Origin of the sequence: Liquorilactobacillus oeni DSM 19972, assembly GCF_001436275.1 — a bacterium.
Lineage (GTDB): Bacteria > Bacillota > Bacilli > Lactobacillales > Lactobacillaceae > Liquorilactobacillus > Liquorilactobacillus oeni.
Window position 1 is genome coordinate 57,672 of record NZ_AZEH01000025.1, and the last position, 57,671, is coordinate 115,342.

Annotated in this window: 48 protein-coding genes, 1 riboswitch and 1 other annotated feature (2 of these 50 cut by a window edge); of the genes, 26 read left to right on the forward strand and 22 right to left on the reverse strand. The window is 38.1% G+C overall.

Annotated elements, in window-relative coordinates:
- Together FD46_RS03105 and FD46_RS03110 are read right to left on the reverse strand one after the other, a co-directional pair.
- Positions 1-904, reverse strand: the 5' portion of a protein-coding gene (locus FD46_RS03105; RefSeq protein ID WP_057895872.1) for an AI-2E family transporter. 149 nt of this gene lie to the left of the window's left edge; 904 of the gene's 1,053 nt are visible here — the first part of the coding sequence; its start codon is at positions 902-904; its stop codon lies off the left edge, out of view.
- A 155-nt stretch (positions 905-1,059) separates the two neighbouring features.
- Positions 1,060-2,043: a LacI family DNA-binding transcriptional regulator gene (locus FD46_RS03110; protein ID WP_057895730.1), complete on the reverse strand. Its 984-nt coding sequence runs from the start codon at positions 2,041-2,043 to the stop codon at positions 1,060-1,062.
- Positions 2,044-2,206: 163 nt separating this feature from the next.
- Here FD46_RS03110 and FD46_RS03115 point away from each other — a divergent pair, with 163 nt between their 5' ends.
- Positions 2,207-3,616, forward strand: a complete 1,410-nt coding sequence (locus FD46_RS03115) for an SLC45 family MFS transporter (RefSeq protein WP_057895731.1) — start codon at positions 2,207-2,209, stop codon at positions 3,614-3,616.
- Between the two features lie 35 nt (positions 3,617-3,651).
- A complete protein-coding gene (locus FD46_RS03120) occupies positions 3,652-5,322 on the forward strand; it encodes a glycoside hydrolase family 13 protein (RefSeq protein WP_057895732.1) in 1,671 nt (556 codons plus the stop codon).
- Between the two features lie 1,195 nt (positions 5,323-6,517).
- Here the strand turns inward: FD46_RS03120 and FD46_RS03125 are convergent.
- On the reverse strand, positions 6,518-8,440 hold the full coding sequence (locus tag FD46_RS03125) for a fructose-bisphosphatase class III (protein ID WP_057895733.1): 1,923 nt from the start codon (positions 8,438-8,440) through the stop codon (positions 6,518-6,520).
- A 269-nt stretch (positions 8,441-8,709) separates the two neighbouring features.
- Here FD46_RS03125 and FD46_RS03130 point away from each other — a divergent pair, with 269 nt between their 5' ends.
- The 7 genes from FD46_RS03130 (at position 8,710) to FD46_RS03160 (ending at position 15,672) form a co-directional block, all read left to right on the forward strand.
- Complete coding sequence (locus tag FD46_RS03130; protein ID WP_057895734.1) at positions 8,710-9,018, forward strand: hypothetical protein; 309 nt, start codon at positions 8,710-8,712, stop codon at positions 9,016-9,018.
- Positions 9,019-9,304: 286 nt separating this feature from the next.
- Positions 9,305-10,390 carry a glycosyltransferase gene (locus tag FD46_RS03135; protein ID WP_057895735.1) on the forward strand — a complete coding sequence of 362 codons (1,086 nt, stop codon included), beginning with the start codon at positions 9,305-9,307 and terminating at the stop codon, positions 10,388-10,390.
- A gap of 555 nt (positions 10,391-10,945) precedes the next feature.
- A complete protein-coding gene (gene nrdJ / locus FD46_RS03140) occupies positions 10,946-13,198 on the forward strand; it encodes a ribonucleoside-triphosphate reductase, adenosylcobalamin-dependent (RefSeq protein WP_057895736.1) in 2,253 nt (750 codons plus the stop codon).
- A 27-nt stretch (positions 13,199-13,225) separates the two neighbouring features.
- Complete coding sequence (locus FD46_RS03145) at positions 13,226-13,609, forward strand: DUF4430 domain-containing protein (RefSeq protein ID WP_057895737.1); 384 nt, start codon at positions 13,226-13,228, stop codon at positions 13,607-13,609.
- Positions 13,606-14,145 (forward strand): ECF transporter S component, encoded by a 540-nt coding sequence (locus tag FD46_RS03150; RefSeq protein ID WP_057895738.1) that lies wholly within the window; start codon positions 13,606-13,608, stop codon positions 14,143-14,145. The genes FD46_RS03145 and FD46_RS03150 overlap by 4 nt, the downstream gene beginning before the upstream one ends.
- Before the next feature lie 14 nt (positions 14,146-14,159).
- On the forward strand, positions 14,160-14,690 hold the full coding sequence (locus tag FD46_RS03155) for a cob(I)yrinic acid a,c-diamide adenosyltransferase (protein ID WP_083479354.1): 531 nt from the start codon (positions 14,160-14,162) through the stop codon (positions 14,688-14,690).
- 448 nt (positions 14,691-15,138) lie between these two features.
- Positions 15,139-15,672: a GNAT family N-acetyltransferase gene (locus FD46_RS03160; RefSeq protein ID WP_057895739.1), complete on the forward strand. Its 534-nt coding sequence runs from the start codon at positions 15,139-15,141 to the stop codon at positions 15,670-15,672.
- A 42-nt stretch (positions 15,673-15,714) separates the two neighbouring features.
- Here the strand turns inward: FD46_RS03160 and FD46_RS03165 are convergent, their stop codons facing one another.
- The 5 genes from FD46_RS03165 to galE all read right to left on the reverse strand — a co-directional run bounded on the left by FD46_RS03165 (position 15,715) and on the right by galE (position 21,982).
- On the reverse strand, positions 15,715-17,118 hold the full coding sequence (locus FD46_RS03165; protein ID WP_057895740.1) for a flavocytochrome c: 1,404 nt from the start codon (positions 17,116-17,118) through the stop codon (positions 15,715-15,717).
- A 19-nt stretch (positions 17,119-17,137) separates the two neighbouring features.
- Positions 17,138-18,526 carry a class II fumarate hydratase gene (locus FD46_RS03170; protein WP_057895741.1) on the reverse strand — a complete coding sequence of 463 codons (1,389 nt, stop codon included), beginning with the start codon at positions 18,524-18,526 and terminating at the stop codon, positions 17,138-17,140.
- Positions 18,527-18,907: 381 nt separating this feature from the next.
- Complete coding sequence (locus FD46_RS03175; RefSeq protein WP_057895742.1) at positions 18,908-19,213, reverse strand: VOC family protein; 306 nt, start codon at positions 19,211-19,213, stop codon at positions 18,908-18,910.
- 192 nt (positions 19,214-19,405) lie between these two features.
- The gene (locus tag FD46_RS03180; RefSeq protein ID WP_057895743.1) at positions 19,406-20,476 is read right to left on the reverse strand and encodes a 2,3-butanediol dehydrogenase; all 1,071 of its coding nucleotides are present in this window, start codon (positions 20,474-20,476) and stop codon (positions 19,406-19,408) included.
- Positions 20,477-20,983: 507 nt separating this feature from the next.
- Positions 20,984-21,982 carry a UDP-glucose 4-epimerase GalE gene (gene galE, locus FD46_RS03185; RefSeq protein ID WP_057895744.1) on the reverse strand — a complete coding sequence of 333 codons (999 nt, stop codon included), beginning with the start codon at positions 21,980-21,982 and terminating at the stop codon, positions 20,984-20,986.
- Between the two features lie 273 nt (positions 21,983-22,255).
- Here galE and FD46_RS03190 point away from each other — a divergent pair, with 273 nt between their 5' ends.
- Positions 22,256-22,981 carry a GntR family transcriptional regulator gene (locus FD46_RS03190; protein WP_057895745.1) on the forward strand — a complete coding sequence of 242 codons (726 nt, stop codon included), beginning with the start codon at positions 22,256-22,258 and terminating at the stop codon, positions 22,979-22,981.
- 52 nt (positions 22,982-23,033) lie between these two features.
- Here the strand turns inward: FD46_RS03190 and FD46_RS03195 are convergent, their stop codons facing one another.
- Positions 23,034-23,984 (reverse strand): cation efflux transmembrane domain-containing protein, encoded by a 951-nt coding sequence (locus FD46_RS03195; protein WP_235805544.1) that lies wholly within the window; start codon positions 23,982-23,984, stop codon positions 23,034-23,036.
- A gap of 226 nt (positions 23,985-24,210) precedes the next feature.
- Here FD46_RS03195 and FD46_RS03200 point away from each other — a divergent pair, with 226 nt between their 5' ends.
- Entirely contained in the window at positions 24,211-24,747 is a 537-nt protein-coding gene (locus FD46_RS03200; protein WP_235805545.1) for a TetR/AcrR family transcriptional regulator, read from the forward strand.
- A 267-nt stretch (positions 24,748-25,014) separates the two neighbouring features.
- Here the strand turns inward: FD46_RS03200 and FD46_RS03205 are convergent, their stop codons facing one another.
- Positions 25,015-26,343, reverse strand: coding sequence for a threonine/serine exporter family protein (locus FD46_RS03205; protein ID WP_057895746.1), 1,329 nt, complete (start codon positions 26,341-26,343; stop codon positions 25,015-25,017).
- 126 nt (positions 26,344-26,469) lie between these two features.
- A complete protein-coding gene (locus FD46_RS03210; RefSeq protein WP_057895747.1) occupies positions 26,470-27,654 on the reverse strand; it encodes an NADH-dependent flavin oxidoreductase in 1,185 nt (394 codons plus the stop codon).
- Positions 27,655-28,618: 964 nt separating this feature from the next.
- Between FD46_RS03210 and FD46_RS03215 the strand changes: the two genes are divergently transcribed.
- On the forward strand, positions 28,619-29,107 hold the full coding sequence (locus FD46_RS03215; RefSeq protein ID WP_057895748.1) for a GNAT family N-acetyltransferase: 489 nt from the start codon (positions 28,619-28,621) through the stop codon (positions 29,105-29,107).
- A 92-nt stretch (positions 29,108-29,199) separates the two neighbouring features.
- Positions 29,200-29,607 carry a DUF2000 domain-containing protein gene (locus FD46_RS03220; protein WP_057895749.1) on the forward strand — a complete coding sequence of 136 codons (408 nt, stop codon included), beginning with the start codon at positions 29,200-29,202 and terminating at the stop codon, positions 29,605-29,607.
- On the opposite strand, the gene FD46_RS03225 is transcribed toward FD46_RS03220, so the two are convergent.
- Positions 29,570-30,130, reverse strand: a complete 561-nt coding sequence (locus FD46_RS03225) for a helix-turn-helix domain-containing protein (RefSeq protein ID WP_057895750.1) — start codon at positions 30,128-30,130, stop codon at positions 29,570-29,572. The genes FD46_RS03220 and FD46_RS03225 overlap by 38 nt on opposite strands.
- A 9-nt stretch (positions 30,131-30,139) precedes the next feature.
- Positions 30,140-30,373: a hypothetical protein gene (locus FD46_RS03230; protein ID WP_057895751.1), complete on the reverse strand. Its 234-nt coding sequence runs from the start codon at positions 30,371-30,373 to the stop codon at positions 30,140-30,142.
- A 338-nt stretch (positions 30,374-30,711) separates the two neighbouring features.
- Between FD46_RS03230 and FD46_RS03235 the strand changes: the two genes are divergently transcribed.
- The 4 genes from FD46_RS03235 (at position 30,712) to FD46_RS03250 (ending at position 38,043) form a co-directional block, all read left to right on the forward strand.
- The gene (locus FD46_RS03235) at positions 30,712-33,090 is read left to right on the forward strand and encodes a phosphoketolase family protein (protein ID WP_057895752.1); all 2,379 of its coding nucleotides are present in this window, start codon (positions 30,712-30,714) and stop codon (positions 33,088-33,090) included.
- 80 nt (positions 33,091-33,170) lie between these two features.
- Positions 33,171-33,390 (forward strand) — a binding site (T-box leader).
- Between the two features lie 63 nt (positions 33,391-33,453).
- Positions 33,454-34,821 (forward strand): amino acid permease, encoded by a 1,368-nt coding sequence (locus tag FD46_RS03240; RefSeq protein WP_057895753.1) that lies wholly within the window; start codon positions 33,454-33,456, stop codon positions 34,819-34,821.
- A gap of 328 nt (positions 34,822-35,149) precedes the next feature.
- Complete coding sequence (locus FD46_RS03245; RefSeq protein WP_057895754.1) at positions 35,150-35,749, forward strand: histidine phosphatase family protein; 600 nt, start codon at positions 35,150-35,152, stop codon at positions 35,747-35,749.
- 323 nt (positions 35,750-36,072) lie between these two features.
- Complete coding sequence (locus tag FD46_RS03250) at positions 36,073-38,043, forward strand: hypothetical protein (RefSeq protein ID WP_057895755.1); 1,971 nt, start codon at positions 36,073-36,075, stop codon at positions 38,041-38,043.
- A 215-nt stretch (positions 38,044-38,258) separates the two neighbouring features.
- Here the strand turns inward: FD46_RS03250 and FD46_RS03255 are convergent, their stop codons facing one another.
- Entirely contained in the window at positions 38,259-39,083 is an 825-nt protein-coding gene (locus FD46_RS03255; protein WP_057895756.1) for a hypothetical protein, read from the reverse strand.
- Between the two features lie 166 nt (positions 39,084-39,249).
- Between FD46_RS03255 and FD46_RS03260 the strand changes: the two genes are divergently transcribed.
- On the forward strand, positions 39,250-39,870 hold the full coding sequence (locus FD46_RS03260) for a DedA family protein (RefSeq protein WP_057895757.1): 621 nt from the start codon (positions 39,250-39,252) through the stop codon (positions 39,868-39,870).
- Positions 39,871-40,087: 217 nt separating this feature from the next.
- Here FD46_RS03260 and FD46_RS03265 read toward each other — a convergent pair whose 3' ends face one another.
- The 4 genes from FD46_RS03265 to FD46_RS03280 all read right to left on the reverse strand — a co-directional run bounded on the left by FD46_RS03265 (position 40,088) and on the right by FD46_RS03280 (position 44,277).
- Positions 40,088-41,260: an SAM-dependent methyltransferase gene (locus FD46_RS03265; protein WP_057895875.1), complete on the reverse strand. Its 1,173-nt coding sequence runs from the start codon at positions 41,258-41,260 to the stop codon at positions 40,088-40,090.
- A 101-nt stretch (positions 41,261-41,361) separates the two neighbouring features.
- Positions 41,362-42,744, reverse strand: a complete 1,383-nt coding sequence (locus FD46_RS03270) for a TrkH family potassium uptake protein (protein ID WP_057895758.1) — start codon at positions 42,742-42,744, stop codon at positions 41,362-41,364.
- Positions 42,745-42,773: 29 nt separating this feature from the next.
- The gene (locus FD46_RS03275; RefSeq protein ID WP_057895759.1) at positions 42,774-43,028 is read right to left on the reverse strand and encodes a hypothetical protein; all 255 of its coding nucleotides are present in this window, start codon (positions 43,026-43,028) and stop codon (positions 42,774-42,776) included.
- Between the two features lie 157 nt (positions 43,029-43,185).
- Positions 43,186-44,277 (reverse strand): DUF871 domain-containing protein, encoded by a 1,092-nt coding sequence (locus tag FD46_RS03280; RefSeq protein ID WP_057895760.1) that lies wholly within the window; start codon positions 44,275-44,277, stop codon positions 43,186-43,188.
- A 175-nt stretch (positions 44,278-44,452) separates the two neighbouring features.
- Positions 44,453-44,540, forward strand: a riboswitch (TPP riboswitch).
- Positions 44,541-44,643: 103 nt separating this feature from the next.
- Here FD46_RS03280 and FD46_RS03285 point away from each other — a divergent pair.
- Genes FD46_RS03285 through FD46_RS03295 form a run of 3 tightly spaced genes read left to right on the forward strand, consistent with a single transcriptional unit; the run spans position 44,644 to position 47,293 of the window.
- Positions 44,644-45,204, forward strand: coding sequence for an ECF transporter S component (locus tag FD46_RS03285; protein ID WP_057895761.1), 561 nt, complete (start codon positions 44,644-44,646; stop codon positions 45,202-45,204).
- A complete protein-coding gene (locus FD46_RS03290) occupies positions 45,205-46,626 on the forward strand; it encodes an ABC transporter ATP-binding protein (RefSeq protein WP_057895762.1) in 1,422 nt (473 codons plus the stop codon). It abuts the gene before it with no gap.
- A complete protein-coding gene (locus FD46_RS03295) occupies positions 46,616-47,293 on the forward strand; it encodes an energy-coupling factor transporter transmembrane component T family protein (RefSeq protein ID WP_057895763.1) in 678 nt (225 codons plus the stop codon). The genes FD46_RS03290 and FD46_RS03295 overlap by 11 nt, the downstream gene beginning before the upstream one ends.
- Positions 47,294-47,729: 436 nt before the next feature.
- Here the strand turns inward: FD46_RS03295 and FD46_RS03300 are convergent, their stop codons facing one another.
- The 4 genes from FD46_RS03300 to croR all read right to left on the reverse strand — a co-directional run bounded on the left by FD46_RS03300 (position 47,730) and on the right by croR (position 52,572).
- Positions 47,730-48,860, reverse strand: coding sequence for a 5-methyltetrahydropteroyltriglutamate--homocysteine S-methyltransferase (locus tag FD46_RS03300; RefSeq protein ID WP_057895764.1), 1,131 nt, complete (start codon positions 48,858-48,860; stop codon positions 47,730-47,732).
- Between the two features lie 429 nt (positions 48,861-49,289).
- A complete protein-coding gene (locus FD46_RS03305; protein ID WP_057895765.1) occupies positions 49,290-50,621 on the reverse strand; it encodes a serine hydrolase in 1,332 nt (443 codons plus the stop codon).
- 67 nt (positions 50,622-50,688) lie between these two features.
- Entirely contained in the window at positions 50,689-51,855 is a 1,167-nt protein-coding gene (locus tag FD46_RS03310; RefSeq protein ID WP_057895766.1) for a sensor histidine kinase, read from the reverse strand.
- Positions 51,856-51,882: 27 nt separating this feature from the next.
- Complete coding sequence (croR, locus tag FD46_RS03315; protein ID WP_057895767.1) at positions 51,883-52,572, reverse strand: response regulator transcription factor CroR; 690 nt, start codon at positions 52,570-52,572, stop codon at positions 51,883-51,885.
- Positions 52,573-52,893: 321 nt separating this feature from the next.
- On the opposite strand from croR, the gene budA reads away from it, so the two are divergent.
- The 5 genes from budA to FD46_RS03340 all read left to right on the forward strand — a co-directional run.
- A complete protein-coding gene (budA, locus tag FD46_RS03320) occupies positions 52,894-53,604 on the forward strand; it encodes an acetolactate decarboxylase (RefSeq protein ID WP_057895768.1) in 711 nt (236 codons plus the stop codon).
- A gap of 345 nt (positions 53,605-53,949) precedes the next feature.
- Positions 53,950-54,984, forward strand: coding sequence for an N-acetyl-gamma-glutamyl-phosphate reductase (gene argC, locus FD46_RS03325; protein WP_057895769.1), 1,035 nt, complete (start codon positions 53,950-53,952; stop codon positions 54,982-54,984).
- Positions 54,985-55,004: 20 nt separating this feature from the next.
- Positions 55,005-56,207: a bifunctional glutamate N-acetyltransferase/amino-acid acetyltransferase ArgJ gene (argJ, locus tag FD46_RS03330; protein ID WP_057895770.1), complete on the forward strand. Its 1,203-nt coding sequence runs from the start codon at positions 55,005-55,007 to the stop codon at positions 56,205-56,207.
- A gap of 32 nt (positions 56,208-56,239) precedes the next feature.
- Positions 56,240-57,013, forward strand: coding sequence for an acetylglutamate kinase (gene argB, locus FD46_RS03335; RefSeq protein ID WP_057895771.1), 774 nt, complete (start codon positions 56,240-56,242; stop codon positions 57,011-57,013).
- Positions 56,988-57,671, forward strand: partial view of an acetylornithine transaminase gene (locus FD46_RS03340; RefSeq protein WP_057895772.1) — the 5' portion only. The gene runs 468 nt beyond the window's last position; only the first 684 of its 1,152 coding nucleotides appear in the window; it begins with the start codon at positions 56,988-56,990; the stop codon falls past the right edge of the window. The genes argB and FD46_RS03340 overlap by 26 nt, the downstream gene beginning before the upstream one ends.

The window sequence follows — 57,671 nt, forward strand, 5'->3', positions numbered from 1 at the left end:
CCACAAAAGTATAAAAGATCGGCAGCTCAGTTTTATTAGACATTAATTTAGGATTCAAAACATAAGCTTCAATTGAATGAATTACAAAAAGCATAATAACAATGTAAACCACATAACGCACTCCGCCTACTGAATAACCAATAATGCTCATTGGGATTGCCGAGATAATTACACCCGCCACCGGAATCAGACTCATAACAAAAATCAATAGCGAGAGGCTGAATAGCTGCGGCATCTGTAAAATTGCCAGACAGATCGTTGTCAGTACTGTGTTGACAATCGCAATAATAAACTGCGTTTCAATCACAATTCCAAAAGTATTTACAAACTTTTCTGCAAAGAAATAAATATCTTGGAAAAACCATGCATTGGGGCCGCTCAAGAAGCTCTTTGAGAAACTGGACATCCTATTTCTTTCGATCGTAAAGAAAAAGCTTAAAATTAAAGATAAAACAAACGTAATTCCCATCGTACCTACGCTTGTCACATACTTCAACAACAGTGTCACTCCGTTTTTCATTTGTGCCACAATTGTTGAATCACTGATCATGTTGCTGACATATTTCAAAATCGCATTTCCATCAACAGAAGGTTGCTGATAAAAGCGAACAAGATACCGAACCATCGCTTCTGTCTGAACAAAAAGCTTTGGCAGATAAAAAGTGATTGCAAAATATAGGATTCCAATTATCAGCAAGTATACTATAGTCACAATCATAGGAGCAGGAATTTTAATATGCTTCCTGATAAAAGTGGTTAAGCTGATAACTAAAAACGTAAAAATAAACGTCAGTAAAATTAAGCTCATCATACTGCGCATCAGATACAACACAAAGATCACGACTAACAGCACAACCGTGCGCCTAAGCTTAATATTTGCCAAAAATTTTCCCCAAACTCCCAAAACCAACACACCCCGTCTTTTTTCTATTGTCCTAACTAAAAATAACATAAAAAACCTGAACGTTTCAGCTAAACGGTAAAATTTACAAAAAATAAATTTTTGTGTCGCAAGGTTCGTGCACTTATTCATCTACTTTGTGCGTTTAAAATACCTTTTTATGAGCTTTCCCGCACTTTAAGAACTGATTCTGTCAGTTTTTTATAAGCATTTTGCTTTTTATAATTTATCAAATACAAAACCCCCATGACCCCGATTTTATAAAAAGACTGGGTGATACTGGTAAGACGCGGATGTACAATCTCGCATAAATCTGTCCCATCAATCGTAACTATTGCTAAATCTTCAGGCACTTTCAAGCCAAATTCACCAGCTTGATTCATGAGCCCAATACCGACTAAGTCGCTTCCCGCAATAACTGCTGTAACTTCAGGCTGTGTGCCATATTGCTTCATGGCATTTACGCCATCATCATAAGTAAATAATCCATTAACTATCCATTCTGGATCGCAGGTCAAGTTATGTTTTGCTAAAGCTTTTTTATACCCGCTGATTCTATTTTTTGCTGTAAGCGAAACAGTGTCCAGCCCCGCAAAACCTATTTTTTTATGCCCTTTTTCAATCAAATAATCAGCAGCCAGGTAACCAATCATTGAGTTATCAGAATCTATGTACGGCATTCCTTGATTATTAGAAATTGACAGAAAAATATATGGAATTTGAGATTGAATCAGCAAAGTTTGAGATTCCTGTGAAAGATCCAAAGCCAATAGCAATATTCCCTTCACTGACCTTTCAGTGATTGTTTTAATTGCTTCGTATTGGCGCTTAGGGTCGTTCTCACCAGCATAAATGATGATAACATTCAACCCATGCTTGTAAGCTTCCTCATGAATACCATCAATTATTTGCATCGAAAAGTTAGTTTTAGTCGCCGTGATGACAACAGCCAAGACCTTGCTTGACCTGGTAACAAGTTCAACTGCTGCAGTGTTTTTACTATAACCCAATTCTTTCGCTATTCTTTTCACTTTCCTGATCGTACTTTTAGAATTGAATTCAGTTTTATTTGACAAAATTCGTGAGACAGTAGCAATTGAAACGTTTGCTTGCTTAGCAATATCTTTGATAGTTACCCCCATAACCTTTTCCCCCCAAAAAATCCATCGTAGTATCATTGTAACACATAGTTACCGTTTTTTAAGTAAACGATTACTAAGCCGTCAATAAGCCATTGCAAACGTTTTCTTTTTGTGATAGTCTTTAGTTGTTGAAGTGAGTAAATCTTTTAGAGGAGGGGTAAGTATGGTGTCAGAATCAGGTGAAGCCCGTGTTATTCCTGGCAATAACGAAAGCGTTCACAAAAAAGAAAAAAGTAAAATAGGAAAAAGCAGCGAACTTCCAAAGTTGAGGTTATCAACATTGTTTGCTATGACATTCGGTTTTTTCGGTGTTAACATGGCCTTTTCTTTGCAGTCTTCACAATTAGGACGAATTTTTCAAACAATTGGAGCTGATCCTAATAAATTAGGGTTTTTCTTCATTTTGCCGCCACTGGCTGGCATGATAATTCAACCTATCATCGGTAAATATTCTGATCGTACATGGAATCGTTTTGGTCGCCGGATGCCCTACTTATTGCTTGGTGCGCCTGCTGCAGCTATTGTTTTAGTATTGCTGCCAAACGCTGGATCGTTCGGATTCGGATATGCATCTTTTGCGGCTCTATGTTTCGGTGCCATCGCGACGCTCTTTATGGATTTGACATCTAACGTTTGTATGCAGCCTTTCAGGATGATTATTGGTGATATGGTTAATGAGAATCAGAAAGACTTGGCTTGGTCATGGCAACAATCCTTTTCTAACTTAGGCGGTGTCTTGGCTACAATGATTCCGTTTGTTTTAACAGTTTTGGGCATTTCAAATACCGCCCCAAAGGGTGAAGTTCCCCTGACAGTAAAGATTGCTTTTTATGTCGCCGCTGTAGTTTTGCTAGCCTCATCGGCATTAACTATTCTCAAGGTTCGCGAATACGATCCGGAAACATACGCAAAATACCATAATATTGATTTAGCCAGTCAACAAAAAAAAGCTCCCAGTTTAGTGCAGTTATTAAAAAACGCTCCAAGCACTTTTTGGGAAACCTCAATTGTTCAATTCTTTTCTTGGTTTGCAATCTTATATTTATGGACATATTCAACTGGAGCTATTTCACTAAATGTTTGGCATACCAGTGACCCCTCTTCTGCTGGATATCAAGCTGCCGGCAACTGGTATGGCGTTTTAACCTGTATTATGTCCGTTGCTGCCGTCCTTTGGGGAATTCTGGTTCAAGCTAGGACTAAACCAAATACTAGGAAATTCTGGTATTCATTAGGCCTTTCAACTGGCGCAATTGGCTACTTCATGATCTATTTTATCCATAATAAATGGGTAATGATTATTCCTTTTTGTTTAATCGGTATTGCCTACTTAGCCATAAATACACAGCCTTTTTCTCTTTTAACTGAGGCTTTAAACGGTCAGCATGAAGGATCTTATCTAGGATTATTTAATTGCAGTATCTGTCTGCCGCAGATTTGCGCTTCAGTTGCTAGTTTTTGGATTTTTCCATTAGTGGGCCACTCAATGCCGGCAATGTTTTTAGTAGGCGGAATTTCGCTATTATTGGCAGCAATCAGTGTCAAATTTGTACACTCAAAATTTAAAAAATAGTATAAACTATACTTAATATGGAGGTTATTTTCAAAATGAAGAATAATAACTGGTTTCAAGACTCGGTAGTCTATCAAATTTACCCTATGAGTTTTCAAGACAGCAACAACGATGGAATTGGTGATTTAAACGGGATTACTCAGCGCCTGCCATACTTAAAGAAACTTGGAGTTGACGTTCTTTGGCTGAACCCGATTTACAAGTCTCCTAATAGAGATAACGGCTATGATATTGCAGATTATAAGCAAATCAATTCTACCTATGGCACAATTAACGATTTTGATAATCTTTTAAAGGAAACACACAAACACGGAATGAAATTATTAATGGACTTGGTTGTTAACCATACCTCTGACCAGCACGTATGGTTCCAAGAAAGTAAAAAAGCTAAAGATAACAAGTATACTGATTACTATATCTGGCGTGACCCGGTTGATGGCCATGAACCCAATAATTGGAATGCTGCTTTCGGAGGCTCAGCATGGACATATGTGCCTGCTAGAAAACAGTATTACCTTCATCTCTTTGCTCCCGGCCAGCCTGATCTGAACTGGGATAATCCAGAAGTTCGCGAGGCTGTTTGGGACATTATGAGGTTTTGGCTGGATAAAGGTGTCGACGGTTTTAGAATGGACGTTATCAATTTGATTTCTAAGCCGCAAGGACTTCCTGATATCCCAGGAACCGCCACTGCCGGAACAACTTTAGGTTTTGTTGCTGACGGGCCTCGGCTAAATGAGTTCTTAAGACAGATGAACGATGAGGTTCTTTCACACTATGACGTCATGACAGTTGGTGAAATGCCGGGTTCAACTCCAAAAGATGCTATTAAATACACAGGATTTGAGAGTCATGAACTTAACATGGTTTTTCAGTTCGAGCATGTCTCACTAAGTCCTAATCCTGATGTTCGCCTCGATAAGTGGAACGATGAGCCTGTCAAACTACCAGAATTAAAGAAAGCCTTAAATCGTTGGCAAAAAGCACTTGATGGTAAAGGCTGGAATAGTCTATATTGGAATAACCATGATCAACCACGAGCCGTATCACGCTTTGGCAATGATAGTGCTGAATTCAAGGTTCGTTCAGCCGAAATGTTGGGAACCACGCTGCATATGATGCAAGGAACACCTTTTGTTTTTGAGGGTGAAGAACTGGGGATGACCAATGCTCATTACACTAGCTTAGACCAGTATGAAGATTTGGAATCAATCAATGCCTATCATGAATTAGTCGAGCAAAAGAAAATCGTTGATGGCAAAAAAATGTTAAACTATCTGGCAAATATGTCTCGCGATAACGGTCGGACTCCAATGCAATGGAACGCGGATAAAAATGGCGGCTTTTCAGCTGTTAATCCTTGGTTTGCGTTAAACCCTAATTATAAGGAATTAAACGTTGAGGAAGAATTAGACGATAAAGAGTCCGTCTTTTACTACTATCAAAAGTTGATCAAGCTGCGTCATGAAAGTGACATCATCAAATATGGACATTTTGAAGAAATTGACCCTCAAGATGCTGAAGTGTACGCTTACAAACGGAATTACAAAGGTAAGACTTTGCTGGTTATCAGCAACTTCACCGATAAAACAGTATCTCGAGATTATGATCAAGCGAATGCTGACAAGCTATTAATTTCTAATTATGGAAACGATACAGGTACAAAATTCAGAGCGTATGAAACAAGAGCATATTTGTTTGAATAATTTAAATGGGTGATAACAGGCCCTTTAAGCAACTATGATTTAATTCGACAGTAGCTGCTTTGCAAAAATAAGAAGACTGTAGGTCAGTAATAAAAACATAGCAACAAAGAAGTTGGGAAAAAATAAAGTATTATAAAAAAGTTAACTATTTTAACCAGCTTTAACATTTGGGGAAATTTCTGTATTGGACAGAAATTTCTCCATTTTTGTTCATTCGTATCGTTTAACAAATAGTCCTTCTATCACAGCTATTCTTTGGGGTGTTAGGGTTTCATTTCAGGCTTCAACATTAGGTCTTTTTGTTGGTTTAATCACTAGTATGTTACATTGCTTTAAAAATATGTAAAGTGACCTTAAACGTTTCAGCTAATTAAAAAACTTAAAAATTTATTCAAAAATAACAGTATGAAAACTGCTAAAAAATTAGCAAAGTTTATCTGCCTAAGCATTTTTCGAACATTTATAAAAGTTCCAAAATCCATAAGAAGATACTATAAGCAAAGTAGCGTTCCTGCATATGCCCACAGTCCACAAGCCTTTGTATTGATGCTGCTGAATATTTTATAATAAAAAAGCATTCACAAATTAATGTAAACACTTTCTTTTTGCATATTTTAGCATCAAATTTTGGCTTCAATTATTTAACACATTTCTTTATAGCGCCCTATTAGTATATCAATGTCGCTGAAAACTTCAGATATCAGTAAATATTATTGAATCAGCCTTCCATTCATTTCCTGTTTCATATACATTGCTTTTTAAATCTACTGCCAAGCCAACAGCAGACACTACTATTTATACCAGTATAACACTGGAAATTTTACAGCTTTAATCTACCTAGAAAAAATTCTGGATTTTCGCAACAACTACTACATTAACTTGCTCAGTAATTTTCTTGTAACTTCTTTCAAAAAGTTGTCTTCATTAAAATAACCAACACAGTTACACTCTTCAGACTTAAACCTACCAGTAGTGTTCATCAGGGTTGAACTAATAACATATGGGTTATAAGAACGCTCAACTATAACTTTTTTATCATCAAGCACTATAAAAAATTCTACTCCAAAGTCCCTTAATTCTTTCCTAAACGCTTTGAAAGCTTAAAAAATTATTTTTCATTTTAAAATATTTTGAACTAGCGTTAAAGTTCATATGTGTTCTATAAAGTACTTGTTGTTAATACTATACTCTAAATTCAGCTATCATATTCCTTCAATAACTCACGCAGCATCTGCAAGTTTTCTTTAATCTGCTTGCCAATGTCGGTATCTGCAACCGTCTGTCTTTTAATTTCCTGATTAACAACACGTTTGGTAGAAATAATATCCCGTCCATTTTTGATCGCATCTTCTCTTGAGGTAAAGGGATGATGTGTAACCAGCTGTACCCCATAAGAATTATAAAGCAAAGTATAGCCACCAATTCCAGTTGTAGGTTGATACGCCTTTGAATACCCGCCATCAATTACAATCATTTTTTTATTGGCCAAAATCGGCTGTTGTCCCTTTTTAACAGGTGTATGTCCATTAATCACGTAACCCGTTTCTGGGTCTAAAGAAAATTCAGACATCAGCTTACGGCAGAACCATTCTTCTTTACGCAATGCAAAGTAAGCATTTTTACGCTCAGTGTGTGTGTGCGGTTCTGCCACAAAATAACGCGCAAATGTTGTCATTGCATGTTTTCCAAAAAGCGGCGAAAGCGGTCCTTGCCAGAGATACCATGTCATATCGGTTGCAAAATCATCAGTTATTTCAGGATGTGCATAGGCCTTACGCAATTCTTTTTCACAAAAATCAAGTAAAGAACGTCCCTTAAATTCCTTTCCTTGGTAATTAAAGCTTTGGAATTTCCCATCTTTTTCTACAGGAATACAACCATGAAAAAGCAAGTTGCCGTTATAGCATTTATACATACTACCCTTGCGCATCAAAAAATCTAGATGACGGCGTAATTTTGCTGCATGCATGAAAGAATATAATAATGAACGGGTAATCTCTAACTCTTCAGCATTTAATTCATAAGGGTTTTGTGGATCTACTGTTGCAAAACAAGTATTTATAAGGGGATACTTGTTGCCCTCTAATAAAACTTCTTTTTTCTTCCAATCAATTTTTTCAAGCAGCGGCAGATCCTGAAGTTTAAACTCAGGCCTGCGCTGGCATAATTGTCCTTCAAGTTTAAATTGTATAATTGTTACTGCTTGGTGAATCTGGGTAATCTGTTTCTTCTCATCTGGAAGAATAAAGGAAGCATCTTCAACTGTTTTAGGCCGAAATGCAGCAATGTCTTTATAGTTTTTTTCTGCAAACATCGAAAGATGCCGCAGATTAATCCCATAAGCATCTTCGATGATAGATAGATTATTATAACGAGCACAGATCCGCAGTAGGTTCATCAAACACAAAGCAGATCCTGAGGCCGCACCCAGCCACAAAACATCGTGGTTCCCCCACTGAATATCAAGAGAATGATAGGCCATTAAAGTTTCCATTATCTTGTCCGGCGCAGGACCTCTGTCATAAATATCGCCAATTACATGCAGATGATCTACAACTAGGCGTTGAATCGTATAGCACGTTGCCGTAATGAACTTATCAGCTTGCTCGAGATCGACCAGATTCCGCAAGATCTTATTATAGTAGTTGCGTTTGTCAGGTTCCTGCTGATCATTATACAGTAATTCTTCAGTAATATAGACAAAGTTGGGATTCATCGCTTTTCTGACTTTGGATCTCGTATACTTTGTAGCAGTAATCTTCAACAACTCTATTAAACGTGCAATTGTATCCAAATACCATTGGGCAAGGCCGTCTTTTTCTTTTATATTTTCTTTTTGAAACGTAATTTTATCTTCTGGATAGTAAATCAAGGTGGCAAATCCTTGGATGTTTTTAGGAGTCAGTCTGCCCCCTAAATTTTCAATAATTTTTTGCTTAATGTTGCCGGAACCGTTTCTCAGGATATGATCAAAAGCATTATATTCACCATGCAGATCGCTGACAAAATGCTCGGTTGCTTTTGGTAAATTTAAAATTGCCTCTAAGTTGGTAATTTCAGTGATCACATCTTGCTTTGAGGGAAATTTTTCCCGCAATAATTCCTGTGTATACGACATACTTGAAATCTCCCTTGGCATATATTAACATTAAATTGTTAGCGGTACCGTAAACATTGGTACACGTTAAATATACACCATTGACAAAAAAATACCAATACATTCAAAATGAGGATTTTTGCTTATCAAAACTTACTACAGCTTAACTATAAGCAATAATAATTAATTATACCAATATATAATTATTTGTTCTTATATAATTGTAAAGCGCTTTATTAAGTGATAATGTATACCTATAATTCAACTAGATTTAAAAGGAGGATTTTCTCATGGACAATACAGTGATCGAAAAAACGGAGGCACGCGCAGGCAAAAATACCGAATGGCGGCTTTCAAATTCTGCAAATGGTCATTTTTTAGATGTTATTTTCAATAAAGATATTGAAGAAGCTATGAAACGCCAACGCAACTTTTCTTTTAACCGTTTTGAATCCGAACAGCTTAATAATTTACGGTCACTAGTAGAAGGATTGGATCATAATTACAAACTAGTTTTAGACAAAAAGACAATCGGTTCAGATTATATGCCGCTTGCAGGTAGTGATGCAAAGCCTTTATTAACAGCACTTCCAGAATAGTTTTTTAGGCTGACAATAGTTCAAGAACCAAGTATAAATAAGCAGTGAAACCCAAAACAAGTTTTCTTTTTTGGGTTTCACTGCTTATTTTCAGTTTACCTGTTTTAACCATTTTTATGTCCATTTATACTAGCAACATCCGCTGGTACATTTTCCAAAAGCAACCGATATTCTTCTTTAAAAGCCGTTTTGTAAGCGCTGTCTATAGAAAAATGTTATTATCATGGTAATTATAGGCGCTGTCTGTATCTCGGCTATGTTTCACATTAAGGAGTGAAAATTAATCATGAATATCTTAATATGTACTGAAAACCTGATAATGGATGGTGTTAAACGAGTTGCAACTGTAGTCGGCAATGAACTAGCAAAAAAACATCAGGTCTTTTATTATTCGTTATCAACGCTCGATTCATTTTTCCACTTGGAAGCGCCACTATTGTATGCTCTTCATCCCATAAACACCGGAAAAAGCTTCCGTGCTGATCATCCTCTGGAAAAATTTGCGCAACAGATTAGTGACTTGATTGCCACTATAAAAGAAAAACAAATTGATGTTGCTGTCCTTAACGCTGGACTTTTTACCAGTTTTGCTCCTTTGCTAAAACAGCATCTGCCTAAAGTAAAACTGATTTCTTGGATGCACAACAACTATGAGACTTACCATGACAGTTATTATAAGGACATGCTTCCAGAATTTATCGCAGGCTTAAATACCGTAGATGCACTTGTCGTTTTAACTGAGCATGATCTGAAAAAGTTCTCCCAGCATAATAATCAGACTTTAAAGATTTATAACCCTGTAACTCTGAGCGCAAAAAAACATTCAAATTTAACAAAACCAATCATTGCAGTAGTCTGCCGCCTAGACATTCAGCATAAAGGGATAGATCTTCTTTTGAAAGTGGGGAAGCGTTTGCCGCAGCCTTGGCAGATAAGAATTGCAGGAAACGGGCCAGAAAAAGAAAAAGTACAAACCATTATCAAGCAAGAACAGCTTTCGCATAAAGTAATTCTTACTGGTGCGCTGACTGATCAGGAATTGCAAGAACATTATCAAAATGCCTCAATTTTTGCAATGGCCTCTAGATGGGAAGGTCTTCCATTGGTAATTGGGGAAGCCATGGATTGCGGCTTGCCAATTATTAGTATGTGGAACACTGGTGCACAAGAGTACCTCCAAGGTGGAAAATTTGGAATACTGACTTCTGATCATGATGTGACAGAATTCTTTGTCAAATTATCTCCTTTATTGAAAAATATTGTCTTGCGGCAGCACTGGAGTAAAATTGCTACTCAGCGAGCTGAATCATTTCAGCTGCCTTTGATAATCAAACAATGGGAGGCACTTTTACAAAAACTGGTCTTTCAATAAAATAACCATTTAAAACTATTAACTGTCTGAGTCATTGAAACAGGTATTTTATGAACTTCAACAATCAAAACGGCTCAAGTTAATAACTGCACTTCCATCAGTACCTCTGTTTTAATCTGCAATGTACGCGTTAACATGTTTCAATAGTCAGCTTAACCGCGAATTACTCATAGTCAAAATTCAGACTGTGTTCATAATTTGCAGTTAATGCTCAAAACCTAACGACTACTGGCCCACTTTCATGTTTCCTGATTTTTTGCGTATTCTATATTAATATGTTTAATCTGCTTTTCTACTTGGAAACGACCTATTCAAAAATTCCGAATATCTGCAAACTGTTTCAATTGGATGTTCTTAAATTAAGTCGCACACAATCATTTTCTAAGCAATTACTGTAAATTGCTTTAAATCAATGTTCTTAAAAATCCTCTTTAACCTGAAACTTTGCTATCTCAAGCATTTACAGCTTTTTCAGCCTTATTTTTCCTTTTACACAATATATTGCGCCTAAATTCCATCGGTGCTACTATATATTGTGCAAAAGGAGGAAACCTTATGAATAATACAATTAATCTAAAAAAAATTACGCTCAGTAACAGCTTTATCAATACTGTAAGCAGCACCATTACACCCCACTGGGGAAAACTGGGCTGGGTAACTTATAAAAGAACTTATGCGCGCTGGCTTCCTGAAGCACAACGAACTGAGGATTGGTCGGAAACCGTCAAAAGAGTTGTTGAGGGGAACATTAATCTTGATCCGCGCTTGAAATCACCTACTTCAGCTGATTCCGTTTATCATGAGCTTACTGCAGAAGCACAAGACCTTTATAAGCTGATCTACGGCTTAGCAGCAACGCCTTCCGGCCGAAACCTCTGGATCTCAGGAACCGATTATCAGTATAGAAATGGTGATGCACTTAATAACTGCTGGTTTATTGCCATTCGTCCTCAAGCATACGGGGATAGCCACATTGTTCCTGCATACCTTAATAAGAAGCAAAAGACAGTTTCAATGCCATTTGCTTTTATGTTTGACCAACTGATGAAAGGCGGCGGTGTCGGCTTTTCTGTTGTTAAAAAAAATATTGCACAGATTCCTAAGGTTGATCGTAAAGTTGATCTCACAATTTTGATTAGTAAAAAAAGTAAATCATACAATGATTCATTAAACCTAGGAGCACTGGATCGTGATGCTTGGAATGCAAAGAATAATACTGAACAAGCTTATTGCTATAAGGTTCCCGATACAAGAGAGGGCTGGGTCTTAGCACTTGCCTGCTTGATTGATTTTCACTTTGTATCAGATACACTTCCCAAAACCAACCGTGTTGTTTTAGATATGACAGCTGTCCGGCCCCAAGGCAGCAGAATTAACGGGTTCGGGGGAACTGCTTCAGGTCCCATGCCGCTGATTGAAATGCTTCAGGATGTCAACCAGGTTTTAAATGCTGCTCAAGGAGCCAAGCTTACAGCAGTTGATTGTACAGACATCGGTAATTTAATCGGTAAAGCTGTTGTTGCCGGAAATGTACGCAGGTCGGCTGAATTAGCTTTAGGTAGCGCTGATGATCATGCCTTTATCACAATGAAACAGGATAAAGAAAAACTTTATCATCACCGTTGGGCTTCAAATAACAGCGTTGCAGTCGACTCTAAGTTTAAAGATTATGCACCGATTGCAGATTCATTAATTCATAATGGAGAACCCGGCATCGTCAACCTTGAACTGTCACAGAACTATGGCAGAAGCATTGATGGTCTTCAACCTGGTATTGATAATGATGTTGAGGGTACTAATCCTTGCGGAGAGATCTCACTCAGCAACGGAGAGCCTTGCAATCTGTTCGAAGTCTTTCCTTATATCGCACAAAAACAAGGTTGGAAACTTGAAAAAGTCTTTGGCTTGGCAGCGCGTTACGCAAAGCGAGTAACCTTTAGTAAATATGATTGGGAAATCTCACGGAATGTAATTCAGCATAACAGACGAATTGGCATTTCCATGTCTGGGATTCAAGATTGGCTTTTAACCGAATTCGGCAAAAGAGTCGTTACAGGTTTCAAAGAATTTACAGATAAACAGACAGGAGCTGTACTAAAAAAGCCGCTTTATAACTCGGCTGCCATTACCCGTGTAAACCAGTTTTACCAAGCAGTTAAACAAGAAGATCTGCAATATTCAGCAAAACTCGGCTGCCAGCCTTCATGTAAATTAACCACTGTTAAGCCTTCCGGAACAGTTGCAAAATTAGCAGGAATGTCAGAAGGAATGCATTTCCATTATGCAGGTTACCTGATTCAACGTATTAGATTTCAAAATAATGATCCGCTTCTGCCTGCTTTAAAAGCCTGCGGATATCACATAGAACCTGATGTTTATACTAAAAATACAATGTGTGTTGAATTTCCGCTTAAAGCAGTCAATGCAGACGATCCGCATTTTGCCTCTGCAGGAAATGTTTCAATTGCAGAACAATTTGCAACCCAAGCATTTCTGCAAACTTACTGGTCTGATAATGCAGTCAGCTGCACCATCACCTTTCAGCCGCAGGAAACAAAACAGATCGCCAAGCTTCTTTACCAATACCGCTTTATTACTAAGTCGACTTCCATGCTGCCTTATAGCGGTGGAGAATTTAAACAGGCGCCTAAAGAACCGATCAATAAGGAAGTTTATGAAAAAATGCAAAACCGGATAACCGGAGATGTTGCACGCGTTTTTGCGCAGCAAAATAATAACCATGATCAAAAGGATGCAACGCTAGTGGCACAAAGCGATTGTGCCAGTGGAGCTTGTCCTGTTAGGTAAAATCAGCAAAAAAGGGAGTAAGGATAAATGTTTAAAAAAATCAGCAAATTTTTATTAGTATTATTCAGTTTAGGTGCGCTGTTCAGCTATGAAAATTCCAACCCAGTTCATGCTGCAGCTTCGGCAAAGAAGATCGCAGTTACATACCAGCTTAAAAACAGTAATCGCACCTTTGCGCATAAAAAAATAACGCTCAAAGCGCATTCGTCTGTATTGAGCGGCTTGAAAAAATCATGGCATGTCCAAGAAAAAAAGGGTTTTGTTACTAAGATTGATAAGCACAGTCAAAACGCTAAAAAAAGTAAGTACTGGACATATTCTGTAAACGGCAAGGCAGCCACAAAGGGAGCCTCAAGTGAGAAATTGGCTAACCATGATAAAGTTGTTTTTAATCTCAGTACAGAAAAATGAAACGGCCAAGGTGCCTTCATTCGAGTCAAAAAGCTGATCTGCACAAGATCACTCTGATTGCTCTGCTCAGTGCGCTTTGCGTAGCCACCAGAATCATTAAAGTACCTGTGCCGAATGTTCAGCCTGTCACCGATATTTTAATAATGACTACAATATTTTTGGGGCTCAGTTACAGCTTACCGCTTGCTGTTACTACGATACTTCTTTCAAACCTGATTCTGGGATTCGGCTTTTGGACATTCCCTCAAATAACTGCTTATATACTGGTTGTTATGACAATTGCACTGCTGGAAAAATTACTCCCAGTAAAAAACAATGTTATGCTGCAAACATTCTTAAGTGTCCTGATGGGTTTTGAATACGGCTTGATCGTCAGTTTGGGAATGTCAGTTTTTGGCGGTCTGTCATTTTTTTGGGCATATTATCTCAATGGAATACTCTTTGATACCTACCATGCGCTGGGCAACTTTTTCTTTTATCCTTTACTGTACCAGCCTTTGAAAAAGTTGACGGCACATTATCTGGCTACAAAATAAAGGAGACTGATTTTTTGAAAATTTATACTAAAGTCGGTGATAAGGGTCAGACTAAACAAGTTTCAGGTAAAATGGTTCCAAAATACGACCCGCAAATTACTGCTCTTGGAGATCTGGATGAACTGCAGGCATGGTTAGGCTTTACGGTTACTCTGCTTTCGCCTAACTGTCAAAAGTTACTTTCTGAGTTGCAAAACGTACAAAAAAAACTATACTTTCTGCAAGCAGACATCTGCATTAAGCACCATGCTGCAATTACTGCTGCGGACACGGCAGACTTGGAAAAAAAGATTGATCACTTTATGAATACAGTACCGCAAATCCATGAGTTTATCCTTCCTGGAGGAAAGCAAACGGGTGCAGCCCTTCAATACGGTCGGACACTGGCACGTCGTGCTGAAAGAAGTGCCGTATCACTTAATAAAAAACAAGAATTGTCTCCTGCTCTTATGAGTTACTTGAATAGGTTATCAGATTATTTGTTTGCAATGGCACGCTATGCAAATTATTTGGATAAAGCGGCAGAAGTTGTCAGCAAATTATAACTAATTTGTTCACAAGATGAATTAAAGAGTATGTGTTAATAGCCATTAGGCTTTGAGCAGCTGGTTAAGTGAAGAAAGCCGATCATTGAAACACGTTAATGCATATATTACAGACTAAAAGAGAGCTTGAATCAAAATTGTAACTTTTGACTCAAGCTCTCTTTTTTATTCAGTACCTGTGCTGGCACCCCGCGACAGCTGTTTTTTCATCTGACGATGATGGGTCATTAAATCAGTGTATCGCGTATATTATGTTTTGCTTGATAATGAAAAACTTTTGCTTAATTGCCACATTTTTTAGCTGTTAATCGGTTTTATCTATTTTTGTATCAAAAAACGTGGTAGCATTTAAAAAATAGTAAATATTGAAAAAAGCAGCTGCATGATGGTATTCCGCTTTTTACATTTCACTATAATCAGATAATTATAAAAGAAAGAAGGCTTTTCAATGCCAACAATTTTTATTAAACAAGCTCACTTGCGGGATGTTCCTGCAATCGTTAAACTAATCGGCTTAGGCAAAAAGCTACTGGCCGCTGATGGAATTCCCCAATGGCAAGGCAATTACCCTGATCCTGCTATAGTAAAAACCGATGTACAAAAAGGTTATACCTACCTGTTGCTTGTTGACAACCAGATTGCCGGAGCAGCAACCCTTTTTCAAGAAGAGGATCCCAATTACTACAAGATCTATCAGGGCACATGGCAGAAAAATCCAAGTTCAAATAAAAATTATGCTACAATTCACAGAATCACAATTAATCCGCAGTATCACGGCCAGCACTTAGCGGACTTTTTCTTCAGCGGTTTATTCAGTGCAGCATACAGACTTGGTTTCAATGAAATTAGGATTGACACCCATGAAACAAACAAAAGAATGCAGCATCTTATAAAAAAATCTGGTTTTTCTTATTCGGGCATCGTGTATATGAATGATGATTCCAAAGATCAGCGTAATGTCTACCAGCTCTTTTTGAAATAATACTTGCGGCGCTATTCCAGCAGGTTCCGTTTTTTTACTGTATTAGCTTTTCAGCTTTCGGATATACTTATAAGCCTGTTCGCCTGCTTGGCGGCCAAAAACCACGGTTTCAGCAATCGAATTGCCGCCAATTCGATTATTACCGTGAAGTCCTCCGGCAACTTCTCCTCCGGCAAATAATCCTGCTATAGGTTCCCCAGCTTCAGTCAACACATGGGTCTTCGAATCGACCCTTACACCGCCCATTGTATAATGGACTGCTGGAGCGATATGAATTGCAAAAAACGGTTTTTGAGAAATTTTCCTGTCCATTCCTGTCTTTCTTCCAAAGTCAGGGTCTTTTTTTGCAGGCACATAAGTATTCCAACTAACCACCGTTTTTTCTAAACTATCAGAATCAGCTTTAATGTTTGCAGCCAACTGAGCCAGCGAATCCCCGTGAATAACCAAACCAATATGGTCATAAAAGTCGATCGCTTTAACATGCTGCCGAATTTCGCTGTCTAAAATCAAATAGGCTTTTTTCTCAGGCAGCTTATTAATCGCCTTCGTTACATTCTTGCGTGTATCCAGTTCGTTGACAAACCTTTTTCCCGTTGCATCAACTAAAATTGCACCTTCACCTCGAACAGCTTCCCCGATTAAAAACGGGTGCTCTGTATCTTGCTGCACAGTCGGATGAACTTGAATCTGATTCATATCCACCAAATCAGCACCGGCTTGGACTGCTAAGTTAATACCATCGCCAGTTGCTCCCGGCTGATTAGTGGTTTTATAAGCTGTTAAGTCAGGACGGTACTGCTTTATGATCTCTTTGCTGGCACCAAAACCACCCGTTGCAAGAATAACTGCACCAGCACTGATAGTCCTTTTATTTCCATTGGGCAGAATTGCTTTAACACCAGTCACCGCAACACCAGTTTTCTTCAGTTCGTCGGCATATATATTATTGAAAACTGGTATCTTTTTCTTTTCAATCTGTTTAAGCAGACCGGTAATCAAAAAACCGCCAATCGGTGCCATACTGCTGGGACGATGAGTTCGTTTGATTTTCATCCCGCCGGTAATAGTAATGTCATCTAAGCAGATTTTGTGAGCAGCCAGCCAATCTACCGCCAAAGCACCATGCGACGTGAAGTAACGCAACAGTTCTCTATTATTCAGCTTGCCCCCTCCGCAAAAGGTGTCTTCATAAAAATCTTCGTAACTATCTACGATATGATGCTGCAATTGAACAGCAGTTTCTGCTGCGTTCATTCCAGAAGAAGCACGCGTTGTATTTCCGCCCAATTTCTCCATTTTTTCTAGAACAACAGGATTCAAGCCGAGTTCTTTTGCTTGAATTGCGGCTGTTAAACCCGTTGCCCCAGAACCGATTACAATCAAGTCATAGTTTTCCTTTAAGTTCTCAATATCTGCCGGATGAAAAGTATATTTTTGTGCCATTTTCTTCCTTCTTTGCTTTTTATTGATTTTGATCACTATTTGTCATTTTCAGCGGATCAACCCATTCATCAAACTGGCTTGCTGTTACTTTGCCGGATTTTAACGCGGCTTTGCGCAAGGTACTGCCGTTTTTTTGCGCTTCTTGTGCTATTTTTGCACTGTCATGATACCCGATATGCGGTGATAGTGCTGTTACTGTCATGAGCGAGTTATCAACCAGCTCTTTCATCCTGGAAGCGTTAATTGTCAGTCCATGAATCATCTTCTCAGTAAAACCGTTAAGAGTTCCGGTTAACAGGTTCGCTGATTCTAAGAAAGCAGCAATCAATACAGGTTTGTAGACGTTCATTTCGAAATTGCCTTGCGATGAAGCCAAGTCAACTACAACGTCATTGCCCATTACCCTTACAGCTGCCATAGTAATTGCCTCAGCTTGAGTCGGATTAACTTTTCCAGGCATAATAGACGAACCTGGTTCATTGGCTGGAATATTTAATTCACCATATCCTGCACGCGGTCCGCTTGCTAAAAAGCGCACGTCATTTGCAATCTTCATTAAATCTGCTGCCAACGTCTTCATAGCACCATGAACAACATTTAATCCCGAATGAGCCGCCAAACCTGCAAATTTATTTGTATCCGCGGTAAAGTTCAACCCGTATACTCGGCTCATACTTTCAGCTACCTTCTCGGCAAAATGAGGAGCAGCATTCAGTCCTGTTCCAACAGCAGTTCCTCCTATTGCCAGTTCGAGCAATGTGCTCTCAAGGCTCTTCAGATAAGAAAAATCATGTTCCAGCATGCTGACCCAGCCGCTGACTTCCTGTCCAAAAGTTAACGGAGTTGCATCCTGCAGATGAGTACGCCCGATTTTAACCACCCGCCAATATTCATTTTGCTTTAACTTTAACTCAGCAATTAAACTCAGCAGAGACTTTTTCAACTTTTGAACAGCCGCGCTGGCAGTGATATTCATTGCTGTGGGAAAGATATCGTTTGAACTTTGACCATGATTGACATCATCATTAGGCAAGATTTTGATACCAGCATCAATTTGAGCAGCCTTATGTGCAATTACTTCGTTAACATTCATATTTGTTTGAGTTCCAGAACCAGTCTGATAGACTTTTAACGGAAAGTCCTTACAGAGTTCATCATCGGAAAGCTCCAGCAAGGAAACAATTGCTTTTATGATCAGGCCACCCTTTTCTTTACTAAGAACGCCTTCTTCCACATTGGCTCGGGCAGCAGCCCTTTTGATTTGTAGCAGAGCCTTTATAATAGGCAGCGGCATAAATTGACCAGTTGGAAAATTATGCCGGCTCCGTTCAGTTTGGGGACCCCAAAGAGCGGTTTTTAGGATCTTAACCGACCCTAAAGTATCTTCTTCAACGCGATAATCTGACATATTGAAAAACCTCCTAAAAAGGTCTGAAATTAAGAAATTTCAGACTTAATAGACTTCTTCTATGAAGTGTATAATCAAACAATACTTCTAGTCAAACTCATCTTTCGTTATATTTCGCTATAGAAATAATTTTGCTGTGCTTTACATTAAACATTATGCCGGCTTAATACAAAAAACTGAATCAAATGTGTTCTTTGACCCAGCTTCTGCCCGATTTTTACATTCTTGCTTGCAGTGAAAATAAAAAATTCGTGTATCTCTGTCTTTTTTAACTTAAAGGTTATTATAATCATTCATATGAAAGCATCCAGCTTATACCAAATTTATCAGTCACCATTGCAAATAACTTTGCCCAAGATGTTTTCGCAAGCGGCATGTCAATCACACCATCCGTGCTGAGACTTTCAAAGAGATGTTCGGCTTCTTGGGCTTAATTACCAAAGTAATGTTATTCCCTTTAACAAGAGTCTTAGTTTGTTGAGGCACATCTGAGACAAGGACGCGGGTCCCGTCAATCATTAATTCCGAGTACATTATCAAATTTAAAAGATCCTCAGGTGGTTTTTGTTCACGAACAGACGGATCATCTCCAAAACGCAGTACGTTTTTTACGGAAGTATTAAAAACTTTTTCGTAAAACGAAATTACAGTCTCAGCTTGATTCGTGAAATTCAAATAAATTTCCATTTTAACTCCTCCTATGATTGAACCTGCCCTTTCAATTACTAGACATCCTCTTCAAGTTAAGCTTATAAAAGATCCAAGATTAGAGCAAATTTTATGTTTATATATTCCATCTTTATAAAAGAGTCCTAAATTTCAGCGGAAACTTACGTTATATACCGCTAAAATTCAGGACTCTTTAAATAATTTCAAAAGCTAATTTTCAGGCGAAACCAATATTTTAACTTGATTCTTTTCAGACGACAAGGTCTTAATTCCTTGTTCGACAACCTTGCTTAACGGAATCTTTTTGGTTACCAGTTTTGCGAATAATTCACGATGATTGTTCAACATTCCTAAGACTTCCGGATAGGAATTGTTATAGCAAAGAGTAGTTATAATATCTATACCCTGCATAATAACATCATTTGTCATATCTACCTTAAGTGGTTTCCCAAAAAGAGCCACAATCTGCAAAGTTCCAGTTCTTTTTGTCAGCTGCAATGCATTTTCAAATGTAGCTTGAACACCTGCTGCTTCAAAGGAAACATCAACCCCGTTAGGACATTCTTTTCCAACTTCTTCTAATACATCTACCTTGCTGGGATTCAAAATCCGCTTGAGCCCTAATTCTTTTGCTTTGTTCAAGCGCTCTTGCGAAACATCAATTACAAAGACACGGTTTGCCCCCGCAAGTTTTGCTAAAATTGCTGTTAACAATCCGATCGGTCCCGCACCTTCGACAGCAACATCTTCGCCAGCACGCAAGCCGCTCTTCTTGATAGCCTCAAATACTACAGCAGTCGGTTCAGCAAGTGCCCCTAGTTCATAAGGCATTCCTGCCGGCATTTTATGTGCAAAAAATGCATCCACATTAGCATATTCAGCGAAACCGCCATCATCTGAAAAACCCAGAAAATTTCCTGCACCGTCTTTTGCAACTGCATTATTACAAAAATTGTAAAATCCTTTGCGGCAGTTTTCACACTTGCCACATGCGATCAGCGGTTCTACCGCAACTGCATCGCCTACCTTCAGGTTATTAACATCGCTTCCAACTTTAACTACTTCCCCCGCAAACTCATGACCTAGTGTAATTGGAACTGTCTTTCCAGTTAACGGATGTGCAACAGTAGGAAGCCCCCAGCCTTCAAGATATGCATGCAGATCACTTCCGCAGATTCCGCAATACTTTACCTTGATTTGGACTTGGCCTTTCTTAGGTTCAGTAACGTCAACTTCTTCTACCCGAACATCTTTTTCCCCATAAATTCTTGCAGCTTTCATAACCAATACCTCCTGATAATCTGTCCTATTTTTTTACCAAAAACAAGTAATTTCACTTTTTATGTAAGCGTTTACCCGATTAGAGTATAGTCGCTAAATTTATATTTTTCAATAATTAATTTAAAAATATAAATTATCAAAAATGCCTTTTACTATTTTTGCTGTTGCAAGACAACCAAGATAAGCTAAGAAAAACATCCTGTGGTAACGAATATTTCGGTTAAAAAGGTATGCCAATAGCCTTTATACTTTGAGCATTAACTGTAAATTACTAATCTAGTCTGAATTTTACTATGAGTAATTTCGTGGTTAAGCAGAAAAAGTTGACCATTAAAGTACGTTAATTGGCAAATTTCAGGTTAAAAATAGGAACCGAGTCAATGACCCAGTTCCTATTTTTACAACTGTGTTTCAGTAAAAACAAGTTTCCTTAAATTGAAAATATTGTTGATTTGCTGCTTCAAACCTATAAGATCCTAAGACTTATAAAAAATCTACAAGTTTAAATTACTTTTTATCGTCATAACCATTCGGATGGGTTTCATGCCATTTCCAAGCGGTTTCAATAATCTTATGAATATCGTCAAATTGCGGTTTCCAACCTAAAATTTTGCGTGCCTTATCCGAAGCTGCAATCAGAGTATCAGGGTCTCCTCCCCTTCTTGGAGCAATCTGTGCTGGAATTTTCTTACCGGTAACTTCACGAGCAGCCTTTAGGATCTCCATGTTGGAAAATCCTGTTGAAGACCCCAAGTTAAAGGCTGCACTGTCATTTCCCTCCCGTAGATAATTTACTGCTAAAATGTGAGCATCTGCCAAATCAAATGGATGAACATAATCACGTACATTGGTCCCATCAGGTGTGTTGTAGTCGTCGCCAAAAATCTGAAGCTTTTCACGCTGCCCCGCCGCTACCTGCAATACAATCGGCAGCAGATGAGTCTCAGGATTATGGTCTTCTCCGATGCTGCCATCTGGTTTTGCCCCAGCAACATTGAAGTAGCGCAACGCAACGAATTTAATTCCGTTGGCAAGATCAGTCCAATGCATGATCTTTTCCATTGCCAGCTTACTTTCTCCATAAGGATTGATCGGTTTTTGCAGATCTGTTTCTTTAATCGGCATTGTCTCTGGAATACCATAAGTAGCTGCAGTGGACGAGAAGACAATCTTTTTAACACCGACTTCGTTCATAACCTCAAGCAGTTTTACCATCCCTGTTGTATTGTTATCAAAGTATTTGAGCGGTTTCTTCATTGATTCAGCAACTAAAGAGAAAGCTGCAAAGTGGATTACAGCATCGATCGTCGGGTTCTCAGCAAAAACTTTACGCATAAAATCTTGATCTGCGATATCTCCTTGGTAAAATTTTGCATCCTTACTAACCGCTGCACGGTGGCCTGTTACCAGACTATCGACAACAATAACTTCTGTTTTATTTTCAACTAATCGGTCAACTGTATGAGAGCCAATGTAGCCGGCGCCTCCAAGAACTAAAATTGACATGCTTATTCCTCCCATGATGTATGAATCTTTTAAATCCATACAGCAAACTTTAATTTCTCAATTAAATAACAGCAATACAGAAATTCAACTGTACCAACCTCCAATATTCTACCAGTAATTGAATCAATTTTGTCAAATAAAGGGCAATTGTAATATAAATCTCAATACACGCTGCCATTTTTAAACTTTTTAAGAGTACCAAATTCGTAGCTTATTGTTTATTCATACAAATTGTGCTTAACTAGAATTTAGAAATCATTAAGGGGTACGTCTATGTCAGAGCTAGTATATAAACAGATTATTTCCGATTTAAAACAAAAAATTTTTGCTGGTACTTATCCAGATCTTCGCCTTCCGGATGAGCGTTCGTTAAGCAACAGCTATAAGGTCAGCCGCAGCTCCGTTAAACGTGCTTTAAATCGGATGGCAAATGACGGCATGATCTTCAGGAAAAGGGGGGCAGGGACATTCATCAACCCACTTTATTTAAAAAACGAATCAGTTTTCAATTATGAAGAAAGTTCAAATCTGGGAGTCACAGATAATTTCAAAATGAATGGTAAGCGTCCCAAAACAAAGGTTCTCAAGTTTGAAGTGATTAAACCAACACAAGAGCTACAGCGAGATCTCTTCTTGTCTTCAGATGATTTTGTCTACGAAATCGTGCGGCTGAGACTCTTTGAAAAAAAACCGTTTATGATTGAAACAGGCTTTATTCCTATTAAAATAGTACCTGAACTCAGTCGTTCAATCATCAAAAAATCAATTTTCAACTATCTGCAAGAGATCCATCACCAAGCAGTCACCAAGTCATTTTTATCAGTTTTTGCGGAACCCTCTACTAAAAATGATCAGGAACTGCTACGGCTTAAACCTAATGAACCTGCTGGAATCATGGAAGGAATTTTCTTTTTAGATGATGGAACTCCCTTTGAATTTTCACACATGCGATTTCATTACAAATACTTGAAATTCAATTCTTTTGTGACCGTTAATTAAGAAATACAACGCTTCTTTTGCTGCGTTTGCAGTTATGGACAGTAACTCAACTTTAAATATTGTGTTTACCATCATAACAAGTATAATCCGGGAACTCGATCACAAAGCTGATATCAACTAATTTAAAAGCTGAAACTAAACCTTCTTTAATAACCTGAGCTGCTTCATTCAGGTCCGATATAGAAAAAGCTTCTTGCGGCACACAATGTACTTCAACTTGAAGATGCATCCCTGCTTTGAATACCAAAACTTTTTCAAACTTCCATTTTGAAGGAGTATTTTTCTTAACAGTTGAGTAAACCTTCTGCTTTACAGCATCGACGGTGATTGTTCCGCCTAAGATCTCTCTTACAGCTTGTTTCATATATCCGATCGGCTGGTTAACAAAAGTTATTACTAACGTGACAGTAATAAAGAAGTCTCCTGTATATAAAAGAAATGACAACGGCGACCCTTCTGGGATAAACATCAAGAAAATCGCTACCACACCTATGCCAGCAGAGAGCATCACATCAATCAGACTGTTTTTAGATTCCACGAATAATAATTCACTGGTATCATTTACTTTGGCGTTTCCGTGTCGGTACACTTCTAAAAGACAAAAACCCAAAATAACCATCACAATTGAGTAAATTAAAACAGGAATTGTTTTAATTTGAGTTCCTATTCCATTGAAAAAGTATTCATACGCCTTACAGCTCACGTTCCAGGCAGTAACTGTCATTAAACTAATTACTAATATTGATTTGAAAAAGATGTAAAGCGGTTCTAAAATAAATAGCCCCTTTGGAAAAGACTTAGTTCGTTTTTGACTTACCTGAGAGACATTTGCGGCAATTATTCCAGAAATTACCTCAACCAAAACAAAAGATGCATCCAAAAAAAGAGCTTGCAGATGTGTAAATGAAAAAACAATCAGACCGGTAACACTCATCAACAGGTTTATAAATATCCCAATTTTTAAGCTTTGCTGTTCTATCTTTTTTACGTTTGTGCTCAGCACTTCGTTTAAACCTCCCAATCATTATCAAGCAGCATTTCTTTCTTTTTGTTAAAACTCCTAGTTTGTTTTTTTATTTATGAAAAACTATCATATGTTTACAATGTACACGTGTCCATTAGTAGATATACGTTTATTATAAATAGATCTTTTCCTACGCAAAGCTCAATTCAGAGCAGATTGTATTATAATGGACAGATTAGGATAAATTGACCACCAGGAGGAAGATATGGGACTTGACAGACGACCAAGAAAAACGCGTCAGATTATTGAAAATAGCTTAGTTCAAATACTTCAGCAGAAACCTTTAACTAAGATAACTGTCGCAGAGATTGTGAAAAAAGCAGACATTTCAAGGAGCACTTTCTATCTGCACTATAATGACATCTATGACCTTTATGACAAAATTAATAATACTTTTTTAACAGGTTTGCTTGACAGTTTCGAAACTTATTATCCTTCTGTGACTGAAAGTTTTTTTGAACTTGCCCAGCGCTTGATTGATTATATTGAGCAAAATGAAAAGCTTTCAAAAATTTTTATTAATGAAAAAAACGTTGCAGTAATCGACAGACTCTGCAAGCTGCTGATTGATAAAATCTTGAATTTTGAAAAATTAGATAAAAATGATTCAGAAGGATATTATCTGGTCGTATGGTCAGTTAGAGGAACAGTCGGTGCCATTATTGACTGGCTCAATCACGGCATGGTCCTTCCAAAAAAAGAATTCGCGGATATCTTACGCAGAATATTAGATAAACTTTAATATCAGAAATTTCTTGCAGTCGGGCAAAAGACAGGTTATTGAAAGGTAGAGAAACGTGGAAGTGTACCAATAGTCACTAAACTTTGAGTATTAACTACGAAAACGGCTGACTATTGAAACATTAATATGGAATATGGCAATTGTGAGAGAGTACAAAAAAACTGGGTCAAAAGTTAACTTTTGACCCAGTTTTTTTGCTTCAATCTGTAATTCGCGCACTAACGTGTTTCATGTACCAATAAATCCTTAAATATTTTATTAAAGTAATTAGCCAAAATGACGCCAATCTCTATCTAATAATACCCGCGCCACAAAAAGCCCCAGGGGCAGAAAGATTATAATCATAACTGCTTTGGTCAACCACAATCCGCCTACACCAATAGCATCAAGCCCAATATTATAAACCGCCCGGTAAATGTAAAGTCCCGGGACCATAATAACTATTGAGGGAACTGTCAGTGATATTCGCGGATAACCATTGTAACGATTAATAAGCGAGGCAAGTATTCCAGCTACAAGAGCCCCGAAGAAAGCGGCAGCAGCAGGTGGCATTGAAGTCAGATCAACTAATTCCAGCCTTAGTGTATTAGCAACGGCTCCAATAGCTCCCGCTGTAGCAGCCATTCTCCACGAACTATTAAACATTATCGAAAAGCCGAAGACCCCTCCAAAACTTGCTGGCAGTCTAAGCAGCATTAACATTAAAGGCGAAAGGCCAAGGTCTAAGAAATTTTCTGGCCTAAAATGGACCAGCAACGCAACCAGCCAGCCGACCAATGCAGCAACAAGAGTTATCATAATTGCATATGCCAAGCGCTCTAATCCTGAACGCATATCTAATTTGGAAATATCAAGCATACTGGTAATAAAGGGAAATCCTGGGATTACAAAGAGCATAGCCCCAATGTATCCTGCTTCATGAGATGCCAATATTTGAAAATAGCTTTCAAATACTTTAAATATACAAAGATAGGCCAAACTAGCGACCGCCACACCGACTGCTACACTGATAAGTGTAGTTATGTGTTTACTATTTAATTTGCTACGTGCCCAATTGCCGCTTCCGGCTCCAATAAATGAGCAAAGCATCTCTGGAATGCCTCCACCTAGCAAAAAGATAAATGAACAACATGCAATTGCAGCAGCAAGGCCCTGAATGAGCGGTACATAGTTGCTCGGTTTTCTTTGAATATGATCAAGCTGCAAGTGGATCTGCTTTACAGTTAAATTAATTGAATCTTTTTCAAAGTTATTTACAAAACGTTCCATGTTGTCTAATTTATCAGTATTAACTCCTGTATTAGGCAATGATAAAACCTGTGTGCAACTGGTTACTTTATTAAAGCAGGTAAATTGCAGCGACATCAACCCGATATCTGCCGAACATGTTATTTTCAATGCACGAGCCACTTTATTCATTGCTTCTCTAACCCGCCATGCCCCTGTTCCGCAAGAAAGTATCAAGATCCCGACCCGTCCCACAATAGAAGCACGTTCTTTCAAACTGGCATCCTTTGCGAGCAGCTTTTCATCTGTAATAAAGTCTTTCCAATGAATTGTCATATGATGGTGCTTTGATATTCTATATCTTTGCATGACTTATATAATTCTCAGTCCTCTCATAAATAATTTTTTCAGCCTATTATAGAATAACATGCTTCTATGATTGTGTGACGAACAGAATAGATAATAATCTTATACAAAAACCGTCATTTCAAACTTCTAATGCTCCTTTTTTCCACCTTCCATGGGAGCCAGAGTATTCTGATAATCCACTGGTGCATTCGGATCGGTAGTGAAGTTCATAACTGATTTGAAAGCAGTCTGCAAATAGACTTGCATTACCGAAGGAATTGCCAATTCATTCATATCAACCGGACTTATCGTATTACGGATACTTTCCTCATCCCCTGCAATAACCTTTTGAACCCACTGCGGCTCCCGCAAGAGTTCACGGCCAAGCGCAACTAAGTCTGCTCCATCTGCTAAAACAGCATTTGCATCACTAGCCTTTTCTACCGATCCAACTCCGATCAGCGGCAAATGTTCCTTCGTAAGTTCAGCAAATTGTGACAAAATTGTTTGGGTGTTCGTTTTATCGTTTAGAGATGTTCGTTTATAACTCCCCATTGAAAGATGAACATAGTTGACCAGATCTTTAATCTGGTCTACAAAATACAATGAATCAGCCAGTCGAATCCCAGGTGTTTCAATCTCTTCTGGAGAAATGCGGTAACCGACGACAAATGGACGGGGAGACTTCTTTGCAATTTTCAAGGTCTCATTAATAACTGCCATCGAAAATCTCATCCGTTTTTGACGATTACCGCCCCAATCGTCATTTCGTTGATTTGAATTTGGAGAGAAAAATTGCTGCAGAAGATAAGTGTTTGCACCATGAAGTTCTACACCATCAAAGCCTGCGGTAATCGCTCTTTGAGTTGCTTGCCCAAAACTATCAATAATGTGTAAGATCTCCTTATTACTTAGTGCACGTGGAATTTCAGAATCAGCAGGATGGGAAGCTGCGATCGCACTGGCACTGACAGGCTCTTCACCTCTTAAAATCTTATGATTCGATTTACGGCCGGCATGAAAAATCTGCAGAATCGCTTTAGTACCATTTTGATGAATTGCGTTTGCTAATCTTTGAAGTCCCGGAATCATCTCATCACTAGCTACGGAAAGCTCTCCTTCAAATCCCTTGCCAGATTCAGTAACGTTGGCAACCCCTGTAATAACCATCCCAAGACCAGCCGCACGCGCAGCATAGTAGTTAACCTCATCGGTAGAAACCATTCCATTATAAAAACTAGTCATAGTGGTCATAGGTGACATCACAACTCTATTTTTCAAGGTTAATCCGGTTTTAAATTTAAAAGCGTTTAAAAATTGATAATCCACCATGATATTGCCTCCCAATATTACCCTTATTTAAAATACAATTTATAATAATTATTCACTTCAAAGTGGCGTTTTCACTAAAATATGAAGCGATAATCACAGAAAATATAACAAGAAGATGATTAATAATGTATTCATTGTTAACAGCTTTCCCTTATTAAACGAGGCATAGTTTTTAGCGCTCTTTTCGCTTCTGGTATTGGAAACAAGGGGAAAACCTGGTCCATATCAGAATAAGTAAATGTCTGTACAGCCCACTTGTGATGATCTGCATCAGAATTTAAAATATCATACGTTCTTGTAAATACATAAATATATGACAATTTGCTTGAACCGCCATATATTGGACTAACTAGTAGATCTTCGACTGATAAAGCACCTGCATATTTACTCCCGTGCATTTTCAAATCATGAGAGTGTGACATAAGTCGGTAAAACTTGAGTACTAACAAGAAATTACGAACATAGCGAGTAATTTGCTATGAGTAATTCGAGGGTAGACGGAAAATTTTGACTTATGGAACACGTTTATCCGGAATAAGTAGAGGAACTAGACTAAAATTTCATTTTTGACCCAGCCCCTTTTTTGTAATTTTTTTATTTCCGATGAATTAGTGCTTAAATCTGACCATTGAGAAATTAAAATTGTCATTTTGGGTGATAGCAGTTTTTTATCACACAGTTGCTGCATAAAAGCTAGCTGAACCCCGCCATGAACATAACAAACGTTTATTAATTTTAATATACTGCCTTATTAATTTTTTGTCTTGTTCAATTGACTGGCAGGTTATCGATGTAGTACCTGAATTCAATTAAAACACTAGATGTTTTTAATAAATTTTCACAACTATTAACTTCACTAAATTCAGCATCATGAATAAACACTTTGAAAATACTAAAAAATTGTTAAAATGAGTAATAACACAGCCTAAACCAAACAGCTGTTTGAATGGGGAGTCTATCTAACATGATTAAACACCGTTTATTTAAAGAAAATGATGCAGCTAAGGTTGCTGAACTAGTTGCTACTACAATGCTTACTACAAACATTAAGGACTATTCTAAAGAATATCTAGAAAACGATCTTAAAAATTTAACGGGCAAAGATTTTATTGAAAAGGCTAAATATTTTCACTGTTATGTTCTTGTTGATGATACTAAAGATAAAATTGTTGCTGTTGGTTCAATTGGCCCATATTGGGGCAAAAAAGACGAAAGCAGTTTATTCAATATTTTTGTTTTGCCAGAATATCAAAGACACGGTATTGGTAAAAAATTAATTGAGGTTCTGGAACAAGATGCTTATTTCAAACGCGCAAAACGGGTAGAAATACCAGCCTCAATCACTGGTCTGAAGTTTTACCAAAAAATGGGATATTCATTTAAGAACGGCAATGAGACTCTTGATGAAGAAGGTCTTTACCGTTTAGAAAAATTTACTGAACCTGAAAAATAACATGCATAACTTAAAAGCAATTTTATACAATGAAAAAATCAGCTCTTATTGTTTAATTAATAACATAGTATACAAAGGAGCTGATTTTTATCATGCAAACAAAATGTGTTTTAATAATAGATCCTGAATTACCATTGGGGTTAATTGCCAATACTGCAGCTATCTTAGGCTGTTCTTTGGGCAAAATTCATCCTGAAATAAACGGGGATGATTTATTAGATCAAGAAAAACATTCGTATCCTGGAATCGTAAAAATTCCTATTCCAGTCTTGAAAGCTGTCTCTTCAAAAGTCAAAGAAATTCAAATTGAAACTGAAAAAATTGAAGAAATAGAAGTAATTTCATTTGCAGATTGTGCACAAACGGCCAAAAACTATCAAGAATATGCTGAGAAAGTTCAAAATTCTAATCACGAGAACATTAAGCTTCTAGGAATTTGTTTATACAGCACCACAAAAAAGGTTAATCATTTTGCCGGCAGTCTGTCACTTTTGAGGTAACTTGCTGCTGGAAATTCTTAGGTGATACTCCAGTATATTGCTTAAATAACTTATCAAAATGGCTTTCATCATAGAATCCATTTTGAATAGCTATTTCTGCCATCGAACGCTTTCTATCTTTTAGCAGTTCTTTCTTTGCATTGTTGATCCTACAATTTATTAAATATTTCATAGGCGAAATGTGGTAGCATTGCTTGAAAAGCCTAATAAAATGGAACTTGCTAAGTTCTATTGTAGCTGCAAGTTCGGTTACAGATAATACTGAGTGATAATTAATTTTAATCTTATTCAATACTTTTTCCAAACGAAAATCAGAATTGGCAAACTCATCAATTCTTGAAAAAACTGAGAAAGAATCATTTAAAAAAATCGTCAATTCTTTTAACGCAAGGTGTTCAATCATTTGTGGATTTGAAACCAAATGACTGAATATCTTTTTTACTGCCTGTACTTGTTCTTGTGTTAACTTAGTTACCATTGGATGGGTAACTTGTGGCAACATTTTAGGATCAAGGAAAATCATTTTATATTTCTAATTCAAAACAGCCAGAGGTTGGCACCAGTGAACGTATTGTGCCGGAATCACTACTAGAGTGTTATTCCCAATCCGTCTTGTATGTCCCACATGTGCAATACAACTTCCTTCTTCAATCAAGCCGACAGAAATAGTGTCATGAAATTGAAAACGGGGCGTCTGTAACGAAAAACTGCATTCTTTAAAAATAATCTTGCCTCGGGAACCAATTCTAGAATACTTTACATTCATAAAATACCCCCCCTTTATCTTAACTGGATAATTAAGCCATAATGATTCTTAAGAATGTACAGTATAACCAATATTTATTTAAAAGCAATTCTTACTTTCCAATTACCTTGCATTTCTTAATTGGTCCCTTTAATAATTATTTACGTACTGCTATATTGCCGTTAAACAATATCCTAATTACTATAGCTTATCTGATTCCACAATCATAGTTTCTTTATTTATAATTGGTACGGTCCAGAAAATAAAAAAGTTGTTTTTTATCGTATATCCTTTATTATTAAGAGTGTAGTGTGAATACGTTATTCGATGAAAAAGCCACTTAAAAAGGAGCTTATATTATGACTACTGATACAATAGATTATCGCTCATCTTCATACCTTAAACAGGTTGATGCATTCTGGCGTGCAGCAAATTATGTTTCTGTAGGCCAATTATACCTCAAAGACAATCCGCTCTTGAAGCGTCCTCTAAAATCTGACGACGTTAAAGTCAAGCCTATTGGTCACTGGGGAACAATCGCGGGCCAGAATTTTATTTATGCCCACTTAAATCGTACCATTAATAAATATAATTTGAATATGTTCTATGTTGAAGGTCCCGGCCATGGCGGTCAGGTAATGGTTTCCAATTCATACTTGGATGGTAGTTACACTGAAATATATCCTGAGATTACTCAAGATGAAAACGGTATGAAAAAACTGTTCAAGCGCTTTTCTTTCCCTGGCGGAGTGGCTTCACATGCTGCTCCTGAAACTCCCGGTTCTATCCATGAAGGCGGCGAATTAGGGTACTCTATCTCCCATGGTGTTGGTGCTATCTTTGACAATCCTGACCTTATTTCTGCTGTGGTTGTCGGCGATGGTGAAGCTGAAACAGGACCCCTTGCAACTTCTTGGCAGTCGAATAAGTTCATTAATCCGATCAATGATGGAGCTGTTCTTCCCATTTTGAACCTCAACGGCTTTAAGATCTCTAATCCCACGATTCTTTCTCGCCAAAGTGATGAAGAATTACAAAAATATTTTGAAGGCATGGGCTGGCATCCCTTATTCGTTGAAGGAAAAGATCCTGCTAAAATGCACCCTCAAATGGCTGCTGTAGTGGACCAGGCAATTGAAGAGATCAAAGGCATTCAAGAATATGCCCGTAAAAACAATGATGCTTCTTTGCCGCAATGGCCAATGATTATTTTCCGTGCCCCTAAAGGATGGACTGGCCCTACAGAATGGGACAATAAACCTATTGAAGGATCTTTCCGTGCCCACCAGATTCCAATTCCTGTAGATCAAAATGATATGCAGCATGCTGATTCACTGGTTGCTTGGCTGAAGAGTTATCACCCGGAGCAACTATTTGATGAAAACGGGACTTTAAAACCAGAAATTGCTGCCATTGCTCCTAAAGGCACACATCGGATGGCTGCAAACCCGCATACCAACCCGGGAAGCCTGATCAAAGACCTGATTTTACCGGATTTTCGCAACTATGCTGTTGACGTAAGCAAACGCGGAAGAGTTTTTGCACAAGATATGACAGTCTTTGCAGAATACCTTAAAGACGTCATTAAGTTAAATGAAAAGAATAAAAATTTCAGGCTATTCGGTCCGGATGAAACGATGTCTAACAGACTCGCTCCGCTTTTTGAAGTTACGAAACGTCAGTGGCTTGAAAAAATCAAAGAACCTAATGACGAATTTCTTGCGAGTGCCGGCAGGGTCATCGACTCTCAGCTTTCAGAACATCAAGATGAAGGCTGGCTTGAAGGATATGTTTTAACTGGCCGACATGGCATTTTTGCCAGCTATGAAGCTTTCTTGCGTGTCGTTGATTCAATGCTGACACAGCACTTCAAATGGCTCCGTAAAGCAACGGATCAACCATGGCGCAGCGACATTCCTTCTTTAAACTTGATTGCATCCTCAACTGTCTTCCAGCAGGATCATAATGGGTATACTCATCAGGATCCGGGAATATTAGGTCATTTGGCAGATAAGAAACCAGCGTTTATTCGCGAGTATCTTCCTGCAGATGCCAATACACTTTTGGCTGTGATGGACAAAGTTTTGAATGACCGCCAGAAGATTAATCTGATTGTAACTTCCAAACATCCGCGGCAGCAATTCTATTCAGTCGCTGAAGCAAAAGAACTTGTCGATAATGGATTAAAGATCGTCGATTGGGCTTCAAACGACGACAATGCAGAACCGGATGTAGTTTTAGCCGCAGCTGGCACAGAACCTAATACAGAAAGCTTGGCTGCTATTCAATTACTGCATAAAACAATTCCAAACGTAAAGATTCGTTTTATTAACATTGTTGACCTTTTGAAACTGCGCAGCCAAAAAGAAGACCCCCGTGGTTTGAGTGATGTTGAATTCGATGCTTACTTTACTAAGAACAAACCAATTATTTTTGCTTTCCATGGCTATGAGGGTTTAATACGTGATCTTTTCTTCGATCGTCATAATCATAACCTGCATGTTCATGGTTATCGTGAAAATGGTGACATTACAACTCCATTTGACATGCGTGTTTTGAACCAGATGGATCGTTTTGACCTTGTTAAGTCAATCGTCCTTAATCTGCCTGATTCTGAAAAGTATGGACAGTTGATTGCTAAAATGGATGCGATTATCGCCAAACATCATCAATATATCAGAGATGAAGGAACCGACCTTCCTGAAGTTGAAAATTGGAAATGGCGAGATTTCAAATAAAAAGACTGCTGTTTCTTTGCATTTCAAAGAATATTTCCTTTTTAAACTTGAAATCGAAAAGTTTTTCACTTAAGATAGTAGAATAAACAATGAGAAAGATAAATGTTTGAAAGTGATTTTTTCAAGAGAAGTTGGAAATGGTGCGATCCGGCTAAAAATCGTTCAAGGATACTGCTTTCAAGTGTGGCTGGAATAATCTTTATGGTGAAAAAGCTGCCGGTGAGAATCGTTATCAATTACAGAGTGTAATCAATATTATTGATTAAAAATGGGTGGTACCACGCTAAAAGCGCCCCTGAATTAAATTTCAGGAGCGCTTTTTTTATCATTAATTATTCTTTTACTGGGAGGAATATCTTTAAAATGAAACCAAAAAGAAAACTTAACCGTGAGCTGACCTCACGCCACATGCAGATGATAGCCCTAGGTGGCACGATCGGCGTCGGCCTTTTTATGGGTTCCACATCTACGATAAAGTGGACAGGCCCTTCTGTTCTTTTGGCATATGCCTTAGCAGGGCTGGTCCTTTATCTTGTAATGCGCGCTTTAGGGGAAATGCTTTATGTTGATCCAAGTACTGCATCCTTTGCAAAATTTGCTTCAGAATATATTCATCCGCTTGCCGGGTATCTAACTGCGTGGAGTAATATTTTCCAATACTTAGTTGTCGGAATAAGTGAGGTCATTGCTGTCGGACAATACCTAAATTACTGGTGGCCGGGAATACCAGGCTGGGTCTCGGGTACTGCAATCGTAGTTACCCTTTGTGCCGCTAACCTTGCTTCTGTTAAAGCGTACGGCGAATTGGAATCTTGGTTTGCTCTCATCAAAGTTGTCACTATTATTTTTATGCTTATTTTAGGAGCCTTGGTTATTTTGCTTGGAGTCGGTAATCACGGACAACCGCTCGGTTTTTCAAATCTCTGGGCTCATGGCGGCTTCTTTACAGGCGGTTTTAAAGGTTTTATTTTTGCCCTTTCGATCGTAATTGCTTCTTACCAGGGAATTGAAGTAATTGGAATCACTGCAGGTGAAGCACAAAATCCGCAAACAACTATCGTTAAATCTATTAAATCAATAGTTGCGCGTATCTTAATCTTTTATATCGGCTCAATTTTTGTGATTGTTACAATCTACCCTTGGAATAAGTTGGCTCAAGTCGGATCCCCCTTCGTTGAAACTTTTTCGCGTGTTGGAATTACCGCAGCAGCAGGAATTATCAATTTTGTTTTAGTTACCGCTGCCATGTCAGGCTGTAATTCAGGAATTTTCAGTTCCAGCCGTATGCTCTACACACTAGGACTAAAAAAAGAAATTTCAGAAAAATTCATTAAAGTTTCGCGTCACGGTGTTCCTACCCTTCCTGTCTTATTAATCTCCACTGGAATTTTTTGCGGAATGCTTCTAAATGAACTTTTGCCGTATATTTTTAAAGGAAGCTCAAACGTCTTTGTCCTGGTTTATAGTTCCAGTGTTCTACCGGGGATGGTACCCTGGTTTGTTATTTTACTAAGCCAGCTGAAATTCAGAAAAATGCACCCAGAAAAGTTGATTAACCATCCTTTCAAACTACCTTTTTGTCCTTTGAGCAACTATTTTGCACTAACTGTTTTATTATTAACTCTTGTTTTTATGTTTTTTAATCCCGAAACCCGCATTTCAGTGCTGGTTGGCTTTGTATTTTTAATTATGATGTCATTAATCTACTGTGTAACCAGAAAGAAAAACTAGCTGATCTGCCTTTATGATTTTATAAAACATCAAAAAGGGGCTGGATCAAACCTTATGTTTTGGCTCAGCTTTTTTGTACTTCCTTGCAGTTACCATATTGACAGGTTTCAATAGTCAGTTCTTTTCCGTTTAGCCACGAATTACTACTCATAGTCAAATTCGAACTCTGTTCGTAATTCACAGTTAATGCTCAAAACCTAACGACTATTGGTACATTCTTTTTACTATATAATATAACGTCCTTATTTTCATATAATAAAAAAGAGTTTGCTTTTGTTTTTATAATTGCTTATTCTAAAAATATTAGAACTTATATCGGAGGTTAACAATGACAATTCTATACATTATCCGCCATGGACAAAGTGAAGCCAATGCTGCTGGTATCCTGCAAGGCAGCAAGATTGACACTCCGTTGAGTGCAAAAGGAAAGCAGCAAGCTCTTGAAGTTCAGCGAAGATTAACTGCTGCTTCACTTCATTTTGACCATGTCTTTGCAAGTCCTCTACTAAGAGCGGCTCAGACAGCTCAGCTAATTGCACCTCAATCTGTCACTACATTTGATTCGAGGCTGTGCGAATTCGATTATGGTGATTGGGACGGACAGTTGGAAACAGTAATCCATCAAAGATATGCGCGCTTTTTTGATGAAAAAATGAATCTGCTACCTGATTCTGAAAAAGTCTCTCATGGTGAAAGCTTTGAAGCTGTTACAAAAAGGCTGCATCACTTTTTCAACGAGTTGAATAAAAATTACCCTGAGCAAACTATTTTGGTTGCAAGCCATGGTTTTACGATCAAGCTGATGTTAAATGCAATCCTGGGTATCACTAATTTAGCAGGGCTTAATGAGCCTTCGAATGCAGGTTTAACAAAAATAGAACTGACACCAAATAGTCGGACACTAATATTCTTTAACCAGACCTTCTGAGTCTGTAAAACTGCAGCAGTTTTATTTTAAAATTACTTCTAAAATTTAACAAACATATAACGAACGTAGTTAAGTTGTTTGCTTGAAATCGGCTTAATATGCTATTATTCAACTAAATCGATTACCTATGTGCACAATAAAGTTGACGTCATAAAAAGTTTTTATTTTTTGTTGCCTAAAATTTTTTCACAATGTTTGAAACATAAGAGTATTTGTTAAGTGAAAATACTTTATTTGGTACATAGAAATCTTTTGGTATAGAGCCTCTCATAAACAAGGGCTGTTTTGCTTGATTAGTAATATTAAGAAGGGAATTTTGTCTGATGCAGCTGTTCAAGAAAAAATTATCCAGCCATAGCAAACTAACTGACTGTTCACTGTTATTTGTTGCATTTGTTTCTATTTTACTGACAACTGCTGGCCTAGAAGCAAGAGCTGATACCTCGGAAATTTCGAGCAATACATCTGGCAGTAGCGAAAGCAGCCCGGTTGGCACAATAGAAAAAAAGACTGCAACTGCTGACCAGCCTTCTAAGACAAGCGATATCCGCTCAGCATCAACTAATGCAGACACTGCAAAAGAAAGCTCAACTGAAGTTAGCAACGGTCAGCAAGAAGATACGCACTCAACTGCTTCGTCTTCTGCAGACACCGAGACCGCTGAAACAAGTTCGGCCACAAAAAGTTCAACAAGTTCAAGTTCTTCAGATGCTTCATCAAGTACTTCCACATCGGCCGACACTGATGGCAGTGATTCTTCCAGCACTAATGCCGAAACAACCTCAAAAAATGATAGTTCCAGTTCCAAGACAGATGTGCAAACTCAAGTTTCTGAGGATGACACGGTTACAAATGCTCAGAGTGCAGAATCCAGCAGCAGTTTTAAAAATGATAGTTCCTCTTCTAATAAAAACTCCGTGCCTACCAATAATTCTGCCGGCTCGAGTAAGCCTGTGCCTGCTGTAAGAGACTCAAAAACGGCACCTCTTAATCAGCAGCCTGAACAAGATTCATCGCCCGAAAAAAATCACCCCCAAGACAACAATTCTGTCCCATTTTTTAAGGGCTTAATCCTTTCTCTTAAAGATGAAAACGACAAAACAATTGCTATAGACAAAAAACAGCCTGCTTCTTCCAAAGACTTAACTTTTACTTTTGAAAAACAGCCTAGTAAAACAGCTCAAATTGATTACTTAAACCAAATGAAAAAAAGAGGTCTAATAAATTCTGGACACGCATGGACAATGCATGATAATTCTGAAGAAATTAAGTCTGCTCTTCAAATGATACTTTTTATCAGAGACTACTTTTTCAAATTAACAGTAACTAATAATTGGTTTCATACAATTGCTTCTCGTATCATTAAAGAAGCTGCTCTCCCTTATAAAACTACAGCAGCTTTTAACGACAGTGAAACAAAATACTCACAAAATACTTCTGGGCACCGCATTCAAAGAATGTATAATACAACAACTATAGTTCCCGAGCAGCTGCAAGAAATGATCGCATCCGCTGCCAATAATTCTTCAGTATATGATTTGCAGGTCAATACCGCACATAATATATATCGTTTAGATGGAATTACCGGGAAAAAACGAACAGGTTGGCAAGAAGTGAATGGAAAAATGCAGTACTACAGTGCCACAGGAAAAATGCAGACTGGCTTTCAAGCAATTGAAGACCATCAATATTATTTTGGACAAGATGGTTTCTTACAAAAGGGGATGAAGAAACTGGGTGAGGATTGGTATCTTTTTAATAAAAAAAATGGAATTATCCAAACCGGTTTTTATACTCTTAATTCTTCAAATCAGGTAGTTTATCTTGATAAAAACGGCAAGCTACAGCATGGCCTTAAAAAAATTGCAGATCATTTCTATCTTTTTGATAAAGATAGCGGGATCATGCAGACTGGTTTTCAATATCTTAAACTGCAAAGAAAAACTGTTTATTTTAATGAACAAGGTCAAATGCAATTTGGCCCCCAGCAAATTGATGGCCAATGGTACTTGTTTGATAAGCAATCGGGTGCAGTAAAGACTGGGCTGCGTTACATTCCTGAGGCTCAAAAAGTTGCTTATTTCAATGCTGCAGGACAGATGCAGTACGGTTCCCAAAAAATTAATGGACATTGGTATTATTTCAACGAAAGTAATGGAGCAATGCAGACTGGCTTTCAATATTTTCCCAAAGAAAGACTGCTTGCCTATTATAATAGAGCTGGCCAAAGAGACTATGCTTTGCAGCAGATCAATGAAACCTGGTATTTACTGCGTTCACAGTTTGAACTCTAACAACCTTGAGAATAATTATGCAGCCCTATTAATAAACAGACAAACAAACTGAGAATACTACAACATTTTAATATGGCTATTGCAAAATACAGAGGCTGGGTCAAAAAGTTATATTTTGACTCAGCCTCTGTATTAACCTGTAATATGCGAATTAACATACTTTCTTTTTTACAAGTATAATTCTCAAACTATTTTATTTTTTCAATCACGAACACCTATTTAAATTCACCTGCAATGACACTAACACTTACGCCCTGCTCTTTTGCCCGTTCAAGCACTTCACGAACATCCTGATCCGAAAAAGCTTTGGAATCGATTCCTTCGTTATCTAAAATTTTACGGGCCTGCTTGATTTCTTTTTTAGTGAACTGATTTTCAGACTCCGAATTGTCAGCTGCTCCTTGGCTGTTTGACAAAAGGGAATCAGCATCATCGCCTGTACTTGAACTGTCCGAATCAGTAACATGGTATCCCAGTCCAGACAAGATTCGATTATTGTATGCTTCTAATTTTTTTGCCTTGTTGTGGATACTATCATAGTAAGATTGATTAATATTACCATATCCTAAAATCACAGCCAATTTTGTATTGGAAGCAGTATATTCATAGTTTGTTGAAAGTATCTTTGCTCGTTGATAATTTTTCTCAAAAACTTCGAGTTCATGAAGAACTTCCTTTAACTCTGTTTCGTTCGAGGCAGCTCGCTGGACAAGAATCTGTGAGCCGTTCTCAATTTGTGTAACTTCGTGAAACTGGTGTTGCGCACGTGCATAATTTTTCTCTTTAATCAATTTTAAACCTGCACGATACTTAATAACCTGCATTAAATGCACATTAGCAGACTTATCGTTTGGCTTCTTCTTCAAAGCATCTCGGAAATAGTTTTCTGCTTGCAGATACTGTGCCTTTTTAATTGCTTTTTCTCCTGTATTAAAAGCACTGCGATAATACTGCATAGTTTCAATATGTTTTGTATAACCATAGCCAATGAAAATAACAGCAATTATCAGGGTAACAATCAGCCATGTTCGTCTACCCATTTAACAAATACCTCGCTTTCATGTCTATCAGAGGACATTATACCATTTTTTAGTATTCAAGAGTACTTTCTTCCCACTCGGCAAATTGCATTTTTCATTATATTTGACCGCTCATTCGCTCATCTTGTACACTTATTTTAAAAGAGCTATTAGTTGGGAGAAAAATATGGGAACTGGATCATTAACTGAGATTATTAACCAATACGGATATTGGGGGATCGCGGCATTAATAGCCCTCGAGAATATTTTTCCGCCGATACCTTCCGAAGTTATCCTGACTTTTTCAGGATTTATCACACTTTCAAGCAGACTCAGTGTTATTGGCAGTATCATTGCCGCAACAATAGGAGCTGTTTTGGGTGCGCTAGTGCTTTACGCAATCGGCAGGCTGCTTTCTACAGCCCGGCTTGAAAAACTGCTCGCTGGAAAGACTGGAAAAATATTACATTTGAAAGCCAGTGATGTTGAACGGGCTGCCGTTTTTTTTAATCGTCATGGTGGACAGGCAGTTTTTTTCGGCCGCTTCGTTCCTGTAATCCGCAGCCTGATTTCAATTCCAGCCGGTATGACAGGATATCCTCTGGGACGTTTTATCCTTTTTTCAACTTTAGGCACTCTGATTTGGAATGCCGTACTGATTATGGTCGGCCGTCTGGCTGGACATGCATGGCCGCACTTTGTTTCATTAATCGAAGTTTATGGAAAAATTTTGCTGCTGGTTGTATTGATAATTGGAATATTAGCCCTTTGGTGGCACCGGTATAGACGAAAAAAAGAAGATCATTAAAGCACCATGCATTTTAATAATTTTAAAAAATGGGGCTGGGTCAAAAGTTAACTTTGACTCAGCCCCTCTGTTTTAATCTGCAATTCGCACATTAATGTGTTTCAATAGTCAGTTTTTTTCCGTTTAACCACGAATTACTCATAGTCAAATTCAAACTATATTTGTAATTCGCTGTTAATACTCAAAGCTTAAAGTTCTTGTGTCACGCCCTCTCAGCCTAATTATAAATATAATCACGTGTTTTAGGCAAATTATTGCCGCTTGGCCCCTTGGAGATCAAATATTGAATTACATCAATATTTCCTGCCTCAAATGAAGCCGCACATGCTTGCAGATAAAGATCCCACATGCGTACAAACTTGCTGTCCATTTTTTCTGAGATCTTATCCCTATTCTGATCAAAATTGCGGTCCCAAATCTCCAATGTTTTTTGATAATGGCGTCTTAAAGTTTCCAAGTCAAAAACTTGCATCCCTGCAGCAACAATATGATTTAAGTTTTCAGTCATGCCAGGAATGTATCCGCCTGGGAAAATATACTGATTGATCCAGCCATTATATGCGCCGCCTTGTTGCCTTGTAATTCCGTGAATAAGCGCAACCCCGTCATCGCTAAGATAATCTGCAATTGTTTGAAAATAAACTTCAAGGTTATCTTCGCCAACATGTTCAAACATCCCGACACTTGTAATGTAGTCGAACGGCCCATGTTTAAGTTCACGATAATCCTCAAGGTAAACATGCGCATGCGCTTCTAGTCCTTCATCTTTGATCTTTTGCTGCACGAACTTATATTGTTCCTCGCTTAAAGTAATCCCTGCTACGTCAAGACCATATTCTTTAGCGGCTGTCAGCATCAATGTCCCCCAGCCGCAGCCAATGTCCAGCAGAGTCTTTCCTGGCTGTGGATTAAGCTTTTTGATAATATGATGGACCTTATTCAACTGAGCTTGTTCTAATGTATCAGTTTCATTTTCAAAATACGCACAAGAATAAGTCATTGTTGGATCAAGCCATAAACGATAGAAGTCGTTACCTAGATCATAATGGCTTTGAACATCATATTTACTGCTGCTTTCAGAGTGTGACTGTTTAGGCAGAAAGTGTTTCAATTTACTGTTATAAAAAAAACTGTCTTTAGCTTCGTATGCTGCCTTAACCAGTCTTTGAATTGAACCTTCAATTTCGATTCTGCCATCCATATAGGCTTCGCCTAAAGCAATTGAAGCATTACGTAACAACTGTTTTATAGGAACCGCTTCTTTAAAGGTAATAGTTACTTCAGGCTTGCCCTCTCCGTATTCTTCACTTTCTCCGTCCCAGTAATTAACTCTTACTGGAATACTGAATGACTTGCTCAGCATCTTTTTATAAAAAATTTTATCAAGCATTGCCAAAACGTCATCTGCCTTTCACTTATTTTTAGTCACTAAACATAAGTATTTTATCACTTTTTAACACCCTTTGTTTAAGCACCTGCTTAAAGTTGACTCTATCCGATAATAACCCTTTCTACAGGATACTTATAATCAAGTTGCTGTTCTTTTTTCGAAACAAACAACAGCAGCATATAAAGCATTCCTACTCTCCCCACAAACATCAAAATGATAATTACAAGTTTTCCTGTAATACTTAACGATTCCGTAATTCCTAAAGAAAGACCGGTTGTTCCAAAGGCAGAAGCTACCTCAAAGATTAATGCATTCAAGGACTGTTTCTCCGTTGCAGAAAGTACTAAAACTGCAAGGCCACACAATAAGAGTGACAGGTTGACTACCACAACTGCTTTTTGGATATCATCACGTCCAATTCTCCGCCCGAAAATATTAACATCTCGTCTTCCACGAATAAAAGCGAATAGATAGAGTAATAAAATCCCGATAGTAGTTGTCCGGACCCCTCCGCCTACTGAACTAGGACTTGCTCCGATAAACATCAGTAAGGAAAAAATCAAAAGGGTAACTGGACGAAAGTTGCTCAAAGAATCAAGCTGCAATCCTGCATTACGAGTTGAAGCGCTGTAGAACAGGGCAGTCATAATTTTTTCGCTTAACGGCCTGTCAGCAAAGTGGCCTTGCAATTCTGCTAAAAAGATAATGACAGCTCCTGCAATAAAAAAAATACCTGCAAAAAAGACAGCCAGTTTAACGAAAAGAGAAAAATGAAATTGTCCTCTTCCCTTGAATCGATATTTAAATACAAACCATTCACGCAGCTCAGCAAGAACCGGAAATCCGATTCCGCCTATGATAATCAATATAATTACGAAAAGCAAAAATACGTAATCATGCCGAAAGGGTCCCAAAGAACTGCCGGTCACATCAAATCCGGCGTTGGTAACCGCCGTAATCGCAGTATAAAAGCCTTCAAAAAGCGCATTTTCAAGATTATTCATACCATTTTTAAGATAAAAATATACTGAAAAAGCCGCTCCGAAAAAGACTTGCAATACCATCATTAACCCAAAAACTGAATAAACCAAACGAACTGTGCCGCTTATCCAAGGCTGGTTCATATCAACCTGTATCAACTGGCGCTGATGCAGTGAAATCCGGCGTTTAGTAAAAATCATCCCAACTGTTGCCAGCATCGTGACGCCCAGGCCACCGATTTGAAAAAGGATTTCCAACAAAATAATTCCATAGTTGTTATAGACTTCGTTAATAGGAACAGTTGTTAATCCGGTAACACTAATTGTTGAAACTGCCATAAAAAAAGTATCCAGAAGCGATGAATCCGCTCCTGGATTACGGAAAAAAGGAAGATTCAACAGACCAAAAGTTATCACTATTAGTCCTAGATAAGCTAGTACGATCATTTGGATGGGTGTTGTGTTTTCACGGATCTTCAACCAAACATGGCTTAATTTTTCCATTAAAGCAAAACTTCCTTTTTCCTGTTATATTAATCAGCAAATTTTAATTTTGAATAACTGATTACAACTTTTTGTTTTAACTCTAAAGCTGTACTTGACTGACTGTATTCATCGTCAAAATCTATAATCGCAGAGTTCCTAAGTTGTTTTTTGACGATTCCCTTAAAGTGATGACGATTAAAGACGAAAGAAACGTGCATATCTTTTCTAAATGGTTCGCCGATTTTACTAACCTCGATAATCTGTTTATCTCTAGCTCCCCTGTTCTTTGGTGTCTCACTCATAAGTTTTCCTCCTTAAAAAGCTGCCTCAACACAAAAACTATACTGTACCTTTATTCAGAAAATGCCGACAGAACTCTAATCCCTGCCGGCAGACTACACGTTAATTATAACGCTAATTGCTCTTTTATACTAACTAAACTGCGGCTACTTCTTATGATTAACGCAGCTTCAAATCAAATGTGCTCCATGGCTGCACCTTGTTCAAAAGGAAAAGATCTTCCGGTGCAATTCTGGCAACCAGGTTTCGCCGACCATCATTTGGAAAATCTCTAAGTGCAATTTGAAGTTCCCCATTATACTGGCCATAATTCTGATTAACGAGTAAAATATCGCCCCTCTTTATCATCTCTGCGTTATTTTGAGCTTTAATTGGCGTCGCAGCATACTTTGTCCGGGTGTTAAGATCCCGTATCAAGTATTCTGACTGATCTCCGCGATAAAGATGCAGATTTTCAAGTACAGCTTGTTTTTCTACTATGGAAATTCCTGTAACAAGCTCAACATGTAATTGCGGCTGGATAGCAAAGAAGGCAGCTGCACCTGCTTTTAATTCAGACTCGCTGGCAAATGCATTTCCAATCAAAATATCATCAATAAACCCAAAAGATTTAAGGTGCTCTATCTGTAATTCAATTGCTTTAAAACGATCTTCTTCCAAGGTTGGCAATCCGTCTTGCAAAGCCCAAGGACCGATTTTAGCAGAAGCTGAACTGACAAATGCAGCTGTGTGTAAGGAATACTTCTTAAATTGCGCTGAACATTCCGTAAAAAACTTTTCTCCCAACCCAGTGTAACGCTGCGGATAAAAATTATGACAGCCTAGTAAATTTAATCTATCAGGAGAATAAGACATTATATTCTCTAAATAGTTGGTTCCTGAACTCATGTTTATTTCAATTTTCAAGCCATACGGATTTCTTGTCATCAAAGCTTCTTCAAGCCCTGTAAACCCCAAATCCAGTCGAATACCGTCAACTCCTAAGTTGTGGAAAAACGATAAATCTGTATAACTGATTCCAAGCTGTCTAAATAACTTAGGATTAATGTCGATTAAAGTTTGAAATCCCAATTTTTTTGCATAGCTGATCATCTTCTCAAAGTTGTCAATTACCGCTTCCTGCTCGCCTTTAACCTCAAGCAAAGAAGTAAAAAGACGTTTATATCCTAAAGTATGTGCTTTTTCCAGATAAGCAAAAATTTCCTCAGTTTGCGCGCGTTCCGGGTAAACTGAAATTCCAAGACATCCCATAATACTAACCACCCTTTTATAAAATAACTATTTCTTCTTTATTTTAACAAAATCTGCTGGATACGAGTGCGTTTCCTGAAAAATTAGTTTTTAATATCGTGTTTGCCGCTACAAAAAATGGTAACGTTTTACTTTTTCTTTTAGTTCTGATACACTTATTTTGTTAATAAATGAAATATACAAGCTGGGGTGCCTTTTGGCTGAGAATTACCCATGGACCTGATCTGGACAATACCAGCGTAGGGAGCTTAAATTGGTTAATGTCTTTTGTGATCAATAGTAAGCTGCCAGCATACTCATGGAGTATGGTGGTTTTTTTATTCCGCATCCTTCTTTGTCTATTTCAAAAAAAGGAGAGATTTTATTATGCAAACTGTTGATAGAAATAAAAAAAGCTGGTCACTTCGAGACGTTATTTTTCTAGCTATTATCGCAATCTTTTTTGGAATCATTTACCAAGTTTGGAGCTATGCATACTATGGGCTTGCTGCAACTCCATTAAAACCCTATGCCAATGATTTAACTCTCGGAGTTTGGATCATGGCAGGGCCGCTTGCAGGCATCTTATTGCAAAAAGCCGGAGCAACTGTTGTTGGAGAACTGCTTGCAGCAGCTGTTGAAATGCTGCTTTTTTCAAGCTGGGGTGCTTCAACCTTACTTTCAGGATTTATTCAAGGAATCGGCAATGAACTCGGTTTTGCTGCTACCGGCTACAAAAATTGGGGAAGGACAGGGCTTCTTCTTTCCACAATCGGGGCTACAATCATTACATTTATCTGGGACTGGTTCCAAAGTGGTTACAGTGAGTATAATTTTGGTTTGCTGGCGACTCTTTTGATTATTCGTTTTATTTCGATCGGTTTTTTCGCAGGAATCCTTGTATACTGGATAAAACAGTTAGTTGAAAAAACGGGGCTGATCAAATAAATGGCTCAACTGGAAATTACTGATTTAAACTTTACCTATTCAAACCAGCAAGCTCTTCTATTTAACAATTTTAATTTTTCTTTGAAAGCTGGCAGCTTCAATCTTTTAGTCGGCCCCTCAGGAAGTGGGAAGTCTACCCTCTTTAAGCTGATGTCTGGTCTTTACCCGCAATATGGCGGCCAAAAAACAAACGGAGCAGTTTTACTGAATGGTCAAGATGTAAGTGAAGTCGTCCCCTTTGAACGTGCGCGTCATATTGCTCTTCTTTTTCAAAATCCGAGTAGACAATTTGCCATGCAGACTGTTGAAGAACAGCTTATCTTTGCACTAGAAAATTTACGGATACCAATCCAAGAAATTCCTCGGAGAATTACTGCAGTTTTAACTCAATTAAAACTTGCTTCTTTTAGAAAGAGAAAATTACTAACTCTTTCGGGAGGAGAACAGCAGCGGGTTGCACTTGCAACTGTACTGGCAATGGACAGTGATATCATCTTGTTAGACGAACCATTTGCTAATGTGGATAATGCAAACAGAACTGCTTTATTGCATGAATTAAAGTTATTACAGCAACAGCAACATAAAACAATTATGATTTCAGATCATGAAACAACAGGTTATATTGATAGAGCTGATCATGTATATCAGCTCAAAACACCGACTTCCAGTTTAAAGGAGTTGTCACTCAATATTTTGAAGGCACAGCCTCCAAAGACCTTCGTTCATACTGATCCAGCTATTATTAAAAGAAACGATAAGTTATCTTGGAAGAAATTATCACTAGCGGCCGGTAAAAAACAATTACTCGTAAAAAATAATTTTTCGCTTCAAGAAGGTACGCTGGGGCTGCTTTCAGGCGACAACGGCGTGGGCAAGTCGACATTATTTGCTGCTCTTTGCCATCAAAAACGATATACAGGTACTGTTTATTACCAAGGGAAAGCTTCTGAGAAGGTTCGTTTGCGCAAGTGGGCTAAAATCGTTGCAAATGTCTTTCAAAACAGTACTGATCAATTTGTTAAAATTCATGTGAATGAGGAAATCCAACTTTCACAGAAAAATTCGCTGCATCCTGAATACTGGAACCCTTCGAGAATTAAAAATGCCACTGAAAAGCTGCAGCTGCTGCAGCTAAAAGAACAGGTCTGCTATCAGCTTTCTGGCGGCCAGCAAAAAAAATTGCAGGTACTATCCATATTGATCATGAGCCAGCCGATCATGCTTTTGGACGAACCATTTGCCGGCCTTGATCCGCAGTCTTTACATGAAATACTGCTTTTGATAAAAGAGACTGTCACAGCACTGCATCTGAGCGTGCTTGTAATTTCGCACCAGCGGATCGGCGTTACCAGCTTCATGGATTATGAAGTTCACTTGGAAAATAAAATTTTGCAGCTTACGGGTGATCATAATGAAAGCTAAACAAAAAATAAATCCTGCAGTTTTATCTATCATTATGCTTGGAATCGGCCTTCAGATCGCTTTTTCCCAGAGCGTAATTTTAAATTTGATTGTGACTTTAGTCAGCCTTGCTTATCTTATCTATTGCAGGGTATCTCTCAAAGTTTTGTTTTTTACTCTCCTAGTTGCCCTTCCACTAGCATTCGGCAGCTGGTGGTCTTTTTTAGTATTTGGAACTGGTGATCGTCTCCACAATGCCTGGATTTATGGTACACGTGTCTATTCTTATCTCACTTTAGGTGCTGCCATTACTTTAACAGTACCCGTAAAAGAACTTTTGTTGAGTCTTTCATTGCACCTCAAGCTTTCGCCAACTTTTGTATACGGTCTGTTAGCCGCTTTTAATCTTTTTGAACGAATCAGATTTCAATTTAAGCATATTCAGTATTCAGCACAGATGCGCGGAAAAACTTACTATCCCTGGCAACCGGCGCTTTATCTAAGAATCATTATCGTGGCCCTCAACTGGTCAGGTGATTTGGCAGAAGCGATGACTTCGCAAGGCTTTTCTGAAGGTTATGAGCGAACCATGACATTTAACGATCGGCTGCCATTTTGGCAGTGGGTTCTTTGTCTGACTCTTATTTTAGCCTACTTTTGGGCTGCTTTTATTCTTCGGCCTTGGTAATTAGCTATCAAATATTTTTCAGTTATGTTTTTCTAGTAAGGAAGAAGTGTGCCTATAATTGTTAGATTTTGGGCATTAACTACGAAAATTATGAACATAGTCTGAATTTGACTATGAGTAATTCGTGAGTAAGCGGAAAAGACTGTCTATTGAAACACGCTAATATTGCAACTGCAAGAAAGTACAAAAAAGGAGCTGGGTCAAAAGTGAAATTTTAGCCTAGTTCCTCTACTTTTTCCGGATAAATGTGTTCCATAAGTCAAAATTTTCCGTCTAACCTCGAATTACTCATAGCAAATTACTCGCTATGTTCGTAATTTCTTGTTAGTACTCAAATTTTACCGACTTATGTCACACTCTCCTCCCTGTTTTAATATGGGTACATTGCCTTTTTCTTTTATTCTAATTATATTTTTCTAAAGACAATAGGATCTTATTAACCCCAAATTTCCTGTGCTGTTTCAAGTACAAGTTTGATTTTTGCCCATTGCTGGTCTTCGGTCAGCTTATTGCCCTCTTCTGTAGAAGCAAAACCGCATTGTGTACTCAATGCCAGATTTTCCAGAGGAATATATTTTGCTGCTTCTTTTATGCGGTCTATTAATACTTGTTTTTTTTCAAGCTTTGGATGCTTGCTGGTAACCAGGCCTAAGACAACCTCTTTTCCCTCTTGAACGGCAGTCAGCGGAGCAAAATCTCCTGAGCGATCATCATCGAACTCAAGGTAAAAGGCAGCCACATTTTCTTTTGCAAACAGATAGTCTGCAACTGGCGCATAACCGCCTGATGCAGCCCATGTTGAATGGTAGTTGCCCCGACAGACGTGGGTACTCAAACGCAGATCAGCAGGCAGATCTGTTAACGCCGCATTATTTAGTTCCAAGTAAAGTTTTTGCAAGCTTTCACGGTCGAAATCAGCATCAATTCTTTTTGCCCAGTAGTTATTGTCAACTATCATTCCCCAAGTACAATCATCAAGTTTAACATCGCGGCAGCCCAAGTCATACAGCGCCAATATCAAGTCACGATATGCCTTGCCAATATCTGCTATTAAGCTTTGTGTATCCGGATAATATTCTTTCAAAGCTTTTCTGTTTTTTTCTCCGCGTACTAACTCTGCGTACAGCTGAGCCGGTGCTGGAATACTTTGCCGTGCGGTGATCTCACTATCAGCAGCTACAAGACTTTGAAGAAATTCAAATGCCTTAACATCTGGATGCTGCGGGTTAAAAGTTATCTTTCCTTCTACCTGCGCAGAATCAGCCCGAGTTTCTTCATCATGAAAAAAGTATCCATGATCAGGAACAATATGTTTAACTCCGTTAAAACCCCAAAAAGTATCTAGGTGCCAGTAACTGCGTCTAAATTCTCCGTCTGTAACAACTTTCAATCCTGCATCTTTTTCTTTTTTTACTAAATTGCGAATTGATTCATCTTCAATTTTATGCAGTTTATCAAGCTGAATTTTACCTGCGGCAAAATCTTCACGGGTTTTTTTTAAGGCTGCCGGTCGTAAAAAACTGCCTACAATATCATAATGAAGTTTAGTTTTTAATAAATTTACCATAATTTAAACCTTCCTTTTTTGTAAAATTTTAAACTAACTAACAAATTTAGCATTGCTAAAACTGCGTACCACTTTCGCTTTTTGAATCACTCCCTTTAAATACAAAACAAAAAAGCCCCTTATCGGCCACTAATGACCAATAAGGGGCGAAGTCACTCGCGTTACCACCCTTTTTTACACCGGAAATTCCAATGCCTCAACGGTACAATAATACCCGGGAAGTTAACGATTCCTGCCGAACACTCGGCTTTCACCCAGTGTTTCTTTTTCAAAGCTCATCTTCATTATTAAGACCAATACCCGTTTGCACTATTTGTAGGTTCTCTTTGAAAGGCCTCAATAACTACTCTTCTTCTCATAAGTTAAATGATTTATTGAATTATGTTAATGATATATTAATACGAATATATTACTGTGTCAATTCAAAATTTAAAAGAGATCAGTAAAAAATTCCTTAACAGCACGTCCCATAATAACAAAAATGTTTGCCTTTTCTATTTTTTTTGTATTAGTTGCAGTCAGTTTTAATGCTGTATCTCCATTTAAATATGTGAGCGGCTGCTGTTTTGTCTGCAGTGAAATCGTACCGATTTTTTTGTTCTTGTTTAACGGTGCTTCAATCCCGCCGTTCTTATATAACTTTTTATTGCCTGTCAAAGTGGCTTTAAGATTTGAAGTTGACAAGTCTTTTTTCAGCCATACATTAGTTGCATTTTTTGTGACTGCTTTAACTTTCAACTTTTTACCATGATAAACCGGCAATTGATTTGCATTCTTAAAACTTTCATGTGCTTTAAGTGTTGTGTAAGTAAAGTTGTTATACACATATGACATCAGCTTTTGAGTTTGGACAAACCGTGAAAGATCTGTATCCCCGTTGTGCGGTGCACCTAACACAACTGTAATGATTCGGCGGCCATTTTTATTAACGGTAGCCGTAAAGTCCGCCCCAGCAGAATCAGACGTACCGGTTTTAAGGCCATCCACTGGCAAATCACTGTAAGCTTTAGCCAACCCTTTTAACATCCAATTCCAATTTTCCATCTCTGTTTCACTAGTCCCATTGTTGAACTTCATACGTGCAATACTAGTAGTTTTCAATATTTCAGGATAGTCAGCAAGAAGTTTTTGTGATACAAGTGCCATTGACTTTGCTGACATCTTATTTTCAGCATTTTCAGGTGCGTTCGGATACTTTCCATTTCCAATTTCATTATTGCCTAACCCAGAAACAGTGTAGATCTCAGCATCTTTAATTCCCCAACTCTTAAGTAAAGCACGCATCTTATCCACAAAAGCAACTTGTGACCCAGAAACGGCGTTGGCCAAAGTCATTACTGCACCATTGGCAGAATAGATTAAACTTGCTTGATACAGCTGCCTAACCGTATATGTATTTTCCTTTTTAAGAGGAACATTTGATAATGTTGTATTCTGACTAACCGCATATGAAGTATCGTCAACCGGGACTTTCTTATCCCATGAAAGTTTGCCTTGTTTAATAGCCTGCAGTACTAAATAAATCGAAATCAGCTTAGACATTGAAGCGATCGGCAATGCTTGATTTTCATTTTTCCCATAAATAATTTGTCCGCTTTTGGCATCAACTGCAATAGCTGCCTTGGTATCTAACTGCAGATCTCCTGCATTTGCTGTATCAGCATGCACATTTACAGCACCGATAGATCCAACCAAAGTTGCCGAAACTGTGGCTGTAGCCACTAAACCCAGCAAGAATTTTTTTATCTTTTTCAATAACATTTTTCTCTTTCCCTTCAAAATTTCACATCTATTATAGAATAGCGAAAAAAAACTAGCCTGACAATGACTAATCTTTATTTTTTGTCTTTTGTGAACGTATTAATTTAACTTCCTGATTTACCGGAAGGTGCATAATAAAACTTGTTAATTCCCTATTGGATTCCGCATAAAGATATCCGTGATGCAATTCCACAATACTAAGTGCGATAGCCAGCCCCAATCCGCTGCCACCTGTTTCCTTTGAACGCGAACTTTCCACCCTGTAAAAACGATCAAAGAGCTGCGACAAGGCTTTTTTTGGAATCTCCGAGCCATCATTTGCAACTTCCACTACAATTTCAGTTTCATTTGCGTATCTCGCTTTCAGATAAATATGTTTTCCTCCAACACCATACTTAAGTGCATTTGAAACTAAGTTATTAAAAACACGAACAAGCTTTTCAGCATCGGCTTCCATCATAATTTTCTTTTCATTGATTTCAGTATGGATTTCCATATTTTTTTTGCGAGCCTCAAGTTCAAATGAAACCGCAAGCTGTTCAAGAAGCTGCTTTAGGTCAATAGTGGTCAGCGATAAGGGCGTAGCAGGCTGGCGGACTTTTGTGTATTCAAATAAATCATCTACTAAAAGTTTCATTTGTTTTGCCTTTAAAAATGCGGTATGAGTGTATTTAAGCAATTCTTCCTTAGAATGATACTGCTTGTCTTCAATAAGTCCTAAATACCCGATAATCGAAGTTAACGGCGTTCTGATATCATGACTGACATTAGTTACCAGCTCATCTTTAGAACGCTCAATTCTCCGCTCATCTTCCATTGCCTTTAAAGTACTGTCAACAAGGGCGTTGACACTAGTAATTACCCGCTGCATATTGCCCTGCAGTTGAAAAGGAATCCTGTGGCCCAAATGGCCATTTGCAATATAGTGCAGTTCATAAATAACATGCTGCAACTGCATTTGACGATACCTGCGAATTAATCGCCAATAAACAATGAAGATATCTGCAATGAGCATTGCACACAGAAAAACCCATCCCCAACTCCAAAATTGGATATGGTTCGGCCCGAAAGCAAGTGACATTTTTATTTGAAAAATTCCATTTGCTAATGCAGGATTCGATTCGATCATTTGGTCCAGCAAAACATAAATCGATAAGTTCAACAAGAGAAGTAAAATAACTGTTACTATTCCCTCCCCAAACAGCTCACTTTTTTCACGCGCTGTGAGTTTCACTTAATTATCTCCATTTCCGTTTTAACTTTAGTGGGATTCTACCTTGTAGCCGACCCCCCAGACTGTTTGAATAACCTTTTCACCATCTGTTGCTTCTTCTATCTTGTCGCGCAGATGACTTACGTGAACCATTACAGTTTTAGCGGAAACTACTGACTCTTGCTGCCAGACTCTTTCAAAGATATCATCTGCAGAAAAGACCCTATTCGGATGGCTCGCTAATAAATATAAAATTCCGAACTCAAGCGCTGTCAGCTGAATAGATTTTCCAGTGACAGTTTCAACTTCATGGGAATCTTTCTTAATAACCAAAGACCCGACTTTCAATACATCAGGCACGTCATTCTTTACGTCATGCTGTGCCCGTCGTAAAAGTGACTTGACCCTTGCCATTACTTCAAGCGGATTAAACGGTTTGGTTACATAATCATCTGCGCCTTGAATCAGCCCTTGAATTTTATCCATATCATTTGTTTTAGCAGATAGCATTAGGACAGGCAGCTGAGAGTCCTTTCTGATTTCCTTGATTACCTCGATTCCATCCATTTGAGGCATCATAATATCAAGGATCATCAAGGCAATATCTGGATTAGTATTAATCTTTGTTAATGCTTCCTTGCCGTTGTATGCCTTTTCAACTTCGTATCCTTCATTCTTAATATAGATACTCAATAATTCTACGATATCTTTATCATCATCTACAACCAAAATTTTCATAGCATTTACTCCTTAAAAAATTTCTTTATTTCCTTTTCTCCATGCCATGTTTGTAAATTCTACACAGCACCGCGCATGCATCTTTTGCCGCACTTTATAGTATAATTGTACCAAACTACAAGCTTATCGTATCTAAAGAATTATTTAAAATCAAGACAGAACCTTCAAATTCAAAGCTTTTCATATTTTTTTCATATAAAAGTCATATTTAATTCCTTTTACCTTTCAATCCTCAATCTTCACTAACTATGTTATTATCTTCTATGGTAGTAATAACTTGATTTTCAAAAGCACGCAAAACATTTAGGAGGTAGGATGAACATGAAAAACACTAACATTCTTTACCAACATGGTACCTTAGCACTTTTGGTCCCTGGTTTATTAACCGGAACATTAAAAATGAAAAATCTATTGAGCCATGGTGATACAGGGATCGGAACAGGTGAGGGCCTGGATGGTGAATTAATAATCCTAAATGGAATTGCCTATCAAGCCGATAGTTTTGGAAAAGTTAATCCCATTTCTTCTGAATTCACAGTGCCCTTTGCAAATATTCATTATGCAGATTATAAAAAATTAACAACTATCGCTAACGCCTCCCCTGCAGACCTTGCAAAGGCAGCTTTGCAAGGCAAACCTAACTCTAATAACTTTTTTTCCGTTCTCGTTAAGGGTACTTTCAGCTATATGAAGACTCGTGCGGTTGCAAAATCAGAGCGTCCTTTCTCAACTTTGGCTGAGACAGCTAAAAATCAGAGCGTCTTCGAAACCAAAAATGTTGCTGGAACTTTGCTTAGTTATTATTCTCCTTCTCTTTTTCATGGAGCCGCGGTTGCAGGATATCATAGTCATTTTCTAGCGTCTGATCATTCGATCGGCGGTCATGTTTTAGACTTTAAGATTGACCAAGGAACACTGTCACTTCAACAATTTGATACTCTTGAACAGCATCTTCCAATTGACAATGAAGAATTTAATGCGCATGATTTCTCAAAAGATGACATTGCTAATACCATTTCTCAAGCAGAATAAATTTTTTCTATAGAAAAAACACTCATTGTTCTCGTGAAGAAACTCAAAAATAGGTTGTTCAGTTTCATAGTTACGCCCTTCTTTCATGTTAAGTCTGCCAAAGCAAGCTTTACGAAGCAGCTTAAAAAATTCATAGTATACAAATGATCTTCGCTAATCAGCCATAACCGGCAGCGAAGATCTTTTTTTATTCATATTTAAGTTTATATTGACATATTTATTCATTAAAAATGAGTTTAAATGACTTTTTATTAAAAAAGTATTGTAATCGAATTTAAAAACAGTTATAGTAAACTACAATAATTGAATTTTTATTCATAAATAATGAATTTAGAAGGTGAACAAATGCGTGTAGGTATTTTAGGTGCAACCGGCTATAGCGGTGCCGTCCTCTTTTCGTTGTTAACCCAGCATCCCCAAATTACAAAAATTGATCTTTATGGCCATGCAAACCGAGAGCCTGACCGACGACGTTCCCTTGTTGATGAAGTTCCAGCATATTCAAATATTCATGCCCAACTGCTTCCGTTTATACCGCAGACTATTATGGAAACAGATGACTGTCTTTTTTGCGCCACCCCGGCTGGCATCACCAAGGATCTTATGGAACCCTTTATTGCACAAAATTTTCCAGTAATCGATCTTTCAGGAGACTATCGTTTAAAAGACCCTTTGCAATACAAAAAGTGGTATCACAAAGAACCGCCAGCCGAACAGCTGCTAACAAAGGCGGATTACGGCTTGAGCGAATTTTTAAATCATCCAAAAAACTATATTGCAAATCCAGGATGTTATGCTACAGCTACTTTACTAGGGTTGGCTCCGCTGGTTTTAGAAAAATTGCTCGAACCAGATTCTATTATCGTTGATGCAAAATCGGGAGTTTCAGGTGCCGGTAAAAAACTGCAACCATCTAATCAATATACTTTTATAAACGAAAATGCATTCTTATACAAAATAAACGAACATCAACATATTCCTGAGATCATGCAGCAATTGCATAAGTGGGATCCTACAATCCCAACGATCCACTTCACTACAACGCTGATCCCTGTAACTCGCGGTATCATGGCAACAATTTATGCTAAAGCAGCCCCGCAAATATCTGTTGCAAAAATTCAGGAAGCATATTTACATTCCTATTCTCACAGTCCGTTTGTTCGTCTGCGAAACGAGACATTTCCGACCATTCAAGACGTCAAGGGTTCAAATTATTGTGATATCGGTTTTAATTATAATCCGCAAACTAATGTAGTCACGGTGGTTGCAGTGATCGATAATCTTTTAAAGGGCGCAGCTGGTCAAGCTGTTCAAAATTTCAACAAGTTATATGGCTTCGAAGAAACAACCGGGTTGCCAGCTCTACCAAGCTTTCCTTGAATAATAGTAAGGAGATAAATATGAAAGAAACAGGTAATTTTAAAGAAAAGAAATTTTCTTGGCCGACAGGTTTTTATAGTGATGGTGTTAACTGTGATCTGCGCAAAGGACGTCCGGACCTAGGATGGATTTTTTCAAAAACACCTGCACAGGCTGCAGGTGTTTATACTACAAACAAATTTTGTGCAGCACCGACCAAGAGTACTAAACAGCTTGTTTCAGATAAACATCTCCTTCAATGCGTACTGATGAACAGTGTAATTGCAAACTCCTTTACCGGACACAAAGGGCTTTTAGATGTTCAATCCGAGCAAGAAGCAGTTTCTGAAAAACTTGGAATTCCCTCTTCATTGGTTGGCGTCGCTTCTACGGGACTTATCGGTGCACCCTTGCCGCTTAAAAAGATTTTAACAGGAATCGATCAACTTAAGCTGACTAAAAACACCACAGCGACCCGCGCTATTATGACAACAGATCTTCAACCTAAACTCTGCTGTGTCACAGTAAACATTGCTGGAAAATCATGTACCATTACAGGCTTTGCCAAAGGTTCAGGAATGATCCATCCCAAAATGGCAACGATGTTGGCCTTTATCACAACTGATGTCGCAATAGAAGCTGCTACACTCCAAGCATTGTTGACTGAACTTACCTCCTCGACCTTCAACCAGATAACTGTCGATGGAGACACTTCAACAAATGATATGGTCCTTACATTAGCAAATGGTGCAAGTGAGACGGCCCTACTAACCTCAAAAAGTCCGGACTTTAACAATTTTAAGAAAGCATATCATCATGTTTTAAAATCTTTGGCACAACAGATCGCAGCAGATGGCGAAGGTGCAACCAAACTCGTAGAAGCAAATGTGAATGCAGCCAAAAACAAAGCAGAAGCACAGAAAGCTGCAAAAGCAATTGTAGGTTCTAATCTAGTTAAAGCAGCTTTTTTTGGAGCTGATCCAAACTGGGGAAGAATCATCAGCACTTTAGGTGCAACTCCTGTTGCATTTGATCCAGAAAATATCGATCTTTCTCTAAATAATCATCTTCTCGTTCAGCATAGCGAGCCGCTTGTTTTTAACAGAGAAGAAGTCAGCAAAAGTTTACAAAGTAAAAAAGTCATTATTGATTTGAACCTTCATGCAGGAGATGCAGCCGGACAAGCTTGGGGATGCGACTTAACATATGACTATGTCAAAATAAATGCTAGTTATAGTTCGTAATTAGGTAATCATTATCTAGAAAGGAGCCGAGGATGGAAAACCTGATTGTTATCAAAGTCGGCGGTAATACTCTTAATCAACTCCAACCTGATTTTTTTCGGCAATTGCAGTCTTGGCTGCGACAAAAGAAAAAAATTTTATTGTTACACGGAGGCGGTACAAAAATCAGTGAACTTTCACAAAAATTAAAGCTCGCTGTGCATAAAGCAAATGGTATTCGAATCACAGATGAAAAGATTCTTGAAGTTACCCGCCTGGTTCTTTTGGGTAATACCCAGCCTCAATTATTGCAGCAATTAGCATTACATTCCTTGCCGGCTTTAGGTTTAAATGCCGCTGATCAATTTCTGCTGCAGGGCGACTTTCTTGATAAACAACGATATGGTTTTGTGGGCAAAATCAAGCATGTCAATTTTAATCTGCTAGAAAAAATTTTAGCAAAACAAATTGGGGTTCTGGCACCGCTCGCGCTTACAAAAAGTGGTCAATGGCTCAATGTTAATGGCGACAGTGCAGCTGCAGAAATTGCCGGTCTTTTGAAGGCGGAAGAACTTTACCTGCTGACAGACGTTCCGGGAGTGATGAGTGCTGGACAAGTTTTACCGCTATTAAATCAAAAGAAAGCTGCAGATTTACAAAAAACAAATGTGATCACAACTGGTATGCAGCCAAAAATTCTAGCTGCATTTCACGCTATTGAGACAGGTGTTTCTCAAGTTAAAATAACCGACCATTTTTATAACTCTGGTACAAAGATCATACAGGAAGGGGTAAACAACAATGAACTCACTTTTTCCAACTTATAAAAGGTTCCCTTTTGAAATCGTCAAGGGCCAAGGCACCACACTTTTTGATGACTCTGGGAAAAAATATCTCGATTTTACAAGCGGTATTGGTGTCTGTAATCTTGGTTACACTGCACCTAATGTTAAACAAGCTGTGGCTTCCCAATTAGAGAAAGTTTGGCACACTTCAAATCTCTATGAAAGCAGTCTGCAAGAACATGTTGCGCAGCTGTTGGGAGCAGGCACAGATAAAAAAGTCTTCTTCTGTAATTCTGGAACTGAAGCCAATGAAGCTGCATTAAAATTAGCTCGCAAAGCAACCGGCAAAAAAAATATCTTAGCATTCGATCATTCATTCCATGGACGCACTTACGGCTCGCTTTCGGTTACAGGCAATTCAAAAATAAAAACTGGTTTTGGACCCTTTTTATCCGGAATCATCTTTGCGCCTTATAATGACACAACTGCATTAAACCAAATCACAAGTAATTTAGCGGCAGTTATTTTGGAAGTTATTCAAGGAGAAGGCGGCGTAATCAATGGTAACCCCCAGTGGTTAAAAGCTGTTGCCAAAAAATGCCGAAATGAAGGAGTACTGCTCATTATTGATGAAGTGCAAACTGGAATGGGCCGTACGGGAAAACTTTATTCTTATCAGCATTATGGACTTGATCCAGAT

Coding starts and splice junctions, on each gene's coding strand:
- FD46_RS03110 (WP_057895730.1), bottom strand. CDS start 2,043: ATGGGGGTAACTATCAAAGATATTGCTAAGCAAGCAAACGTTTCAATT.
- FD46_RS03115 (WP_057895731.1), top strand. CDS start 2,207: ATGGTGTCAGAATCAGGTGAAGCCCGTGTTATTCCTGGCAATAACGAA.
- FD46_RS03120 (WP_057895732.1), top strand. CDS start 3,652: ATGAAGAATAATAACTGGTTTCAAGACTCGGTAGTCTATCAAATTTAC.
- FD46_RS03125 (WP_057895733.1), bottom strand. CDS start 8,440: ATGTCGTATACACAGGAATTATTGCGGGAAAAATTTCCCTCAAAGCAA.
- FD46_RS03130 (WP_057895734.1), top strand. CDS start 8,710: ATGGACAATACAGTGATCGAAAAAACGGAGGCACGCGCAGGCAAAAAT.
- FD46_RS03135 (WP_057895735.1), top strand. CDS start 9,305: ATGAATATCTTAATATGTACTGAAAACCTGATAATGGATGGTGTTAAA.
- nrdJ (WP_057895736.1), top strand. CDS start 10,946: ATGAATAATACAATTAATCTAAAAAAAATTACGCTCAGTAACAGCTTT.
- FD46_RS03145 (WP_057895737.1), top strand. CDS start 13,226: ATGTTTAAAAAAATCAGCAAATTTTTATTAGTATTATTCAGTTTAGGT.
- FD46_RS03150 (WP_057895738.1), top strand. CDS start 13,606: ATGAAACGGCCAAGGTGCCTTCATTCGAGTCAAAAAGCTGATCTGCAC.
- FD46_RS03160 (WP_057895739.1), top strand. CDS start 15,139: ATGCCAACAATTTTTATTAAACAAGCTCACTTGCGGGATGTTCCTGCA.
- FD46_RS03165 (WP_057895740.1), bottom strand. CDS start 17,118: ATGGCACAAAAATATACTTTTCATCCGGCAGATATTGAGAACTTAAAG.
- FD46_RS03170 (WP_057895741.1), bottom strand. CDS start 18,526: ATGTCAGATTATCGCGTTGAAGAAGATACTTTAGGGTCGGTTAAGATC.
- FD46_RS03175 (WP_057895742.1), bottom strand. CDS start 19,213: ATGGAAATTTATTTGAATTTCACGAATCAAGCTGAGACTGTAATTTCG.
- FD46_RS03180 (WP_057895743.1), bottom strand. CDS start 20,476: ATGAAAGCTGCAAGAATTTATGGGGAAAAAGATGTTCGGGTAGAAGAA.
- galE (WP_057895744.1), bottom strand. CDS start 21,982: ATGTCAATTTTAGTTCTTGGAGGCGCCGGCTACATTGGCTCTCATACA.
- FD46_RS03190 (WP_057895745.1), top strand. CDS start 22,256: ATGTCAGAGCTAGTATATAAACAGATTATTTCCGATTTAAAACAAAAA.
- FD46_RS03200 (WP_235805545.1), top strand. CDS start 24,211: ATGGGACTTGACAGACGACCAAGAAAAACGCGTCAGATTATTGAAAAT.
- FD46_RS03205 (WP_057895746.1), bottom strand. CDS start 26,343: ATGCAAAGATATAGAATATCAAAGCACCATCATATGACAATTCATTGG.
- FD46_RS03210 (WP_057895747.1), bottom strand. CDS start 27,654: ATGGTGGATTATCAATTTTTAAACGCTTTTAAATTTAAAACCGGATTA.
- FD46_RS03215 (WP_057895748.1), top strand. CDS start 28,619: ATGATTAAACACCGTTTATTTAAAGAAAATGATGCAGCTAAGGTTGCT.
- FD46_RS03220 (WP_057895749.1), top strand. CDS start 29,200: ATGCAAACAAAATGTGTTTTAATAATAGATCCTGAATTACCATTGGGG.
- FD46_RS03225 (WP_057895750.1), bottom strand. CDS start 30,130: ATGATTTTCCTTGATCCTAAAATGTTGCCACAAGTTACCCATCCAATG.
- FD46_RS03230 (WP_057895751.1), bottom strand. CDS start 30,373: ATGAATGTAAAGTATTCTAGAATTGGTTCCCGAGGCAAGATTATTTTT.
- FD46_RS03235 (WP_057895752.1), top strand. CDS start 30,712: ATGACTACTGATACAATAGATTATCGCTCATCTTCATACCTTAAACAG.
- FD46_RS03240 (WP_057895753.1), top strand. CDS start 33,454: ATGAAACCAAAAAGAAAACTTAACCGTGAGCTGACCTCACGCCACATG.
- FD46_RS03245 (WP_057895754.1), top strand. CDS start 35,150: ATGACAATTCTATACATTATCCGCCATGGACAAAGTGAAGCCAATGCT.
- FD46_RS03250 (WP_057895755.1), top strand. CDS start 36,073: ATGCAGCTGTTCAAGAAAAAATTATCCAGCCATAGCAAACTAACTGAC.
- FD46_RS03255 (WP_057895756.1), bottom strand. CDS start 39,083: ATGGGTAGACGAACATGGCTGATTGTTACCCTGATAATTGCTGTTATT.
- FD46_RS03260 (WP_057895757.1), top strand. CDS start 39,250: ATGGGAACTGGATCATTAACTGAGATTATTAACCAATACGGATATTGG.
- FD46_RS03265 (WP_057895875.1), bottom strand. CDS start 41,260: ATGCTTGATAAAATTTTTTATAAAAAGATGCTGAGCAAGTCATTCAGT.
- FD46_RS03270 (WP_057895758.1), bottom strand. CDS start 42,744: ATGGAAAAATTAAGCCATGTTTGGTTGAAGATCCGTGAAAACACAACA.
- FD46_RS03275 (WP_057895759.1), bottom strand. CDS start 43,028: ATGAGTGAGACACCAAAGAACAGGGGAGCTAGAGATAAACAGATTATC.
- FD46_RS03280 (WP_057895760.1), bottom strand. CDS start 44,277: ATGGGATGTCTTGGAATTTCAGTTTACCCGGAACGCGCGCAAACTGAG.
- FD46_RS03285 (WP_057895761.1), top strand. CDS start 44,644: ATGCAAACTGTTGATAGAAATAAAAAAAGCTGGTCACTTCGAGACGTT.
- FD46_RS03290 (WP_057895762.1), top strand. CDS start 45,205: ATGGCTCAACTGGAAATTACTGATTTAAACTTTACCTATTCAAACCAG.
- FD46_RS03295 (WP_057895763.1), top strand. CDS start 46,616: ATGAAAGCTAAACAAAAAATAAATCCTGCAGTTTTATCTATCATTATG.
- FD46_RS03300 (WP_057895764.1), bottom strand. CDS start 48,860: ATGGTAAATTTATTAAAAACTAAACTTCATTATGATATTGTAGGCAGT.
- FD46_RS03305 (WP_057895765.1), bottom strand. CDS start 50,621: ATGTTATTGAAAAAGATAAAAAAATTCTTGCTGGGTTTAGTGGCTACA.
- croR (WP_057895767.1), bottom strand. CDS start 52,572: ATGAAAATTTTGGTTGTAGATGATGATAAAGATATCGTAGAATTATTG.
- budA (WP_057895768.1), top strand. CDS start 52,894: ATGAAAAACACTAACATTCTTTACCAACATGGTACCTTAGCACTTTTG.
- argC (WP_057895769.1), top strand. CDS start 53,950: ATGCGTGTAGGTATTTTAGGTGCAACCGGCTATAGCGGTGCCGTCCTC.
- argJ (WP_057895770.1), top strand. CDS start 55,005: ATGAAAGAAACAGGTAATTTTAAAGAAAAGAAATTTTCTTGGCCGACA.
- argB (WP_057895771.1), top strand. CDS start 56,240: ATGGAAAACCTGATTGTTATCAAAGTCGGCGGTAATACTCTTAATCAA.